This window comes from Bradyrhizobium sp. GW821-FHT12B03, assembly GCF_058807535.1.
This window is the reverse complement of the sequence record NZ_JBXAQU010000002.1, coordinates 567,436-624,430: the sequence shown is the minus strand read 5'-3', so window position 1 is coordinate 624,430 and position 56,995 is coordinate 567,436. Positions and strand designations below refer to the sequence as shown.

The following is a 56,995-nucleotide window of genomic DNA, read 5'->3' as shown; positions in this document are numbered from 1 at the left end:
TGCAGCACCGTGACGCGCTGCGCCACCTGACGGACGAACGCCATGTCGTGCTCGATCGCCAGTACGGTCATGCCGTCGGCGTTGAGCCGCTGCACCATTTCGCCGGTCATGTGGGTTTCCTCCGGCGACATGCCGGCGGTCGGCTCGTCCAGCAGCAGGAGGCGCGGCTTCAGGCTGATCGCCATGCCGATCTCGAGCCATTGCTTCTGACCGTGGCTGAGATTGCCCGCCATCTGCGCCTGCTCGGCCCCGAGGCCGAGAAAGGCCAGCAGCCGGTCGATCTCCTCCAGCAATGCCCGCCCGCGGTGACGGCTCTGCAGCGCGATCTCCAGGTTCTGACGGACCGACAAGCCCTTGAACACGCCAGGCACCTGAAACTTGACCGACAGCCCGCGGTGGATGCGCGCAAAGGACTTCAGGGCGGTGATGTTCTCGTCCGCGAAAAATATCTCACCGCTTCCGGGATGATGCTCGCCCAGGATCAGACGGAACAGCGTGCTCTTGCCGGCGCCGTTCGGGCCGATCAGGCAATGAATCTCGCCGGCCTCGAGCGTCAGGTCCACGGCGTTGGTGACGTGCAGGCCGCCAAAATGCTTGTTCAGCTTGCGCAGCTCCAGCAGCGACATCAGCTCGCCCTCTGCGTGAAGCGAGCCGCGAGGCGGCCGAGCCAGTTCATCGCGCCCAGCACGAGCCCGTTCGGCGCGATCAGCACGGTGAGCACCAGCAGCACGCCCATGAAGACCAGCGCGTACTGGCTGCCATAGATGGTCAGGGCCTGAAAACCGGCGAGGACCACCAGCGTTCCGATCAGCGTCGAAGTCAGATCGCTGCGGCCGCCGACCGCGACCCAGATCAGCGGCAAGGCTGCGGCCGTCATGCCCATGCTGGACGGGGTGATATACTGCCCCCACACCGTGTAGAGCACGCCGGACAGGCCCGCGAGCGCGGCGCCGATCACGAAGGTGATGAGCTGGTATTTGCGGATGTCGTATCCGAGCATCTCTGCGCGTTCGGGATTCTCGCGGATCGCGACAATCACGTTGCCGAAGGCGGAATTCATCAGGATGCGCAGGCCGAGATAGACCAGCACGAGCAGTCCGAGCACGACATAGTAGAGGCCGATGTCGGCGAACAGCACGAGCGGCTCTCCCGGCCACGGGATCGTCAAAGGCGGCATCGCGCTCATGCCGTTGAAACCGTTCAAGCGCGCCGAGCCGATGTGCCATTCCGGCCCCGCGGTCTGGGCCATGAAGCGCTCCAGCATCAACGTCACCGCCAGCGTGACGATGCCCAGGAATACGCCGGCGATCCGCCCGAAGAACATGAAATAGCCGAGCAGAAGCGCGAACAGCGCCGCGATCGCGATGGCAAGCACCAGTGCGACCAGGGTGAAACCATAGGCCGAGCCGAAATTGAGGGTGAGGACGCCATAGCCGTAGCCCGCGATGCCGAAGAAAGCGGTCTGACCGAAGGAGAGCGATCCGCCATACCCCCAGATCAGGCAGAGGCTGAGCGCGATGAAGACCCAGACGAAGAAGTAGACGGTGTTGCCGACGGTGTAGCCGTCGCTGAACAGCGGATAGGCGCACGCCGCAGCGAGCACGAGGCCGAACAGGCTCCAGAACGCCGGCCCCCGGCCGGCAGTCTGAGGACCTTCGAGATGACGAAACAGGGACAACAAACCGCTCACGACAACTCCACTCCGTCAGGTGCGCTCGCGGAGCACGAAGCCCGAAATGCCCTTCGGCAGCACCCGGACCACGATGATGACAGCGACCAGCAGGCCGATCTGGCCGAACAACTGCCCCTGCCACGAGGTCATCACCGACTTCACCACCGCAAGCACGCCGCCAGCCGGCGCCGTGCCCAGAAACACGTCGGCCCCACCGATCACGACGGTGACGAAAGCCTCCATGATGAAAGTCGCGCCCATGGTCGGCACCAGCGTCATGGTCGGCGCGTAGAGGCCGCCGGCAAGGCCGGCGAGCCCCGCCCCGCAGGCGAAGGTGAGGCTGTAGATCAGGCGCGTGTCGACGCCGAGCGCAGCGGCCATGTGCGGCACCTGGATCGTGGCGCGCGCCAGCACGCCGAAGCGCGTCCAGTTGAACAGCGCATAGAGCGCCGCGAGCACGCCGAGCGCGGAGCAGAACAGCACGATGCGATAGATCGAATAGGAGTAGTCGCCGACCTGGAAACTGCCGAACGGCGTGCCGACGCCGGCCATGGTCGAGCCGACCATGATCAGCGTGCCTTGCGTGGCGATCAGGCTGAGCCCCCAGGTGGCGACGATGGTGTCGAGCGGCCGGTCGTAGAGATGGCGGATGACCGCGAGCTCCACCACCACGCCGACCAGCGCCGACACGACGGTGCCGGCGAGGATCCCGAGCGGCAATGGCAGGCCCGCATGCACGCTCGCCGCCGTGACATAGGCGCCGCACATGATGAACTCGCCATGGGCGAGATTGATCACGCCCATCATGCCGAAGATCACCGCGAGGCCGCAGGCCGAGAGCACGAGAAATGCGAAGGCGTCGCCGAATTGATAGAGCGCCGAGAATGCAAGGGTCGCGATGTCCATGAATCAACCAGGATGTGGGAGGACGCGACGTTGCCGCCGCAGATGTCCGTGATCGCCCCGGCCCGCCGGCAACGCCGGAGGCGTGCCTGGAGGGCCGGGGCGACCAGCCGCCGGTCAGGGTTTCGGCGGCGGATTCGACGGCGTGTACTGGGCCATCGGATCCTTCTTGGTGAGGTCGCAGCCGGCTTCACCCAGCCAATACGGCTTGATGTCCTCCCAGACCTTCGGGAACGAGATCGAATGATCGGCGCCGACCTTCGCCAGGTAGATCGTGTGCGACATGTGCTGGCTCTTCGGGTCGATGCAGACCTTGCCTTCGGGCGCGTCCATGCAGACATCACCGAGTGCAATGACCTTGCGGATCTCCTCCCGCTTGGTCGACTTCGCCCGCTCCACCATCTGCTTGTAGAGATAGACGGCGAGATAGGAGTTCTCCGCCTCCTGGTTCACGTAGGGCTCGCTCGGAAACTTCGCCTTGAACTTGGCGTAGAATTCCTTGCTCTTGGGCGAGTCGATCTCCTCGATGTAGTTCGTGGTGACGAACATGTCCTTCAGGCTCGGCGGCTTGAAGCGCTTGTGCTCGTAGCCCTGGCCGACATTGACCGAGGAGGCCATCGGCAGGTTGACGTTGGCCGAGGCCGCCTGCTCGTAATAGGAGGCCTGCGCGGTGCCGACCAGAAGCGTGACCACGAAGTCCGGCTTGGCCTTCTGGATGTTCTGGACGCTCTGCGAGAATTGCGAGACGCCGAGCGGGATGAACTCCTCGCCGGCCATCTTGCCGCCGTTCTCCTTGACGATCTTGCGGACCCATTCCGCCGAGATCTGGCCGAAATTGTAGTCGGCCGCGAGCGTGTAGACGTTCTTGCCGTACTTCTCCATCATGTAGGGGATGAGGGTCGAGAACTGCTGCTCGGGCACTGCGCCCGTGACAATCATGTGGCCGTCGCAGACGCCGCCCTCATACTGGTTGTTGTAGAAGGCGAAGCCGTTGAACTGGTCGACGATCGGGCGATAGGCCTCGCGCGAGGCCGAGGAGAAGCCCGCGAACACGACGTCGACCTTGTCGCGCTGGAGCACGCGGCGCATGAACTCCTGGTAGCGGGTGTTGTCGGACTGCGTGTCGTAAGCGACGAGTTCGAGCGGCCGGCCCATAATGCCGCCGGCCTTGTTGATTTCGTCGGCGGCCAGCTGAATCGCGTGGAACTTGCCGATCGTGGCCGCGGCGAAGTCGCCGGATTGATCCTCCAGCACGCCGAGCTTGATCGGGTTTTCCGCCGCGAGCGCCTGAAGTGATCCGAAGACAAGCGTCCCCGTGAGGGCTGCGGCGCGCAGCCCCCGCAATACAGACTTGGTCATTTTGCTTCTCCTAGATGGCCTGCTTGTTGCCGCCTTGCAGCGTGATGCCGGTTGTGCGGCCGGACGTATCGGGCGGCTTCGCCCGCTTGCTCAGAAACTCCTCGCAATAGAGTTCCATGTTCTGCCGCGCGCGCATGCTGTCGCGGCGGAGCCGGGAATAGGCACCCTCCTCGTCGAGACCGTCCTGCTGCATCAGCAGAATAACGGCCCGGATCACCGCGCGACGTCCGCGACGGCGGTCTTCGAGGTCCTGCAAGCGCTCGGACATCTCGCTACGCAGCAGGAACTGGTTGATGCCCATGAACAGTGACGTATAGACCGCGCCGCCATGCACCGGCTTGCGCAGGAAGGAGGTCGCACCGAGATTGACGAGCGCCTTGAGCCGGCTCGGCGCCTCGACACCGACGAGGCCGATCACCGGCACCGGCGGCAGGCGCGAGGCGGGATCGACCTCGATCGCCACCGCGCCTTCGAGATCGCCGTCGATGAACAGGATGTCACGGTCGGCCTGGAGGCTTGCGGCGTCGATCTGCGCACGGCCGTCGACGATTTCAGGATATTCCGTGGAGACGCCCAGCTTTGCGAGCGTCATTTCGAGCGTGCTCTCCCATCCCCCTCGCCGTGTCACGACGATGGCGCGGCCGCCCTTGAAGTTCTGTAGCAGTCGAGAGCTCATGATTGCACCACTTTCAACAGCGGAGAGCGCATTGCGCTGGCAAAGCGCGGCGACGACTGGACGAGATAGGGATCGGGCGCAATCGGCTCGCGCGATTCCAGCAACACTTCGAACTGCCCGCTCGTGGTCGAGCGGCCGATCCGCGGAGTCAGCCAGGCGTGAAAGGTCTGGCGGTCGATACGGACCTCGCCTTGCGGGGCGTGCAGGCGCTGGTCGGCCACGGCGGCGCGCACCGTGCGGGCATCGTCGGTGCCGGCCTGCGACAGCGCCGCCGCGAGCAGCTTGACGGCGATGTAGGACGCTTCGGCATCTGCGGACGACACCGGCCCATCCGGAAAGGATTGCGAATAGGCACCAATGAAAGCAGCATTCTCCGGCGAATTCAGCGACGAGAAATAGACGCTCGACGACAGATGCCCGTCGACCGCGTCCGGCCCGATCTCCGGCAGCTCCGGCTCCGACAGCGTGCAGCTCGCGACCGGAATTTCCGCCGCCTGGTCGATGCCGCGCGCCCGGCAAGCAGCGCGGAAGGCCCGGAAGAACGCATAGGCGCTGGTGCCGATCAGATTGTTGAAGACGAAGTCCGGGCGCTGATCGATGATCGCCGCGATCACCTGGTCGACCTCGGTATCGCCGACCGACAGATAGCGCTCGGCGAGCACGGTGCCGCCCCGCGCAATCAGCGCCTCGCGGAAGATGCGATTGTTCTCCCAGGCCCAGATGTAGTTGGAGCCGACGCAGAAGGCGCGCGAGCCGACGCGGGATGCCAGGTAGTCGACGAGCGGCAGCACGTGCTGGTTCGGCGCAGCGCCGGTATAGATGACGTTATCGGAACTCTCGAAACCCTCGTAGTGCGAGGGATACCACAGCAGGCCGTCGAACTTCTCGAAGCACGGGATCACCTCCTTGCGGCTCGACGAGGTGTAGCAGCCGACCACGTGGCGGATGCCGGAGCCGAGAAGATCGAGGCTGAGCGAACGATAGCTCGCGAGGTCGCCGGACGGATTGACCACGACCGGCTCCAGCACCACGTCGTCGCGGCTCGCATTGAACTCGCGAAAGGCGAGCAGCGCGCCGTTGAGCATCGAGCGCGCGACGACGCTGTAGGAGCCCGTCGTCGAGAACATTACGCCGATCCGATACTGCGTCCGCGCCATCATTCGTTCCAAAAAGAAAAAGCGCCCGCCGGCCGTTAAGCCGAGGGCGCCCTCGCCGCCAACCGAGCACGCAATATCCGCGTGATGTTGGAAATGGTTGAAACTCGCCGCGTTGACGGGCCGTACTGCCCAACGCTTACACGATACGGTCGTTGAGATCGCTTGCGAAGTCAAGCGCGTTATTGCAGCGAAATCTGCCGCGATTCATATCGTGGTGCAGCAAAACTGTGCAACGAAATCACGACCGCCGTTTCAATGCGGCGGCGGGATCAGCGCACGCAGGACGTCCGGCTTCCAGGCCTGACGAGCGCTGTCGAAGGCCGCAAAGTCATGATCGAATTGCCAGTAGGCCCATGACCAGCCAAGCCTGTCGGCGCTTCTCGCCATGAACGACAAATATCGCCGGCGACTGTCGGATGGCGCACGCTCGTACACCCCGAACTCGCCGAGATAGATCGGGCGTTTCTCCTTCTCCGCCCATAGGCTCATCTTCCTGAAGTCGGCGGCAGCCCTCGCTTCGTCGTCCGGGCTGCCCCAATCCAGCGGCCCGATCTGCGAAAACGTCCGGGACCACGGCGCGCCTTGATGCGTGAAGCGTATCGGCGCGTAATAGTGAAACGTGACGATCAAATTCCTGTCGTCGGCCGGCAAGGCCAGGTCGTCGACGGGAATGTCGTCCGTGTTGAGAACGGCGGCAATGACCGGCCGCGCCGGATTGGTGCGGCGGATGATTTCAAGACATTCGTTGAGGAGCGAGTTCCACTCGGCGGACGTCATTTGTCCGCCCGGCTCGTTCAGGACCTCGAAGACCAGCGCAGGAAATTTCCCGGTGTAGCGCTCGGCTATCTGGCGCCAGAACGCCCTGAGCTTCTCGCCGCATCCGGGCACGTCGCGTTGGCAAATGTGCGTGTCGTGCTCGTCAACGATCGGAATGAGATTCCTCGCAAGGACTTCCTCGATGACGGCATCGAGCCGCCGCAGGACGATCTCGTCCAGCACGTTCCCCGGTCCCATGAACTTGAAGCCGAAGAAATTGATCCTGACGTGCGAGAACCCGGCCTTCTTGATGGTCGTCAGATTATCCAAGCGGAACGGCGCGTTCTGACCGCCTTCCCAGATCCCGTCATAGCCGAGAATATTGATGCCGCGCCCCAATTTCGGCAGATCACGGGAGGCCGCCTGCCCGGCGCTATGAACGCCGGAGAAGAGCGACGCGAGGACAAACGCCGTTATCGCAAGATTGAGGCTTCTCGGCCAGCGGGCGCGGATGGCGGTCATCTTGCTTCCATTCGTAGAGACTAGAAATCGGTCTGCGGCACCGGCCTGCACGTCGCGAAGAAGAACGCCACCAGGAGCACCGACGTGAACATGGTCGAACGAAGGAGCGTCGTCTCCGTAAAATTGGTCTGAAAGCTGAGAACGACAAATCCGATGATCAGCGCGCAGTGCGACCGGTCGATCGCGCGGGCGGAAATCAGATGGAGAACCTTGTTCGAGAACAGAAGGACGCTCGCGGCGAACAGCATGTAGCCGAGAAATCCGGTTTCCATCAGGATCGCGATGTAGCCGCTGTGGTAATTGTCGAGCACCCAGCCGTGGTTCTGCTCGAAATAGTCGTAGATCGCCGGGATCGTCCAGAAGCCGTTGATCCCGAAGCCGAGCAGCGGCGCGTCATCAAAATGGCTGATGGCGTAATGCCAGATGAAGGTCCGCTCGGTCAGATCGATGGTCGCATCACCGACATGAATCGCGTCGTATCCCGTCGCGTAGAAATAGAGGAACAACGCGCCGGCCAGCAGGCTCATGACGAATGGCAGCACCGCATAGAGTCTCATGCAGGCGACCGACCACATCGAGGTCACGAGCAATGCGCAGGCGGCCAGGGCAACCGCACCGGCGCCGCGCGATTCCGACGCGAGGACACATGTGGATGCCAGAAGGAATGTCGGGAGGAAGACCGACCACCTCTGCCCCTTCATCTTCAGATAGCAGGCAAAGAACATCAGATAGGCGCCGACGAAACCGAGCGTCTGCTTCGATTCATAAATGCCCTGCCATTGACCGCCATGCATCCAGCTATGGTCGATCCCGATATCGGGTACGGCGAGCGCACAGAAGGCCGATGCGGCGACCAATATGAAGAGCCCCAGGGCTGTGGCCCTGACAACCTCGTCCATGTCGATGCGCGTGATGAGGCAGAATGCACCGAAGGTCGTCATCGCGAGCGCCAGGCTCTTCATGATCGCAGCAGTATTCAGGCTGGTCCAGGACACGGAGATGACGGCAAAGCCGTAGAAGGCGATCAGCGCGATCAGATCGGGATTGAGCTGCAACCGCAGATGTGGACGCACGAAGGCGCTGGCGTAGATGAGGACGCCCCACATCAGGATCGCGACGGCCTGTTGCAGATAGGTCAGCTCCGCCGGGAGCAGCGCGGCGTTGAAGGTCCCCATCGACGCCACCACGTTGATGGTGATCGAACAGCCGATGGCGGCCCTGGCGATCCTCTCGACGCCGACGCTGCGCGTCTTCCAGATCGCGCTCTCGGGGGACCCGGAGTCCGCCTCGGTCTGTAGGCTGGCCATGAATTGACCTTCCTTAAACGCGGTTAATTATTTGCTAGCGCGGGTTGGCCTCCACGTCCCGGCCCAGGCGGCCGCGAAATCTTAAGAGTTCGGTAACGATACGAGGCCGGCTCGGTCAATTAATGCAAATCGTACCCCATCGGTATCTCGGCCGTCACTCCCCTGCTATAAAGCCTCAGCTCGATCGAGCATTCCCGAATTATCCGGTTTCCCTGGTTACGCATGAACACGCCTGGCAACACGTTCGATATCGCCGTCGAGCCGGCATTCGACTTCCTGTCGCCGGACTATGCCGAGCTGTTCGATCACTCGGCCGCCACCGCATTCCAGCACCCTCTCTGGCTGCACAGCCTCTACAGCAGGCTCGCGTCCCATGCGCAAGCAGTCCCGCTGGTTGTCGTAGTTCGCTACCGTGCGACGGGCGCGCTTGCGATGGTGCTGCCGTTGCTGCGGATTCGGCGAGGCCCGATACGGACCGTCGAATTTGCCGACCTGCGCGTCTCCGACTATCTGGCGCCCGTTTGCAGTCCGACGGTGTTTTCCGAACTGCTCAAGGACGCGGAGGCATGCGCCGGGATTCGGCACCTCGTTCGTCCTTTCGACCTGCTCCGAATGACCAAGCTGCCGGACGGGCGGCTTCCGATCGAGAACCTCCTGGGCGCGCCCCGCCGCGTGGCGATGGACACCAATGCCTACGCGACCATTCTGGTCGCTCCGTTCGAGCAATGGCGGGCCAGTGCACTGGACCGCTCCTATCAGAAGGAGCTCGCAAAGAAGTATCGACAGCTCCAGAAGAAGGGCGCCCTGAGCTTCTCATGCTGCGATGACGGCGCTGCCGTCCTCGAGGCGCTGGACGTGATGAGGAAATTCCGCGGTCCGCGATTCCAGTCGCAGGGCGACGGAGACCTGCTCCAGCGCCCCGAATATTACGACTTCTATTCCGACGTCGCGGTCCGCGGTCTCGGCTCCCTTGCGCGGCTCTATACCATGAAGATGGATGGCGAGGTGATCGCCGCCGTGCTCGGATTGCACCACCGCGACAGCTTCCTCGTCATCATGAGCGCCTTCGACATTGACGGATACAAGAGCCAGTCCTTGGGAGCGCTGATGTTCGAACAGGTGGCGAGGGATTGCATCGCGCGCGGAGACCAGATGCTCGACTTCACCATCGGCGACGAGCCATACAAGAAATTGTTCGGCGCCCAGCCTTCGCCGATGTGGGCGGTCACGCAGGCTGGCAGCACCGCGGGCGCGATATCCCTGTTCGCACTGAAGCAGGCGCCCTGGCTCAAACTTGCCGCCAAGCGACTGTCCGAGTTCAGGCTCTCGCCAACCCGCACATCGACGCCAACGCGCTGACCGGCGCGAGGCGCCGGCGGATGCAGCCTCAGGCGCGCAGCGCGCTGCGGACCTGCGCGAGCCAGCCCGGCCGCATCTGATCGACCCGATGGGTGATGCTTCGCCGCAGGAAGTGCAATCGTCGCCGCACATCCCAGCTGATATCGTCGCGGGACGTCAGCGCCTGGCGGAATCGCGCCATCTTCAGCGACTGCTGATCCGCGGCGATCTTGTCGGGATCGGAATAGAACTGCGATATCTTCTCTTGGCTCATGCCTTCGGTCGCGAGCCACCGCGGCGCATATTCGGTGCAAAGACGCTCGACGTCCACCAGCAGGCGGGCCACGCCCGTTCCGGCGGCAGGACAATTGGTCTGAAACGCATCGCCGATGAGGACGACGCCCGGCTGGAGATGACCTTCGACGATGGACAGGTCCATCACCCAGTTCTGCACCCGGTCAGTCACGCGGAAATCGCCGAGGTAAGGCTGCAGTCCCGGCAGCAAGCGCAATAGCGTTGCTTCCGTGTCGCGACGCAGCTCACGCATGACGGGATCGGCCGGATCGCGGAACATGAAGAGATTGGCCCGCATGCCGGCTGGTACCGGAAACAGGCTGAGATAATCGACGCCGTCGCAGGTTCGCTCGCCGTAACAAGTCAGCGCCTTGAAATCGAACGGCGCGCCATCGCGGCGGGCGATCGTGAAGCCGAACGAGACCGAGTGGCCCGCGGCCAGCACGCGCCGCCTGATGCCGAGCTTGTAGCCGAGCGCACCCGCCATGCCGGTGGCCAGAACGACGAGACGCGCATTCAGGCCACGGCCGGAGGCAAGTTCCAGATGCTGAACGTCATCGCTGCAGGTGATCGCGGTGACCTCGTCGACGATCAGGCTGGACGGATCGGGCAGCTGGCTACGCGCCATGGCGACGAGACCGGCGTAGGGAAGCCCGTAAGCCTGGCCGACGCTGACATCGACCACCTTGCCTTCCCTGACATTGAGCACGCGATCATACGAGCAACCGGCGCCCGCAAGAGCATCGATGAAGCCGAGCCTGCGGAACATCTCCAGCTGCTGGCCGCCGATCTTTTCGACCCGAAACTCGTCCGGATAGACCGCACGCTTGTCGACCAGCGCGACGCGATGCCCTGCCCGCGCAAGCACAGCGGCTGCGAGCGAACCCGCAAGGCCGCCGCCGACGATGGCGATGTCCGCGAACGTCGTCGCGGTCGCAGCTGCGGCGATCGGCTCGGTCACGGTGCTATCCGCCGTCATGATCCAGGCTCCCACGGTTAACGGTGGTCCCATGTGCAATTATCCCGCCTGATGTCGTATCGCAGGACCGAACGCGATCATTTCCGTCGATCGAGGTTAATGAACCGGACCACTGATCGGCCGGACGGCGTCCCGGCACGCGTCTTGCTCGAGGATGTTCGACAAAGCGCGATCTTCGGCAATGCCGCGCTGGAACGCATGGCGGCGTCTCGTCAGGGCGACATCACGTCGTCTTTCGATGGAGACGGCCTCCGCTCGATCTGGGACGGCCGGGACGAAGGTGTCCCACCGTGACGCAGCGGGCGTTTTGCCGACATCGACCGCGACCGACAGGTTTCCGGAGGCCGCCCATTAACACTCGTGGTTTTTCGACATGCTAGGCTATCGCCGGTATCGGAACGTGTTTCTTCTGGGGAGAGTTGCCCCTCAACTTCCATGATCGAATCCATCATCCAGTTCATGCGTCGCGACGTGACGCGCGGCGTTGCCGGAACCATCCTTCTCAAGGTTGGCAGCGGCGCGCTTGCGTTTGCGTTGTTCTCGCTGGCAGCGCGAACGATGTCGCCCGATGGATTCGGCATCTTCGCAACCTGGCTCTCGGTCGCCCAGATCGCGGCGGTCGTGGGGCTGGTCGGACAGGAATCGCTCCTGGTGCGATTCCTGAACGAGTATCAGGTCGGAAACCGGCCCGACCTCACCAAAGGTGTCCTCCTCTCGAGCTTCAAGATCACCTCCGTCGCGATGCTGATCGCGATCGCAGCAGTCGCATCGGTCGCGAGCTTGAGGGGCGATTGGTGGCTGCTGATCCTCGCGGTGTCGGCCTACACCGCCGTGAATGCCGGGCTGATGCTCGGCAGCCAGGTCGCCCGCTCGCTGGTCAGCATCCTCATGGGCGAAGGTAACCGCGAGTTCTTCTGGCGGGTCATCGTCGTCCTGTTTCTGCTCGCCATGTTGTTCGGTCATCGGCGGCTCGATCCCGCCGAGCTGATCGCCGTGATGACGGTCGCGATGTCGGTGGGCCTCGGCGCCCAGATCGTCGCGATCGCGCGAGCGCTGCCGGATTTCCGCGGCACGGCAGCGCGTTCCGAAACGTCCCGCTGGAGATCGAGCGCACTCCATTTCTGGGTCGCGTCCATCCTGGAAGCGGCAAACCAGTATTTCGACGTCATTCTGGTCTACTGGATGCTCGATCCGGCGACCGCAGGAATCTATTTCGCCGCGTCGCGCCTGGCCAACATCTTCGCCATGCTGTCGGCGGCGCTGTATAGTTTCGGCGCGCGCCGGCTGCCTTCGCTGTACTTCAGCAAGAACCACCAGGAGTTCGGGCGAACGTTGCAGCTCATGGCGGAAGTGACCGCGCTTTGCGTGGCCAGTGGACTTCTCGTGATCTGGATCGGCGGCCCCCATCTTCTCAACCTGTTCGGGCCTCATTTCGCCGCACAGCACTGGGTGCTGATCGTGCTCGCAATCGGAACGGCGTTCCAGGCAGCGGGCGGTCCATCCGCGGCGATCTTGCAGTTGACGGGCCATGAGCGCATCTATGTCCCCGTCGTCGCGGCGAACGTGGCGCTGCGGCTGGTCGGATTTCTCGTCCTGATTCCCTGGCTCGGCGTGCTTGGCGCGGCGATCTCGGCCACCGTGTCGCTGGCGCTCGCGACCATCGCGCTCAACATCCTCTGTCGCCGGCGAACCGGAGTCGACCCTTCAATTCTCGTGCTGTTGCGCTTCAAGGCATCGAAACGCGGAGCCTATGCGGTCCGCGGTGCCGACTCCGGCGATTAGGCGCCGATCAGCCGGCCAGGCCCAGCACTTCGCCCCGACGACGCGCCGTGGACGGATCGGCCGGCACGCGATTGATGACGAGCCCGGTCGGCACGCCGCCAAAGCGGGAGAGCGCGGCCATGGCCCGGCGCATTGCAGCGGAATCGACGGCGTCTTCGCAAGCCACCAGGATGACCAGATCGGCATGAGCGGCGAGCGCCGCCGCCTCCGGCTGCAAGGCCAGGGAGGTTGCATGGACGACGATCAGATCGAACTCCGAACGGATATCGTCCGCGGGTGACAGTTCGGGCCTTCTGCCGGCACTCAGAAGCGCATCGACACCGGGAAAGCTTGCGGTGGTCGTGCCGTCCGCGTGCCCCCTGGCCTGTCCGGCCCCGCCGAGGTCCGGCTCGACCCGGATCAGGACGCTCAGCCTGCCGTTGTTCACCGCCCACCGATTCAGCGACCGCGCGACGGTGTTGCCGCCGGCACGCTTGCCGACCGACATCACGAGGACAATCTTGCCCCGCGGGGCCGGCAATTTCTCCAGCCTGTCGAACAGCGGGCGCAGATGAGGACCGAGATCGAGTTCAGCCGTCGCGGATACCGGACCTTGCCAGATGTTTCTGGGCACGTCGCTCGGCAACAGGTCGGGAATGCGAGCCCACACCGGCGGGCGTGGCCACGCCGCCGGCTGGCGCGGCGCCGGATCGGGGACACGAACGTCTTCAACGACCTTGTCCGATCCGCGTCCGGTGGCCGCAACGACCGCCGTCGATGTCAGGAGTGAGACGATCGCGAGCGCGGCGAGCAGCAGGGGCAGCGGCGGAAGGGTCGAACGAAGCGGCGGAATGGCGGACGACGCAATCTTGGTCTGGGAGCTCTGCAGGAGACGCTGTTCGTTCGTCGTCTTGGAGCGCGAGAGGAACTGCTCGTAGATGTTCCTGTTGGCCTCGGCGTCGCGCTGCAATTCCTGGAGGCGGACCAGAGCCTGACCGTCGACGAGGAGCTGAGATTCAGCCGCCTTCATCTGGCTTTCCAGCGCCTTCTGCTGATCGCGCTGGGCCTCGTATTCCGACTTTGCGGTGTCGATGCCCTTTGAGCGCTCAACCTCGATCTGCCTGTTGAGATCGTTCAGCTGGCTGTACGACATGACGAGATCGGGATGGCGATCGCCGAACACCGCCCGCTTCTGCGCGATCTGATCGTTGAGCGCCGACCGCTGCGCGCGCAGGGCGTTCAGGAGATCCTGCTTGGCGGGACCCTCGACATTCCCCTTCGCGTCGCGCTGCGCCTGCTCGTAGCGGGCTTTCGCCTCTTCGGTCCGGGCGCGCGCAGCGGCGACCTGCTGCGACAGCTCGGTCACGCGCAATTGCTGGGTCGTGGCATCCTTGCCGGCGTTGACGATCCTGTGCTCGAGCTTGAATGTGGCCACGGCGTCCTCCGACGCCCTCAGCCGGTCGTTCAACGTCTTGAGCCGGCCGCTGAGCCAGTCGGCCGCCTCGTCGGTCGCATCGGTGCGGTTGCGACTCTGGCTGGCGACGAACGCCTCCGCTATCGCGTTGGCATAATAAGCCGCCCGCTCCGGCCGGTTCGAGGTGAAGCGGATGGCGATGACATAGGTGAGCCCGCGACGGGAAATATCGAGACGGTTGCGGAATCTCTCGAGCAGGCGCGTCGGGTCGGTGTGCCCCCCGGAAATGTCCTCGTCGTCCCGAACCTTGAGCTGCTCGATCAGCGGGTTGAGAAAACCGTCGGACTTCGCCACTTCAACCAGGCTCTGCAGTGCGGCGCTGTCCTGCCCTATGCCCGGCAGAACGTCCTGGTCCGCGGTCACGCGCTGTTCCCGGGGATCGACAACGACCAGCGCGGTCGCCGCAAATCGGACCGGGATCACCAGCAGAACGACGACGCCGAGGGCGAAGATCGCCAGAGCAAGCGTCAGGATACGGCGGGCATTGTCCCGAATGAAAGAGAACGCACCGGCTACGGTGAGCACCCCGCCGGGGCGTGCTGCGGCTTCGCGAGCCTCACCGTTCGACGCATTGCGAGTCTGCCACGACGCGGCGACACCGGTCGATCCGGAACTTGTCGGGTCTGCGCGGCGACCGAACGTCATGGACTTTACTCGGATTCAACTGGCGAACACTGTTCAGTGGCCTACTCCACCGTAAATATCTATGGTTAATCCGCGGTTACCCGCCTCCACGCGAAGGTGACCAATTGGTTAACGCGCGCGCTTCTCGCCATCCGGAAATCACCGGCATTCTGTTGTGAACGGTGCTGTTCCAGCGGGCCGCGCATTAACTCCGTTTGTCGCTATTCGGTGTCCGCTCGATGCTCGCATGATAGGTACGGCATCAAGAAGGTGAACGTTTCATTAGCGGGTCGGGATCCGTGCTCCATTACCAGCCAGGCGCAGAACTGGGCGAGGCACCGAAGCTACCGTCGACCGCAGCAGCGCTCGCAAGACGGGGCAACGGCGAACCGAAGCCGCACGTCCTTCTCATCCAGACCCAGGCCGAGAACGCGGGCGCGCAGGAGATCTCCAGACTGCTTGGCGCCGGTCTGATCGCACGCGGCTATCGCGTCACCAATCTGTTCTTCTTCCGTAAATCGGATTCCTTCGACGAGCCGCCCGATACCCTCTATTGCGCATCGAGCCGGCCCGGACGACCGCTGGCGCTGCTGCAAATGCTGTGGACGCTCGGCCGTCACATCAGGACCATCGAGCCCGATGCCGTTCTGACCTTTCAGCATTTCGGCAACGTCATCGGCGCAGGCACATCTCGCCTCGTCTGCCGCGCCCCTGTCGTCGCCAATCAGGTCTCGTCCGCGCTGTCGATGAGCTGGCCGGTCCGCGCGGCCGACATCGTCATGGGCAGCCTCGGCTTCTTCGATCGCATCACGCTGAACTCGCTGGACATGGAGCGCGAATATTCGCGCTACCCCGCGGCTTATCGGTCGCGCATGGTGCATGTGCCACATGGCTTCGACGACAAGGCGCCGATCCTGACGAAGGAAGCTGCGCGAGAGAAGTTCAATCTGCCGACGGACCGCATCCTGCTCGGCTGTGCCGCGAGGCTGCACCCGCACAAGCGGCTCGATGCCGCGATACGCCTCCTGCCGGATCAACCATCCTGGCACCTCGCCCTGGCCGGCCAGGGCGCCGACGAAGCCCGGCTGAAACAGCTGGCGGATGATTTGCGAGTATCGGACAGATTGCATCTGCTCGGGGAAATCGCCCCGCGCCAGATGGCCGATTTCTTGACCTGCCTGGACGTGTTCGTATTTCCGACACAGGCCGAGACCTTCGGCCTCGCCGCAGTCGAGGCCGCAAGCGCGGGCGTTCCCTCGGTCGTCACCGATCTTCCCGTCCTGCGCGAGGTGCTGTCCTTCGAAGGAAAACCGACGGCACTCTTCGTCGACACCTCCGATCATGCGAAGCTGTCGACCACCGTCTCGAAACTCCTGACCGACCACCCCCTGCGCGACGAACTGCGACAAAACGCCAAAGGCCTGAAGTTGCGGTATTCGGTGGACGCCATGGTGGAGGAATACGTTCGAATTCTCGACCAGGTCATTTGACCTGATCCGCTGGAATAGATTGGCTCGACATGATCATCGAGTTTCGCTGTGAACGGGACCATGCGCGGCAGTGGATGCGCCGCGAGATGCTGTCGATCGACGGGCGGGACGTTCCGGTTCAAATGGCCTGGACTGAAGCGGCGGAGTCGCGTCCCGCAGGTCTCGACGCATTGTTCGCGCTCGAACGCATGGTGCTGCACAAGGGCAAACCGAGTGGCGCCGACAGGCTGAAGAGCATTCCGGAACGGACGCAGGCTCGCGCTGCTACGGCCGATGTGATCGTCGATTTCACGACCGCCGCACGAGACACCAACGGTTCGGCTCGGCTGTATCTCCGACCGCTGTTCAACGGAGCCGCCGGCGAAAACGCCGCGCTGGCCGCCATTCTCGCCGGCGACCTGCCGGTGATCGACATCGTCAACGAGATCGATGGCGCCGTCCTCGATCGCGCTCACCCGTCGGGAGAAATTGCGGCCGGCCTGAGCGGCGCGCTCGAAACGGTCATGGCGCGAACCCTGACCATGATCTCTGCCATCCTGTCAGGAAGGCCGCGACTTCTGCCGCAGCTGGCGCGCCCCGCCGGAGATGCGACCCGCCGTGGACCGCTTGGCTACGTCGCGCGCGGCCTCGCCGTCTCGATCGCCAAGGAGATCTATCGCCTCTGCTGCTACGCCCCGCATTGGCATATCGGATGGCGCTTCAATGACGGCGCAGGCATCTGGCAGACGGGAGATCTGTCCGGGCCTCGCTGGCACGTTCTGGAAGATCCCGGAAACCATTTCTACGCCGATCCCTTTCCCGTCACCTGGCGAGGGCGAACGTTCGTCTTTTTCGAGGATCTCGATCACCGGGTCGGCAAGGGAATCATTTCGGCGATCGAGTTCGGTGACACCGGGCCAGTCGGCGCCGTCGTGCCGGTGCTGGAAGAGCCCTGGCACCTGTCCTATCCGTTCCTGATCGAGAACGATGGCGAGTTGTGGATGATCCCGGAGAGTTCGGTCAACGGGGACGTCGCCCTCTACAAATGCGTTCGGTTTCCCGACAAATGGGAACGGCATGCGACGCTGCTGTCGGGCCTCGAGCTCGCCGATGTGACGATCACGCGGCACAACGGCTTGAACTATCTGTTTGGCGCCTGGCGCGACGGAGCCGGCGGCTATTCGGATTCGCTTGCGATCTATTACGCCGACCACCTGCTCGGCCCCTGGCTGCCCCATGCCAGCAACCCGGTCCTGATCGATCGCGCAAGTGTGCGACCGGCGGGGAATTTCGTCACGATCAACGAAAGACTGTGGCGGCCGGTGCAGAATTGTACCGACGGATACGGCGCAGCCCTCGCCCTGGCGGAAGTCGTCGAGCTGTCGCCGACGACGTTCAGGCAGATCGTTCGCCACTCGCTCAAGCCCGGACCGGCATGGCCCGGCCGGAAGCTGCACACCCTGAACCGCTGCGGCCGGCTCGAGGTGATCGACGGATCGCGTGTTCAGCCGAAGACCCGCGCCTTCATGAGCCAGTTCCCGGCGGCGGTCTTGCCTGCGCGAACCCGTCCGTTTACGGCCTGCTGAAAGAGGCCCCGCGAACGATGCATCCCTCGCCTGAGTGCGAGCGATGTTCAATTCGAACAGGATTCATGGCAGACAGGAGCGAAGCCGATCGCGGCTACGACGAGCCGCGACATGCCGCCCGGAGACTCCATGGTCAACGAGACACGCTCGACAGATCGCCCCTTCGATCCCCGCGCCAAATGGGCGGAATTGTCCCAGGAGGAACGCAACGCCGCCTATGACAACAACGGCGCCGTCAAGAACAGTGCGGCCCTGATCGCCGAGCGCAATGAAGCTTCAGCGCGGCTGCGCGGCACGCTCACATCCCATCTCGACCTGCCTTACGGCGAGCGCACGAACAACAAGATCGACCTCTATCCGGCCGCGAGACCGGAGGCGCCCTGCCTGGTCTTCCTGCATGGCGGCTACTGGCAGCGCAACTCCCGCGAGCTGTTCGCCATGCTGGTCGAAGGCGTCGCGGCGCATGGCTGGTCGGTCGCCATTCCCGGCTATTCGCTGGCACCCGAGGTGTCCCTGACCGACATCGTCGGCGAAATCCCGCGCGCGCTCGACTGGCTCGCCGCGCACGGCGCATCCTATGGCATCGCCGGGCCGGTCGTGCTGTCGGGCTGGTCCGCGGGCGCCCATCTCGTTGCGATGGCGCTCGACCATCCGCGCGTCCATGCGGGGCTGGCGCTATCCGGCGTCTACGATCTGGCGCCGATCCGCGATACCGGCCTCAACAACGCGCTGAAGCTGACGGACGAGGAAATCGCCCGGCTCTCGCCGCTTCGCCTGCCCGTCACGCCAAAGCGGCTCGATATCGCCTATGGCAGCAACGAGCTGCCGGCGCTGGTGCTGGATTCGATCAATCTCCACGACAAGCGCGCGGCCGCGAAGGCGCCCGGCAAGCTCATTCCAGTGCAAGGCGCCGATCACTTCACCATTCTCGAGGCGCTGCGCCGGCCTGACGGCATTCTGGTCGAGGCCGCTCGCCGGCTGCTGGATTAGAAAGTGCGAAAACAACCCCATGCAAAGTAGAATGCCCTTGTTTTCAAACGCGATTTTTTTCGCCGCGCCTCGCTTTGACACGTCGGGCAAAACAGGGGCATGATGGCATCATCGCCGCGGTTGTCGCTGCTGCGTTTCAACCCAGATTTGCTCGCCCATGACCTTGACGGGATAGACCCGCAACGGCGGGCTCGGCCATCCCGAAGTCATTGTCCCGTCGCGCAAATCGAATGATGCTGCATGGCGCGGGCAGAGCAGCCGTCCCGCCGTCACCTGCCCAAGAGCGAGATCGGCCTGCTCGTGCGGGCATGCACGGTCGCACGCGACGACATCGCCGTCGTTCCAGATCACGAGCAGGTCGTGGCCTGCGACACGGATGATCGTCTCTGCCCTCAGCCGGCTGAGGTCGCAGACCGCAATCCATCCCGGCGCTTCCGGACGGACAGCGGGATCATCCACCGAGATAGGCTTTTCGCACATGCTCGTTCTCGATCAGCTCGGCGCCGGCACCCGACAGCACGATGCGGCCGTTCTCGAGCAGATAGGCATGGTCGCACATCTCCAGTGCCGCAAACGCGTTCTGCTCGACCAGCAGCACCGTGGTGCCGGCATCGCGGATACCGCGGATGATCGCGAAGGTGCGCTCGACGATGTTGGGGGCAAGGCCAAGCGAGGGCTCGTCGAACATGATCAGCCGCGGCCGCGACATCAGCGCGCGCCCGATCGCAAGCATCTGCTGCTCGCCGCCGGACAGCGTGCCCGCAGCCTGCCGGCGCCGCTCGGCGAGCCGCGGAAATTCCGTGTAGATGCGATCGCGATCGGCCGCGATCTCGCCTGACCCACGACGGAGGTAAGCCCCCATGTCGAGATTTTCCTCGACGCTCATATGCGGAAACACGCGCCGGCCTTCCGGACAATGCGCGATGCCGCTGGCCAGCACGCGCGGCGGCCGCGCGCCGGTGATGTCGATGCCCTCGAACCGCATTTGGCCGGCGCGCGGCGGCACGAGGCCGGAAATCGCGCGCAGCGTCGTGCTCTTGCCGGCGCCGTTGGCACCAATGAGCGCGACGAGCTGCCCGGCCTTCACGTCCAGCGAGATGCCGCGCAGAGCGGTGACGCCGCCATAGCCGCACACCATGTCGCGGATCTCAAGCACGCGCCGCTCCATGTCCGAGATAGGCCTCGATCACGGCGGGATCGTTGCGGATCACGTCAGGCGTTCCTTCCGCGATGATGCGGCCGTAATTGAGCACCACGATGCGGTCGGAGACGGTCATCACCATCGGCATGTCGTGCTCGACCAGCAGGATCGTGATGCCACGGTCGCGAATGCTGCGGATCAGCTCGACAAACCGGTGCGTCTCCGAAGCATTCATGCCCGAGACCGGCTCGTCGAGCAGCAGCATCGATGGCTCGGCCGCCAGCGCCAGCGCGACACCGACCAGGCGCTGCTCGCCATAGGAGAGCGAGCCGGCCGCATCATGGGCACGGCGTTCGAGACCAACCCATTCGATCAGCTCGCTCGCGCGCTGCCGCAGCTTGCGCTCCGAGGCGCGCGCCCCCGGCAGGCCGAGGATGGCGTCGAGCAGCCGGACCCGGCCCTGACGATGCAGCCCAATCAGGAGATTGTCGTAGACGGTGTCGTTGGGAAACACGCTGGTGCGCTGGAAGGTGCGGATCAGGCCGAGATCGGCAATCTCGTGCGGTTTCAACCCGGTGAGCGTCGTGCCCTGATAGGTGACATGGCCCGCGCTCGGCGTCAGGAAGCCGGTCATGACGTTGAAGGCAGTGGTCTTGCCGGCACCGTTCGGCCCGATCAGGCTGACGATCTCGCCCTCGCCGACCGTAAAACTCATGTCGGAGATCGCGACCAGCCCGCCGAAGCGGACGGCGACCTGCTCGATCGTCATGGCCACGCTGCGCGCCGTCATCACGCCGGCTCCTTGGCGGCTGTCTCGGCAAGGGCCACGGGTGCCGTTGCCCTGTTCCGTCTCCTCGCCAATCGCTGCGACAGCGAGGGCACGATGCCGCGCGGCAGCACGAACAGGATGGCGATCAGCACGCCGCCATAGGCGATCCACTGCGCCTCCGGCGCCATGACCGGACGCAGCGCGACCGGCAGCAGCCCGAAGATCAGGCCGCCGACCACGGGCCCGGCCAGTGAGCCCTTGCCGCCGCTGATCACCATGATGACCATGGTGACGGTGTTGATGAAGGCGAAGACCTCAGGGTCGATGATCCGGATGTAGTGCGCATAGAGGCTGCCGGCTGCGCCCGCGATCGCAGCCGAGATCACCGCGGCAATCGTCAGCGTCTTGGTCACGTCGATGCCGACGGAGACCGCGAGCGTTTCGTTCTCCATCAGCCCGCGCATGGCGCGGCCGAAATGGGAATGAACCAGGCGCGCGATCAGGAGATAGGCAATGAGAGCGACGACCAGCACGAGATAGTAGTTCTGTAACTTGGTCCGCAGCGTCAGTTCGCCAAGGGGCAACGGGAGCGCGATGGAAGGAATGTTGGTCAATGCCAGCGGTCCCTGTGTCAGCTCGACCCAGTTCAGCGCGACCAGCCGGACGACCTCGGCAAAGGAGATCGTGACGATGACGAAGTAAGCCCCGCGGACGCGGAACGAGAGCAGCCCGACGAAATAACCGCACAGCCCGGCGATGATGATCGCGAGCACGAAGCCCACGATCGGCGGCCAGGGTGCGTGAACCAGACGGAGACCTCCGGGCAGGCCGGCGTCGAAGCCGAGCGACGTCAGCGCGCTGACATAGGCGCCGATGCCGAAGAAGGCGATGTGACCGAGGCTGAGCTGGCCGGTGAAGCCAAGCAGCAGGTTGAGGCTCATCGCGCCGATGACAAAGATCCCGGTGGTGATCAGCGCATTGAGCAGATAGGGATCGCGCAGCCAGAGCGGCACCGAGGCAAGGGCCGCGACGGTGAGAACGGTGACGAGGATCCTCATCCGACGCGCTCCGCGCGCGCGAACAAGCCGGTCGGCTTGAAGATCAGGACCGCGATGATGATCACGAAGCCCATCGCGTCGCGATAGCCTGAGGAGACGTAACCCGCGCCGAGCTCCTCGGCGAGCGCCAGGATGAAGCCGCCGATCACCGCGCCCGTGATGTTGCCGAGACCGCCGAGAATGACGATGGCGAAAGCCTTGACGGCGGCAAGATCGCCCATTTGCGGAAAGATCACATAGACAGGCCCGAGTAGAGCGCCCGCGGCAGCGGCGAGGCTGGAGCCGATCGCGAACGTCGCGGTGTAGATCATGTCGACATTGACGCCCATCAGCGAGGCCGTGTCGTGGTCCTGGAACGTCGCCCGCATCGCGCGTCCCAGGCTGGTCTTGTTGATCAGCAGATACGTCACCAGGATCAGGAGCGCCGCCGCGGCAAGCACGAACAGGCGCAGCCACGAGACCGACACCGGCCCGAGCACCAGCGGCGCCTCGGGAAACGGCGTCGTCACCGATTTGGCGACGCCGCCCCAGATCCACAGCGTGCCCGACTGCATCGCGATCCAGGCGCCGATCATGACCAGCATCGTGGTGTCGATGTCGGAGCCGCGCAGCGGCCGCAGCAAGGTCAGCTCGATGACCGCCCCGAGCAGCCATCCGGCCAGCACCGCGACGGGCAATGCCAGGAAGAAGTTCAGCCCGAACTGCTGCACCACGATGAACATGATGTAGGCGCCGAACGTGTACAGGATGCCGTGCGTAAAATTCACGACGTTCATGATGCCGAAGATCAACGTCAGCCCGATGCCCAGCAGCGCATAGGTGCCGCCGAGCACGAGCATGTTGACCAGATGCTGGAGAAACTCGCTCAAGGCTGTTCCCGGTTAAGACGCATTCGGCGAGAGCGGTGATGTACCGCCCTCGCCCACGGCGCAACGCATTAGAGCGTCTTCATCTCGACCTTGCCGTCGTTGATCTCGATGAGATACACGTTCGGCTGGCTCTGCCCGCTCTCCTTGCCCTCGGGGCCGGACTTGCGGAATACGATGTCGCCATTCAGCCCCTTGATGTTGATGTCCCAGAACGCGGCCTTGATCGCAGCAGGCTCGGCCTTGCCCGCCTTCTCGATCGCGGCTGCCGCGGTACGGATGCCGTCATAACCGCGAAAACTCTCGGTGCAGCCGGCGAATTCGAAGCCGCGCTTCTTCCATTCCGAGATGAAATAGTTGGTCGCTTCCGGGTTCGGCGTCTTGTCCGGGAACCAGGGCAGGAAGGTCGTCAGATGCATGGTGCCGTTGGCGGCGGCCCCCGCCTGGGCGATGATCTGGTCCGGATTCTGCGAGCCGCCGGTGGTGATGATGCGCTTCTTCAGGCCGAGTGCAGCAGCCTGCTTGAAGATCAGCGTCAACTGATCCACCGCGGTCGTGACGATGACAGTCTCGGAATCCGAGCTCTTGATCTTGGAGAGCTGGGCGCTCATGTCCTGCGCGCCCTGGTCCATGGTCTCGACGAGGCCAATGGTGATGCCCTTGTCCTTCATCATCTTGCTGAAGTCCTCGGCGGTGCCGCGGCCCCAGTCGTTGTTGATGACGAGGAAGTCGACCTTCTTCAGCGCAAGCTTGTCGACGATGCCCTTGAACGCCGCGGCCTCGACCGCCGAGGGCGGCGAGATCCGGAAGATGAAGGGATTGCCCGTCGTCGTGATCTTGCCCGAGGATGAGGTCTCCACCACCATCGGCGTTTCGTATTCCATCAGCTTCGGCATCACCGCAAGCGTCAGGCTGGAGCCCCAGGCGCCCATCAGCACCGGCACCTTGTCGCTGGTGATGAGTTTTTCGGCAACGGCGGCGGCTTCCGTCGGATTGCTCTTGTTGTCCTCGATGACGAGCTCGATCTTCTTGCCGAGCACGCCGCCCTTGGCATTGATCTCGTCGGCCGCAATCTTGGCACCATTGACGACGTAGGTGCCGGACGCCGCGAATGCGCCGGTGAGCGGCTCATTGACGCCGATCTTGATGGTCTGCGCCCCTGCCGTGCCGCCGACCAGGGCCGTCGCCAGCGCGATCGTCCCAACCAGTCCGAGTGCTCGTGTCATGTTGTCTCTCCAAATCCCACGCTGTTGATGTCTCGCAGTCCAGGCTTCGTCACTCCGCGGCGCGAACGCGCCGATCATTCCGCGCCACCTTTTCCGACGCGGCCAAACATGCGCGCCAGCCGGGCGCGCAGAACGTCCGATGCAATCGACCAGAAGCTGAGCTCTGCGGGCGCCGTCTGCCCCGGCGACGCGCCCGACATGTGGCGATCGAGATTGCCCGCGAATTCCGCAACCAGGCGCTTGGCGAGATCGCGCACCAGGCCGGGACGGCCGACCTGCGCCAGCATGCCCGTGAGCGTGTAGCCGATCGACAGCTCGACGGCGGTCGCCGCGCCACCTTCGAGCGGCAACAGGCGATAACGGATCTCACCTTGCGTCGCCGAATGGCTGCGCTGGTCGGTGCCGATGCCGACGATGCGCCCCGAGAGCGTTGCGGGATCGCGCTCGACCCGCGCTGCGCCCTCGAAGCTTGCTGCGATCGGCCCGAGCCTGACACGGATCATGCCTTCGACGCGCTCGGGCCTTGGCGGCGCCGTCAGCGATACGCCGGGAAGGCAGGCTGCGATGCCGGCGATATCGTCGAACATCGCAAACACCTTGGCCGGCGCATGCGGCAGCGTGAAACGCTGGTCGAGGACGGTCGCCGGGGTGAAGTCGGGAATGGTACCTAGTACGACACCGCCTGATGCCGCGGCCAACGCCTGCCGCGCAGGCCGCGGCTCGTTGGGGCTGGATGTGGCTCGTCCAGATCCGGCGGGGCCGAGGATAGCCCGGCCCGCATCGACCTGCGGCGCGATGTTGCGCGCACGCCTTGCCTCGATCACGGACTGGACGGCCCTGACGATTCCGACATAGCCGGTGCAGCGGCAGAGATTGCCGCTCAGCCCGACGCGGATGCGCCGCTCGTCGGCGTCGGGCAGGCGCAGCACCAGGTCGCGCGCCGAAACCAGCATTCCGGGCGTGCAGTAGCCGCATTGCAGGGCGTGTTCGCGGGTGAAGGCGGCGCGCAGCTCGGTCGTCACCTCGTCCTCGTCGAGACCTTCGATCGTGGTGATGTCGGCGCCTTCGCAGGCCACCGCATAGGTGATGCAGGAGCGCGCCGGCACGCCGTCGAGCAGCACGGTGCAGGCGCCGCAGACGCCGTGCTCGCAGCCGAGATGCGTGCCGGTCAGATCGAGCTTGTCGCGGACGAAGTCAGCAAGGCTGGTGCGCGGCTCGGCCGACAGCTCCACCGCACGGCGATTGACCTGAAGCGCGATCGTATTCATGCCGCGGCCTCCAGGACGGCGCGCTTCAACACGCCGACATGGATATGGCGCTGCGTGGCGTCATCGATGCCGGCCTTTGTGAGCAGCACGTCGGCGACGCGGGCATCGAAGCGCTGCTTGTAGTCGGCGGCGATCCTGCCGCCGAACAGCTCGGCCGCATCGGTGACAACGATCGGCGTCGTGTCGATCGCACCGATCACGATTCGGGCCGAGGCGGCGGCGGGATCGACCAGGACCGCACCGATGGCGTGGGCGAACTCGCCGGTCTTGCGGCAGCTCTTGGCATAGCCCCAATGCGCCGAGGCCGTTCGTGCGGGCACATGAACCGCCTCGACGATCTCGCCAGCGTGCAGTGCCGATTCAAGGGCACCGACGACGAAGGCTTCGATCGCCATCGTGCGCGCGCCGGCAAGGCTACGCAGCGTCACCCGCGCGCCCAGGGCTGCGAGCGCCGAAATCCAGTCCGCAGCGGGATCGGCATGGCTGAGCGAGCCGCCGATGGTGCCGCGGTTGCGCACCGCGCGATAGGCGATGTTGGCCGCGACAGCGCGCATGGCGCCCCGGGTCACGTCCGCCGTACGCCCATCCTCGATATCGGCATGGGTGACGAGGGCGCCGAGCACGAGCTCCCCACCGGATATTTCGGCACGCTTGAGCTCGGCCAAGCCAGAGATGTCGACGATCAGCTCGGGCTGTACCAGCCGCAGATTGAGCATCGGCCCGAGCGACTGACCGCCGGCGATGATCTTTGCAGACCCGCTGCTTGCTGCCAGCATCGACAGTGCCGCGTCGAGATCGCGCGGGCGCTCATAGCTGAAAGGCGCCGGCTTCATGCCGCGCTCCTTTCCGCCGCGCGTGCGGCCAGTACGGCTGCGACAACGCGATGCGGCGTGATCGGCGACTGCATCAGCTCGACACCGAGCGGGCGCAGCGCGTCGTTGACGGCGTTGGCGATCGCGGCGGGCGGCGCGATCGCACCGCCCTCGCCGATGCCTTTCACGCCGAACTGGGTATAGGGCGACGGCGTCTCCATGTGGTCGAGACGCGCCGCCGGCACCTCGGTCGGGCCCGGCAGCAGATAATCGGCCAGCGTCGTCGCCAACGGCTGGCCGGAGGCATCGAACGGCATCTCCTCGTAGAGTGCGGTGCCGATGCCCTGCGCGAGACCGCCATAGATCTGGCCGTCGACGACGAGCGGATTGACCAGCACGCCGCCGTCCTCGACGATCACGTAGTCGAGGATCTCGACCTCACCGAGATCAGGGTCGACCGCGACGACGGCCGCATGCGCGGCGTAGCTGAAGGTGCCGCTGTCGCGCACCGGCTTGTAGCCTTGCGTCACTTCCAGCCCGCCGGGATCGACGTCAACAGGCAGGTCCTGCGGGCGGCGATACCAGGTGTGGGCGATCGCCTTCAGGCTGACGCTGCCATTGACGCCGCGCACCTCGCCGTTCTGCAACACCACCGCAGCCGGATCGTGCTGCAGCAGCTTTGCGCCGATGCGCCGCGCGCGTTCGCCGAGCTCGCGGCAGGCGGTCGCGACCGCGCCTCCCGCCATCACCATCGAGCGCGAGCCCCAGGTGCCGGTCGAATAGGGCGTCATCGCGGTGTCGCCGAGGACGATGCGGATCTTGGCGACGTCGATGCCGAGCATCTCGTGCGCGACCTGGGCGAGCGTCGTCTCCATGCCCTGCCCGTGCGAATGCACGCCGACACGCAGTTCGAGGCCGCCGTCCGGCGTCAGCCGCGCCGATGCCTGCTCGTGTCCCGGCACCATCGGGATACCCCAGCCGGAATAGACCGAGGTGCCGTGCGCCGCCTGCTCGCAATAGATGGAGATGCCGACGCCGATGCGGCGGCCGTCGGCCTCGCCCTGGCCTTGCCTCACGCGAATGGCATCGATGTCGATCGCGGTCAACGCGCGCCGCATCGCCTCCGGATAATCACCGCTGTCGAAATGTTTCTTCGTGATGTTGTCGAACGGCATCTCTTCCGGCAGCACCAGATTGCGCAGCCGCACCTCGCCCGGCTCGAGCCCGGCTTCCGCCGCGACGAGATCGAGCATCAATTCCAGCGCAAAGCAGACGCCGGTACGGGCGACGCCGCGATACGGCAGGATCGGACATTTGTTGGTGGCGACCGAGAAGGTGCGGCAACGATAGGCCGGCATCTTGTAGGGACCGGGCAAAATGCTCGCGACCTGCGCAGCTTCGAGGCAGGCCGAGAACGGATAAGACGAGTAGGCGCCGGAATCCACCGTCGCCTCGCAATCGATGCCGCGCAGCGTTCCGTCGCTGTTAGCATAGAGCGTGATCCTGTAATGATGCTCGCGGCAATTGGAGCTGGCGACGAGATGCTCCCGGCGATCCTCGGTCCAGCGCACGGGATGGCCACAGCGCATCGTCAGCCAGGACAGGCAGACCTCTTCAGGCAGCAGGATGCCCTTGTGACCGAAGCCGCCGCCGACATCGGGCGAGACGACCCGGATCTGGCCCTCCTCCATGCTCAAGCATTCGGCAAGACCGCTGCGCGTGATGTGCGGCATCTGCGCCGCCGAATGCAGCGTGAGCTGATCGAGCCGCCGGTCGAAGGTTGCGACCACGCCGCGACCTTCCAGCGGCGACATGCATTGCCGCGCGGTCGAGATCTCGCGCGTCACCTTGATCGGCGCATCGAGCGCTGTGGAGATGTCGACCTCGTAATTGGTCTCGAGGAAGACATTGTCGCCCCAATGCTCATGCACCCGCGCCGAGCCGGGCTCGCGCGCCTTCAGCATGTCGGTGATCGCGGGCAGCTCCTCCAGATCGAGTGTCACGGAGGCCGCGATGTCCTCGGCCTCGGCGCGCGTCGGCGCAAGACACATCGCGACGAGCTCGCCGGCCTGGCGCACCTTGCCGGTGGCCAGCACCGGCTGCTCGGAAATCTTGAAGCCCGGCAACCCTGATACCGCGCGGATCGGCTTGATGCCGACGAGATCGGCGGCCGTGAACACGCTGCCGCGATGGCGCTCGGGCACATGGATGCCGCGGATCCGCGCATGCGCCAGCGGGCTGCGCACGAAGGCGACGTCCTGGAGGCCCGCGAGCCTGATGTCGGCGACGTACTGGCCGCGGCCGCGCATCAGGCGATCATCCTCCTTCCGTGGCAGCCGTGCGCCCACGCCCTGCCCGGATCTGCCTGGAGGAAACTCTCGCTCGTTGCGCAACTCCGCGTTCTCCTTCACCGCCTGGCCTTACGCCGCGACGGCCTGCGGCAGGATCGGCGCAATCGCGTCGAAGCGCGCGCCGGCGCGCAGGCAGAAGGCCGGCTGCAGCAGACGCTCGGCAATCACCTCGTTCTTTTCATTATCCGTCAGAACAAACCGGCCGTTCTTCTCGGAGAGCACGGAGACGTCGGCGCCCATGCCGACCTTGAGCGCACCGATCTCCTCGCTGCGGCCGAGCATCTTTGCAGGGTTCGAGGTGACCATCGGCACCACCTGCTCCAGCGACAGGCCAAGCGCCATCATCGAGCTCATCGCCTGGACCAGGCTGAACTTGGCTTGCCCCGCGAACGGATGGTTTTCCTCGTCCTCGTGCTGGTCCGGCGTTCCGGCCGGCGCGGGCACATGGGTGTTGTAGCCGTGAATGTCGGCGCCGAGCGTGGTCGGAATGATGCCGGCGGCGATCGCCTTCTTCGCAAGCCGGTAGGAGAAGTGGCTGCCGTGACCGACATCGACCTTCAGGCCGCGGTCGAGCGCAGCCTGGATCACCGGATGCACCTCGCCCTCGCGGTTGACGAAGCCGCCGGGATGGCGCGTGAACGGATGAGCGAGCACGTCACCTTCGCGCAGGAGCGGGATCACGCGCGTGAGGATGGTGTCGGCATCCTCGCCATTGGCGCCGCTCTCGGGCAGGCCCCAGAGCTGGCCGAAATGCACATAGACCGGCAGATCGGCGCGCTTGCCGATCTCCGCCGCCATCTCGATGACGCGAATGCCCCAGCGCGCAAAGCCGCCGATCTCGGCATGCGCCTTGATGCCGCGCACGATGTCAGGATTGGCCGTCGCCGCCTTGACGGTCGCATCGATGTCGACGCCATCGGGGCTGTAGAGCTGCGGATAATAATGCCCTTCGAGTCCACCGACGAGATAGGCCGACAGGAAGGCGTAGACACGTGTATGGGACGGCTCGGCGATGAAATGACGAAAGCCCGGCAGGGTCATGCAGGACGGGCCGCCCTGGTCGATCACCGTGGTCACGCCCGACTGTACGCCGACCATGTCGGGGTTCATGCCGAAGCGTCCCGAGACATATTGGTAGACATGCGCGTGGGTGTCGATCAATCCGGGCAGCACCAGCTTGCCGCCGACATCGACGACCTCCTTCGCGCTGGTCGGCAGAATGTCCGGTGCGATTGCCGCGATCTTGCCATTGCGGATGGCGACGTCCCTGATGCCGTCCACGCCCGAGGCCGGGCAGATCACGCGACCGCCACGCAGCAGAAGGTCGAAGCTGGCAGTGACGGAGCTGGCAGTGGAAGGCATGGCGCTCTCCTCGATCTCGTCTCTCTCGCGCGGGCGGTTGCTCCGCCCGCGAATTACGAAGCATGCTTCGTATTTTACAAAAGCAAGCTTCGTGCCATGATCTGACGGTGGCGAGCGGGTTCGAATCGAGCTAAGCGCGACGGAGTTTTGGGTGGGAGAGCGTGCATTGCGGCAAGCAAGGAAAGGTCGCAGCGGGGGCAAGCATCGCCCCTGGCCATTGTCGCAACGTCCCGGGTATCTGATCCGGCGGCTGCACCAGATTCACGTCGCGCTGTTTCAGGAAGCCTGCGGCGAATTCGAGGTCACGCCGCTGCAATACAGCCTGCTCTCGGCGCTCGCGGCGCGCGGAACCGCCGATCAGACGACTTTGGCGGCCGATATCGCCCTCGATCGAACCACGACGACAGGCGCACTGAAGCGCCTCGCGGCACGACATCTGGTCGAGCGCGCCATCAACAAGGACGATCGCCGCGCGCGGTTGTGCCGCCTGACGCCGGATGGCGCCGCCCTGCTGGTCAAGATCGAGGGCGCCGCGCGGCGCGCGCATCGTGCGACGCTCGGCGATCTCAGCGAGCGGGAACAGGCGCTCTTCATCGAGATGATGCAGCGCATCGTCGCCGGCAATCCCAGCCGCGACAGCGCCACTGCCCTATTCGACTAGACGCGGCTGCTGCAGTTTTGAGTTGGGCTGCCCAATTTATCATCGTACCGCTGCTCGCGCGCGCAAGATCCTGTGACACCGGGCCGGTCGCCGGAGCCGCAGGCGGGCGGCGCGGCACAGGCCGATGCAAGCCGGCGCGTGACCTCGGCCGCACTTGAAATTTCAACAGCAATCCGCCGCGAGCCACATCGCAAACCGGCATCGGCGCACGCCCTGCGCCGACTGCCCCGCAACCGATGGCACGATTTATGCTGCGATGATGCGAAGCGTGCTTCGTATTGGGGGATGTCATGACGGATTCCGAACTTCGCGCTGATATTCACAGCATCGAGCCAATTCCCGATGCGGACCGGGACTCGACCGGACCGCAGCAGATGTGGATCTGGGCCGGCGCCAACATCGCGCCGGTCAACTGGGCGCTCGGCGCGCTCGGCATCATTCTGAAACTCGGCCTGATGGAGACGATCGCGGTGATCGTGGTCGGGAACATCGTAGGCTGCGCGATCTTCGCGACCTTCACGGTGATGGGACACAAGACCGGCGTCAATCAGATGGTGCTGAGCCGGTCCGCCTTCGGCGTCCGCGGCGCCTACCTGCCCAGCATCCTGATGTTCGTGATGACGCTGGGCTGGATCGGCGTGAACACCTACTTCCCGGTCAAGGTCTCGATGGGCATCCTCGGCCAGTTCGGCGTGCCCGACACCTGGTTCATCGAGATCGTCGTCATCACGCTGGTGATGGCCGCGCAGGTCCTGATCGGCATCTACGGCTTCTACGCGATCCGCACCTTCGAGAAATACACGGTGCCGCCGACCATCGCCATCATGGTGCTGATGAGCATTCTGGCCTGGACGCGCCCCGGTGTCGTCAACTGGAGCCTCACGACGTCGTTGCCGCCCGGCGCGCATCTGGCGATGCTGACCCTGCTGATGACCGCGATCGGCGTCGGCTGGGGCATCTCCTGGGTCACCTGGGCCTCCGACTATTCGCGCTTCGTGCCCAGAAGCGTGCCGTCGAAATCCGTGTTCTGGTACAGCTATATCGGCATGTTCGTGCCGACGGTCTGGCTCGGCATTCTCGGCGCGACCATCGCCTCGACGACGCTGGACACCGATCCCGCCAAGATGGTCAGCGCGGTGTTCGGCGGACCGGTCAGCATCCTCGTCCTCTTGATGGTGCTGCACGGCCCGATCGCCACCAACATCCTCAACGTCTACTCGGCGACGCTGGCGGCGCTGAGCGCGGGGCTGAAATTCTCGCGCTTCTGGCTCACGGTCATCGTCGGCGTCGCCGGCTATCTGGTCACGCTGTACTTCATCTTCGCGCCGTCCTTTGCGAAGGCGTTCGACAACTGGATGATCAGCCTGTTGCTGTGGATGAGCCCGTGGGCCGGCGTGGTGCTGGCCGACTTCTTCATCAAGCGGAAGGGCAAGATCGAGGTTGCCGAACTCTACCGCTCGCCGGAGACCAGTGCGTATGGCGATATCAACTGGGCCGGCATGATCGCGTTCTTTGCGGGCCTCGTCGCCGGATGGCTGGTCGAGGACGGCCTGGTCGGCGCGCTTCAGGGGCCGATCTCGCTCAACCTGCTCGGCGGCGCCGATCTGAGCTGGCTGTTCGGCATCGGAGTTGCCGGCCTCGTCTATCTCGGGCTCGGCAAGCTCGTGACGTCGCCCTCCTCGATCGTTGCGAGCAGCGCAGGCAGGTAGCGGCGAGCACATCGATGGACCACGTTCTGCGCTCTGTGCCCGGAAACGTCCAGTGGGGACTCTGGGATGGACGGCTGAAGCCGGTGCTCCGGATCGCATCCGGAGACCGCGTGACCATCGAGACCCTCTCGGGCGAGCCGGACGACCTGCCCGATCCGTCGCTCGGCTTTGATACCGTCCCCGGACATGCGGAGGTGCTGGCCAGCGCCTTCCGCGGTCCGGGACCGCATCTCCTCACCGGCCCTGTCTACATCGAGGGCACCCAGCCGGGCGATATTCTCGAAGTGCGTGTGCTGAACATCGAGCTGCGCTGCAATTGGGGCTGGAATCTCCAGGTGCCGACGCTCGGCACGCTGCCGGAAGATTTTCCGGAATTCCGCCGCATCCACATTCCGCTGGACCGCGCGCGCAATGTCGCAAGGCTCCCCTGGGGACAGGAGCTGCCGCTCTCCCCCTTCTTCGGCAATTTCGGCGTCGCGCCGCCGCCAGGCTGGGGCCGGCTGTCCTCGAAGGAGCCGCGGGCGTTCGGCGGCAACATGGACAACAAGGAGCTGGGCGCCGGCAGCACGCTGTATTTTCCGGTGTTCGTGCCGGGTGCGCTGTTCTCCGCCGGCGACGGCCACGCGCTCCAGGGCGACGGCGAAGTCTGCCTGACCGCAATCGAGGCCGCGCTCACCGGCACCTTCGAATTCCACGTCCGCCGCGATCTCCGCCTCACCTCGCCGCGCGCGGAGACCGCGTCGGACTGGATCACGATGGGCTTCGACGAGGATCTCGACGATGCCGCCAAGGCCGCGCTGCGCGACATGATCGCGCTGATCCGGGAGACATGCGGCCTCAGCGCGCAGGATGCCTATACGCTCTGCTCGATCGCCGCCGACCTGCGTGTGACGCAGCTGGTCGACGGCAACAAGGGCATTCACTGCGTGCTGGCGAAGTCCCGCATGCCGCGACCGGCATGACGGGTTTGCGCCGGCAACCTCAGCGCGGATCGCTCCAGACCGCGTCGATCTCCACGATGCCGGCGGCCTCGAACAGGCTCTTCATCCCCGCCACATCGTACAGCGTCTGCCCCTCGTCGAGCCGCCGCTTGACCTCCGCCTCCTTCGCCATCCGCGCCTCGGCATTGCGCACGGCAGCCTCGACCTGAGCAGGCGGGATCGCCATGACGCCGTCGGCATCGCCGACGATCAGATCGCCGGGATTGACTGTTACGCCTGACACGACCACGGGCACATTGACCGCGCCGGGGCCGCGCTTGCCGGGATAGGACACGGAGATGCAGGAGGCGAACACCGGAAAGGCCATCTCGGTGATCTGGAGCGAGTCCCGCATCGCGCCGTCGATCACGGCGCCGCCCAGTTTCCTGATCCGGCTGTAGTAGGTCGCGATCTCGCCCCACAGCGCGCCCTGCGGCGAGCCGCCATTGGTCAGCACGAGAATGTCGCCGGGCGCGGCAACCCGGAAGGCCGCATGCAGCATGAGATTGTCGCCGGGAAAATTGAACGAGGTGATCGCCTGGCCGCAGATCCGGGCCGTCGGAAACAGCGCACGCATCTGCGGCTGCATCAGGCATTGCCGCCCGACGACCGCGCCCAATCCCTCATGCAGATCGGCGACATTGATGCGGCTGGCGCGCGCGACGAGCGCGGGATCGAGCCGGGGAATTCGTGTGTAGACGACTGATTGCACCGTGATGTCCTTTCGAAGCTGGGAATAGCGCGCGTTATCGGCGACCGCGCGTCACTCGGGAGCGCGTCATTGGGCGACTGCCGGCTCGCCAAGCCGTGTTGAAACCATCGTATTGAGAACGCGTCTGACGGTTGCGAGATCGCTGTCCGGGATACCCTGGAACAGGATCGCTTCGTTGGCGCGCGCATGGGCCACGATCGCGCGAAGACGCCCCTCGCCCTCCGCGGTCAGACGGATGCGGCCGTGATCACCGACCACGACAAGCCCCAGCGAGACGACCGATTCAAGAAGGCTGCGGCTGGCACCGAAATCGAGGAACAGCTCCGGCATCAACGCATCGAGCGTGCGATCGGGCGAGGTCGCCGCAGCGCGCAGCAGCCGCGCCTGCATCAGCGTGAGGCCGAGCCCTTCGCTCTGCCGCCCCTGCTCCAGCCGCGATGCAATGCTGCTGTAGGCGCGGATCATGAGGTTGGACAGCACGCGCTCCTCGCCGCCGTCGGGCCGGTCCGCGCTTCCGCCTCCCGCGAAGGCGCGCATGTCGGGATGTTCGGCCGAGACCGCATAGCCGCCCTTGACGAACAACAACGGCCGCCGGTCGTGGCGATGGTAGCGCACGACCTCGCCGATCAGGATGACATGATCGCCGCCGTCGAGGGTCTGGCGGCAGACGCATTCGAACGAGGCCGCGACGCCGGCGAGCAACGGCGCAGCGCCCTCGCCTGCGTCACAGTCGAGATCCCTGAACTTGTCCGGCCCCGACCGCGCAAAGCGCTGCGACAGCTCGATCTGGTCTTCGGCGAGGACGTTGACGGCAAAATGAGAGCACGCCGCGAAGGCGGCAAAGCTCTTGCTCTCCCGGCGGATCGACCACAGCACCAGCGGAGGATCGAGCGAGACCGAGGTGAACGAGTTCGATGTCAGGCCGAAGCGCTCGCCGCCCGCCGCCGTCGAGATGACGGTGACGCCGGTTGCGAATTCGGCAAGACTGCGCCGAAAGCCCTCCAGCTCGACACGGGGGTCTCCACTCTCGATCGGCAATTTCATCGACGACTCCGTTCAGCCTGGTCAGCCATCACACCGTGGTCACACGGATCTGGATTCCTCGCCGCAGCGACTGGCGATCGACGGTTGCGGCGATCCAGTCGGAAAAGCGACGCCGCAGCTCGCCCAGCAGCCATTGCGCGGCCGGCCCGGGCGGCTGCTCGATCTTGTGCACGGCATAGAGCGGAAACCGCAGCGGCTCTCCGTTGTGCGCGGCGAGCTTCAATTCCACGAGCTCGCCGGAATCGAGATAGGATTGCGCGAGATGGGTCGGCATCGCGCACCAGCCAAAGCCGTTACGGACGAAATCGAGCCGGCTGAACTGGTCGATGAAGCTCCAGGTATGCGTTCCCATCACGACGCCGCGGTAACGCTTGGTGCGATCGACCATGGTCAGCTGGATGTGCTCTTCCAGCGCGGATTGCGGAATCAGTCCCTCGATCGCCGCCAGCGGGTGCCGGGACGAGGCCACCAGCGAAATCGGCACGTCGCCGAGAAATTCCATCTGAAAGCCCGGCATGCCGTCCAGCGCGGTCGAGTAGATTGCGAGCCGCGCATTGCCTTCGAACAGCGACTGCTCGGGCGCCCCAAGGCCCTCGGCGAGCAGGTTCACCGACACGAGCGGGAATCGTTCCCGAAACGCCCGCAGGCTCTCGATCAGCACCGGGCTCGGAAACACCTGCTCGATCGAGAGGCTGATCTCCGGCTCGGCCACGGTCGCCATGTTCTTGGCGCGGGCGCGCAGCGCATCGGTGCTGCTGACGATCCGGCGCGCGTCCTGGACGATCGCCTCGCCCGCGTCCGTCAATCGGGGCAGCTTGCTCGAACGATCGAATAGCTTCAGCTCGAGCGCGTCCTCGAGCGATTGAATGGATTGGCTGACCGCCGACTGGACTCGATTGACCTTGCGCGCAGCCGCAGAGAAATTGCCGCAGTCCGCGACGGCGATCAGCATCTGGAGTTGGTCCAGCGTCACCCTGGAGAGCATGTTCCACCTAGCCCAATGAGTTGAATCGGGCCGCGCAGGCCCTCTCATCAGGTCAATGAAACGGTCCGCCCGGCGTACCATCATTATATCTGATGATAGCGCAATGCATCCGCTCTGATCGCGTCGATCAGGCGTCGGCAGGACGGATTGCAGGGCGGCGTGCAACATGTCGGCTACCCGAATCCGTAGAGACGGGCGGGATTGTCGGAGAGGATGGCCTGACGGGCGGCCGGATCGGGCGCCCAGCTCAGGAGCAGATCCAGCAGGTCGGCATCGTCAGGCATGGTCTCGGCCGTCTCGGTCGGATGCGGCCAGTCCGATCCCCATAACAGGCGGTCCGTCCCCTGCCGCACCAGGGCCTGCGCGATCGGCGCGACCTCCGTGTATTCGGGACCGCCCGCATGCGCGATGTGATAGGCACCCGACAGCTTGACGTAGACGTTCTCGCGCGCGGCCACTCTAAGCAGCGACTGAACGGCAGGATGCTCCACCGCAAGCGGACGCGCGTAGCGGCCCATATGGTCGATCACCACTGTGCAGGGCAAACGCGCGATCAGCGCCTCATGCTCCGGGAATTCCAGCCCGTCGAATTGAATCTGAAGATGCCAGCCGGTGCCGCGGATGCGCTCCGCCATCACGGGCACGTCGGACCATTCGGTGACGCTGCCCCGCATCTGGTGGTAGCGCAGGCCCCGCGCGCCGCCCTGCCAGAGCCGGTCGAGCTCGCCGTCGGTGACATCAGTCGGCACGGTCACGACCGCCCGCGCACCGGGGCCGAACGCGGTCACCGAATCCAGCGTGCAGCGATTGTCAAAACCGTAAGTGACGGGCTGAACGATGATCGTGCGCTCCAGGCCGATCCGCGCCTGCACCTTGCGATAATCCTCGACGCTGAAGTCGGGCGGAAACAGCCAGGCCTTGGACGAGGCCGGATACGCCCTGCTGTAGATGTGCATATGGGTGTCGCAGGCGCCTCTGGGAGCGCGAAGCTTGGGAGTTCGTGGTGTTGACTTGTCTGGCATCTCGAAAGCACCGATCGCGGCGGAGCGCACGATCGCTCCTCAGTTCATGAAATTGTCGCGCAGGGTGTCGCCGTCATAGTCGGTTCGGAACACGCCTCTGGCCTGCAACAGCGGAACGACCTCGTCGACGAAGTCCTCGATACTCCTGATGTTGGTCGTCGGCGTGATGTTGAAGCCGTGACAGCCGCTCGTGCGCCAGAGATGCTCGAGCTGGCCCGCGACCTGTTCCGGCGTACCGACCAGTTGCGGCATGCCGGCGGTCGCCCCGAACACGCGCGCCGCGTCGCGCGCGGTCGCATTGCCGTCGCCGGTCATGTTCGCCAGCGCCATCAGCATGCCGCGCGAGGCGTCGGTGGTATTGGCGGCAAGCGGCGTGTCGAGATCGATCCTGCTGAAGTCGATGCCGAGCGTGCCGGACATCCGGCTGAGCGCGGCATCGAGTGGAATGCGCTCGAAGATCTCGGCCTGGCGGCGCTTCGCCTCGAGCTCGGTGCCGCCAAGCACGCATTGAATGCCGAACACCACTTTTGGCGGCTCGGTCCGCCCCTGCGACGTCGAGGAGTCCTTGAGCTTGTCGACGAACGTCTTCATCGACTCCACCCGCGCCTGGATCGAGAACACGACATCGCTGTGCTTGAGCGCGAATTCCTGACCACGGCCCGACGAGCCCGCCTGAAACAGCACGGGACGGCCCTGGGCCGACGGCAAGGTTGGCGGCACGGTGTGGCAACGATAGTGCGCGCCCTTGAAATCAACCACCGCGACCTTGGCCGGATCGGCGAAGTTGCCGGTTTGCCTGTCGGCGAGAACGGCCCCGGGCTGGATCCCGTTCCACAGCGCGTGGCAGATCTCCATGTACTCGTCGGCCTGGTCGTAGCGCTTGTCGTGCTCGATCTGGTCGAGGCCGAGTGCGCGATGCTCGCCGCGCAGATGACCTGACACGATGTTCCAGCCGACGCGCCCGCCGCTGAGATAGTCCAGCGTCGAGAGCCGGCGCACCGTGTGATACGGATGCGTCCCCGCCGTCGACAGCGTGACGGCGAGCCCGAGATGCCTGGTCTCCGCCAGCATCACGCCCAGCAGGGCCATCGGATCGTGGCACGGCCAGGTGACGCCGTAACGGACATAGTCCTCGAAACTGTCCTTGTAGCGCTCCATTCCGCCCGGCGTGTCGGCGAAGAACGCCGCATCGAACCGGCCGCGCTCGAGCGTCCGCGCAAGGCGCTTCCAGTGCTCGAACGTCTGCATGCCTTCCACGCGATCGTCCTCGGGGTCGGCCCAGCTCAGTGCCGTATGGTTGATCGGGCTGTGCATGTAGAAGCCGATCAGGTGCATGCGTTTGGTCACGTCGTTCCTCTCGTTCTCGAACCGGGGTTGGCCGCGTTCGCTAAGTCGGAATGAGGTTGGAGTTGAATCAAGCGGCCGCAGGCTTGGTGCACCTCTCCCGCCTGCGGGAGAGGTCGGCGCAACGCGCCGGGTGAGGGCTCTCTCCTCCTGGGGGTTCTCGATTGCGGAGATACCCTCTCCCCAACCCTCCCCCGCAAGCGGGGGAGGGAGCGCACCTCCTTCGTTGCAGCATTTGAACCCAATCTCATCATGCTTTAGTTTCGTCCCATGCGGGGATCCAGCAGGTCGAGCAGGCTGTCCGGCCCGGCCCTGTCGAGGTTGATCCAGCCGAGCTGTCCCATCAGCAGGCTCATTTCCTGCCGCATGATGTCGATGACCTTGCAGGCGCCGGTCTCGCCGGCCGCGGCGACACCGAACATCGCGGGACGACCGAAGAACGCGGCCTTGGCGCCCAGGCACAATGCCTTTGCAACGTCGCTGCCCCGGCGGAAGCCGCTGTCGATCAGAACTTCCATGCGGCCCCCGACCGCATCGGCGATCGCCGGCAGCATGTCGATCGAGCCCGGCGCGCTGTCGAGCTGCCGTCCGCCATGGTTCGACACCATCACGCCATTCGCTCCACACTCGAGGCATTTCAGCGCGTCGGCCGGATGCATCACACCCTTGACCACCAGCGGGCCGTCCCAGGCCTTCCGCACCTGTTCGAGGATCGACCATGTCTGCGCCGGCGCCGGCGTCTGCTCGCCGTAGAGGTCGGCGATCGCATTGGCGTTCGCGCCCTCCGGCGCGTAGGGCCGCCAGTTCTCCATCATCGGGATTCCGCCCTTGGTGAGATAGCGCCAGGTCCAGCCCGGCCGGCTCAATCCCTGCAGGATCACCGACGGCGTCATCTTCATCGGACGGCGAAAACCGTTGCGGACGTTGCGTTCGCGCTTGCCCATGACAGGCGTATCGATCGTCATCAGCAGCACGCGCACGCCGAGCGCCTTGGCGCGGCGCACCAGGTCGAGCGTGATATGGGGATCACGCGTGCCGTAGATCTGGAACCACGTCGTCTTGGGCGCGAGCGCCATCGCCGCCTCGATGGAATCGCAGCTCGCGCTCGACATGATGTAGGGAATCTCGAAGCGCGCCGCCGCGCGCGCGAGCATCAGGTCCGCACCGGGGCGGAAGAACCCGGCAATGCCCATCGGCGAGATGCCGAACGGGCTGGCATAGTCGTGGCCGAACAGATTTACCGTCTGGCGACGGCTCTCGACGTCGACCAGATAGCGCGGCAGCAGCTTGTAGCGGTCGAACGCAACGCGGTTGCGCGCGAGCCCCGCCTCTCCGTCCACGCCGCCGTCGATGAAGTCGAAAGCGATCCGCGGCAGGCGTTTGCGCGCGAGTGTTCTGATGTCGTCGAAGTTTATCGCCTGTTCGAGTTGCATGAGTTCTTGTCAGCTCACCTTGATGCGCGGAATCGACCGATCGATCCCCAGTCATTATTCGTCGATCGCCGCGTGACAGAGAATTGGCCAAATTTTGATGCTGACCATCAGTCGGCGTGATGATGTCGCACGCAATCTTGCGGGCGCAGAAGAGCGGCGCACGGCGAACGTCGTGCGCGTCAAATCTCCTGACGATGACTCGTCTCAGCCCATGCGCGTCGGCAGGAACAAAGCGATTTCCGGCCAGATCGCGAGCATGAACAAGAGGACCAGCATGATCAGATGGAACGGGATCGTTCCCATCACCACTTCGCTGAGCTTGCCGTCCCAGATGCTCTGGATGACGAAGAGATTGATGCCGATCGGCGGCGATATCTGCCCGAGCTCGATGAACATCACGAGCATGACGCCGAACCAGATCGGATCGACGCCGTACTGGACGAGTACCGGATACAGCAGCGGCACCGTGATCACGATCATGCCGAGGCTCTCAACCAGACAGCCGAGAACCGTGTAGAGAACGAAGACCGCGATGAAGAACTCGACCTTGCTCAGGTGCAGGCCGACGACGAAGGCGGTGACGTCATCGCCGACGCCGGCATAGCTGATCGCATAGGAGAACAGGAAGGCCGCATAGACGATGAACAGGATGTTGCCGACGACCTCGACCGTCCGGTGCATGGCGGCAACGAATTTCGGCCAGGTCAGCTCGCCCCAGATGGCGGATATCGCGATGCCGAACAGGCATCCGATCGCCGCCGCCTCGGTCGGCGTCGCCAGTCCCGAATAGATGCTGCCGAGGATGAACGCGATCAGGATCGCGAAGGGCAGGACGTCGACCAGCGCGCCCATGATTCCCGCGACGCTCCGCGTCAGCACCTCCGCGGGCGCCGCGCTCGGCCTCATCGTGGTGTAGACCGCGATGTAGGCCATGAACATGGCGGTCAGGATCAATCCCGGGATCACGCCGGCCATGAACAGTTTTGCGACCGAGGTCTCGCTGAAGGTGCCGTAGACGATCATCGCAATGCTCGGCGGGAACAGGATTCCGAGCGTGCCGCCGGCCGCGAGCGACCCCGCGGAGAGCCGGCGATCATATTTGCGCTGGCCGAGCTGAGGCAGCGCGACGCTGCCGATCGAGGCTGCGGTCGCGATGCTGGAGCCGCTGATCGCGGCGAACACCGCGCAGCCCGCGATATTGGTCTGGAGCAGGCCGCCGGGGATCCGCGCGACCAGCACGGACAGACCGCGGTAGATCCGGAAGCTCAGTCCGCTCTTTTGCAGGATTTCGGCGAGCAGGATGAAGAGCGGTATGGCGGTCAGCGTAAAACTGTCCATGCTGCCCCAGCTGACCAGGCCGAGCCCGTTGAAGGCATCGAAGTCGTTCTGCATGAACAGATAGACCGCGGCGGGAATCGCGATGGCGAACGGCACCTGCATGCCGAGGCCGAGCAGCGACAGGAACACCGCGAAGGCGACGATGAGTTGGAGACCCGCGCTCATTGACCACGGCTCCGGCGGTTTGCGGCACCGAACCCGCGGATGTCCGCTCCGACCGCCCTAAGCAGCGAATAGCAGAGGGCTGCGATGCCGAGCGGCATGGTGAGCTGGGGAATCCAGAGCGGCGTGCCGAGAATGGTCGCGGCGAAATCGCCGCCGTCGAAGCTGCGCAGCACCAGGCGAACCAGCTGCCAGAGCAGCAGCAGGCTGAAGGCGAGCGCGATCGTGTCGAAGATCAATTTGCGCAGGGCATGACCGCGTTCGCCGAGCCTGTTGTCGATGAATTCCACCTTGTGGAAGGCGCCGCTGACGAAGCAGGTCGACAGGCTCAGAAACGAAACGGCGACGAGCAGATAGCCGCCGAGTTCATCTGCCGATTGAAGCGAGACGCCGAACAGGTTTCTCAGGACCACCTCGGCTGCGACCATGACCATCATGGAGATGATGGCGAGCTCGCAGAGCCAGCGGCACAGGCGCTCGATCCATCCTTCGGTGACTTGCGAAGATGCTGCCTCGACGGCGTGTCCGGCGTCGAGCCGCTGTGGTTGGGGAGATGTCAGCATGCCCTCAGCGTCCCAGAGCCTTGCGGACCTGGTCCAGCAGTTCGGCCGCCTCGGGCCCCTGCCCCTTCGCCCATTCGGCGTAGTAAGGCTTGATCTTCTGGCCGGCTTCCTCGATTTCCGCGGTGGACGGCGTGGTCGAGGTCATCTGCGCGGCAAGCTTCTGGGTGAGGTCCTGATCCTCTGATGCCATCGCCTTGGTCGTCTTGTCCGCGATCTCGCGGATCGTGTCCTGCACCACGGTCTGGACGGACGGCGACAACCGGTCCCAGGCTTTCTTGTTCACCAGCAAGAGCGAGGAGACATAGCCGAGGTTCAGCCGATAATTGTACTTGAACAGGTCACGCCAGACATAGCCGTAGCCGGAGCTTGCGGTGATCGCGCCGTCAACGACGCCGCGATCGATGGCCGCGGGGACTTCCGCCGTTCCCAGCGTCACCGGCGAACCGCCCATCTTCTTGATGAACTCGCCCTGGTCGGGCGAGATCACGCGGATCTTCTGGCCCTGGATATCCCTGAGCGACTTGAGCTCCTTCCGCGACCAGATCACCTGCTCCGGAAACACGTATTGGCCGACCACGACGATGCCACGCTTGGCATAGGCTTCGCTCAGCGCGGGCGCGAGGATGGCCGACACCTTTTCGTATTCGGCGGGATTGTGGACCAGCATCGGCAGGCGTACCACCGCTCCGACCGGCACGCTGCCGAGGAAGAATGCGTCATCTCCCATCTGGACGATGTTGTCGGCGACGGCCTGGGTGATGTCGGTCGCCTTGATCTGCAGCGTACCGCCGAGGTGCAGCTTGATCTTCAGCTCGCCATTGGTGCGCTTGCCGATCTCGTCGAACAGCTCGGCCAGGCCTTTGGCTGCGGTGACGGTGGCGACCGAATTGTAGGTGTAGGCATTCCAGGTCTGGCCAGCCGTAACAGGGGTCGCCTGCGCCGCCAGGAAAGAGAGCGCCAGCAGACCAGCTGTTGCGACCCCTGCAAGCCGCCGCAGCGGCTGCCCTCCTCTGCGCGCGGTGCGACCAATGCCATCCCCCGACAACAGGACATCTCGTTCCATTTCCACCCCTGGGCTCAATGTTCTTCTTTTGTATTGCCGGGACGTGCCGCCCCTGGCCGCGCGCCACGGCAGAACTATCCTGCCGAAACGCCACTGAGTTTTGTTAGCACAAGGCTTTCAGGCCCGATTGGGCATTTTCCTGATGGCATCCATCGGCCGGAATGATGCATCGCGCGGCGATTTGCCGCTTATTCCGATGAATGACGCAGGCGCGACCGGCGGGCTGGGGCGGCCCCTATCGGCGCAGAGCTTCTCGCGCAGTTGCGCTGGCGGTCAGGAGAGCGACTGGCCGGCGACCTCTTCGCAGGTCAGGAACGCAACACCGTCGAGGCCCTGCAGCCATGTCAGCAGGCCGTCGAGGGCAGCCACACGGCTTGCCCGCGCGCTGCCGTAGTCGCTGCGCGGATGCAAGGTCAGCGTGATCAGGCAGCGTTCGCGATGCATCGCCTCGATCTCCTCGCGCCACATCTTCATGACGCGATCATGGGTCTGGCGCTGGCCGTAGAGCGTCGCGTCGATCAGGATCTCCGCATGCGGCACCTCGACCATGCCGCGGCCGCCATCGGCGTCGAGCCGGTACGGATGATCGTCGTCCTGGAAGCTGGAATCATAGCGATAGCCGAGGTCGGCGAGGTGTCCGAGCGTGCGCTCCGTGAGGCGGCCATGCGGCGCCCGAAAGCCGCGCGGGGCGCGGCCTGCGATCCGCGACAGCGTCGCATGCGTGCGCTCCAGCAACCCCCGCTCGTCGATCCCTGCCGCGTCCATCTCCTCCATCGCCCAGCCATGCGCGGCGATCTCGTGCCCGCGGTCGGCGAGTGCGGCGACATAGGCGGGATTGGCCTCTGCTTCGGCGCCGGGAACGAACACGGTGGATCTGATGCCGTGGCGATCGAGCAGGCCGAACAGCCGCTCGCAACCGACGGCATAGGCGTATTTGCCGTAGGACGCGCGGCCGAACAGCGCGTCTTCCCCGAGCTGGGTCAGCTCCACCGTCTTGCCCTGAAGGTTGACGGTCACGACAACTGGAATGATCGGCTTGCTCATTGTCCGCTCCAGTCCCGCCGCCAGTCGGACGGACGCTTCAGGCACCATTCGGCCAGCTCCAGCATGCCGACGAAGCGCACGCCTTCGTGCCGCTTGGCGTAGTTGATCAACCCTTCGACCGCCGCAACGCGCGCGGGCGATCCGGAGCCGTAGCCGACGCGTGGGTGGAAGGTCAGGTTGTAATAGCCGCCCTCCGCGTAGATGGCGTCGAACTCCTGCTCCCAGTGTGTCAGCACTTCCGACGGCGGCGTGTAGCTGACGCGGTAGAACGGGAAATCATCTAAGCTCGAGGTGTTGTTGGGCAGGCAGACATAGTCGCTGCGCTCTTCGCCGTCGTAGCGCGCGAGATAAGGCAGGTCGAAATCCTTGTCGCTGGAATCGTAGACATAGCCGAGCTCGCGGAGCTTGCGCAGCGTCCGCGCGGTCTTGTGCCCGGACGGCGAGCGCCATCCGCGCGGCGCGATGCCGGTGATCTCCGTGAGCAGCCGGTGCGTCCGCTCCAGCAGCTCCGGCTCGGCCTCGCCGGGATCGACGCCCTCGTGAAAATAGCCGTGCGAGCCGATCTCGACGCCGGAACGCGCGATGTCGCGGACGAGATCGGGGCTTTCCTCGGCATCATAACCCGAGACATAGAACGTCCAGGGTACGTTGTGCCGCGTGAACATGTCGACGAAACGCGGGATGCCGCATTTGGCGGAATAGCGGCCGTGCGAGCGCGCGCCGAGCGGCAATTGCCCGCGGCCGCGCTCCAGCGACGTGCCGTCGAAATCGAGCGTGAGGCCGACCACACAACGCGCGCCGTCCGGCCAGGCATGCTGTCTGCGCTGGGCAAGGGAGATCATGGGACAACCTCGACATTCCAGAAGCGGGGTTTGCGGCCGGCCCATGGCGCATAACCGCGCACCTTGGGCGAGACCGCCGAGACATTGACGCCGGAGCTCCACACGATCATCGGCGCATCATCGACAAACAGCTTGTGGAGCGCGTCGAACAGCGGCTGGCGCGCCTCGGGCGCAGACGTCTCCATCAGCTTGCCGAGCAGCTCGATCGCATCAGCGTTGCCCCAGACGCGGTCCGGCTGCACGCTCTTGTCACCGATGAAGCGGTCGAGGCCGAAGGCCGGATCGAGATAGGGCGTGTAGTTCCACACCATGAGCTGATAGTCGCCCTTGTTGTAGCGGCTGAGCTGGGTGGCGAATTCGACGACCTCGACGGTGAGGTTGAGGCCGGCCTGCTGCGCCATCGCCTGCGCCAGCACGGCCACGTCATTCATGACGGGAAAGCGCGAATTGGTGGTGATCCTGATCGGCTCGCCCTTGTAGCCCGCTTCGGTCAGCAGCTTCTTTGCGCGCACGATGTCGAGACTGTAACCCGCCTGCTCCACCGCGCCATAGTAACGGCTCGAGAGCGGGACCAGCGAGGTGCTCGGCTTGGCATAGCCGTCGGTCAGGCTGTCGCTCATGCTGGGATAGTCGAGCGAGGCGGCGATCGCCGCGCGGATGCGCTTGTCCTTCAGCAGCGGGTCGTTGGTCTGCATCACGATCGCATTCAGCGAGGCGACCGGCGATGAGGCGATGACCAGGCCTGCCGACTTCAGCTCGCCTGCGAATTTCGGATCGCTTGACGGCCAGAGATCGAGATTACCGGATTGAATCGCAGCCTTCGCCGCCGCCGGATCGGGAACGATCGACAGCCTGACACGATCGACCTTGGCAGCCTTGGCCCCGGCTAGGCCGTCGGCCGGCTCGCTGCGCGCAGCATAAGCCTCGTTGCGGGCGAGCTCGATGAACTGGCCGCGCCGCCATTCGGCGAGCTTGAACGGGCCGGTGCCGATCGCTTTCTGCCAGGTCCCGTCGGCAGCCACCGACTCCGGATGGGCAATGCCGGTGCCGTCGCAATCGGCCCGCGCCATCGTGCTGAGGAAGGCGCCGCTTGGTTCGGCCAGCCGGAACACGACCTGCGCCGGCGACGGCGCCGTGATCTCGACGATCTTGACCTTGCGGGTGCCGTCAAAAATGGTCCGGCACGGCCAGCCGGATTTCGGATCGAGGAAGCGCTCCCAGGTCCAGACCACTTCCCGCGAGGTCAGCGGCGCGCCGTTGTGAAAGGTCACGCCCTCGCGCAGCGTGAAGGTGTAGGTTCGCCCGTCCGCGGAGATATCGATCGCCTTGGCCAGCATCGGGGCGACGGTGCCGTCGCCGCGCCAGGCGACGAGGCCTTCATAGATCTGCTGAAGCACGAGGCCGGTGTTGTCGTCGGGGCTGTTGCCCGGCATCAGGCCGCGAATGTCGGTCGTGATCATGCTGCGCAGAACGCTCTCGGCACGGGCCGCCGACAGCGACACGAGCATCAGACACAACGCAACGACAAACCGCTTCATACGCAAGATCCCGTTCAGCCCGAGGCACGCTCCGCCGCCGCACCGGCGAAGTCCAAGACCGGCGCGGCCGCGAGCAGCGCCTTGGTGTAATCATGCTGGGGGTGATCGAACACGTCGTCACGCAAGCCCTGCTCGACGATCCGGCCGCCCTGCATCACCACGACGCGGTCGGCGACCTGCTCGACGGCGGCCAGATCATGGCTGATGAACAGGCACGCAAAGCCGTATTGCGCCTGGAGCCGCTCGAACAGTTTCAGCACCTGCGCCTGGATGGTCATGTCGAGCGCCGAGACCGGCTCGTCCGCGACGACGAAGGCCGGCTGGCGCACGATGGCGCGCGCAATCGCGATGCGCTGGCGCTGACCGCCGGACAATTCATGCGGCCAGCGCTTGCCGAGACCGGCAAGCCCGACCTCCTCCAGCATTGCCTCCGTACGCCCATCGCGCTCGCCCGCCGTCAATTGCGGCACGTGACGCAGTGGCTCGGCGACGATCTCGCCGACACGCATGCGCGGATCGAGCGAGGAATAGGGATCCTGGAACACGAGTTGCGAGGCGAGCCGGAAGTCACGATCGATTGTCGCCGTCACGTCCCTGCCCCGGAACCTGATCTCGCCGCCCGAGGTCGGGATCAGCCGCAGCATGGCGCGGCCGAGCGTGGTCTTGCCCGAGCCTGAGCCGCCGACGACGGCAACCGTCTCGCCTGCGGCGATATCGAGATCGACGCCGTTGACGGCCGGGACGCCGGCATCGCGCCGGAACAAGCGCTGCCGCCCGGCGAAGCCGACCTTGAGGCCTCGGACACTGACGAGGGGTTCGCCGCCCTGCCGCGCCCTGGTCGTGGCCCCGCGGCGCGGCAGGGCCTCGACCAGCCGTTTGGTATAGGCCTCGCGCGGCGCGAACAGGATCTGCCGGCTCGTGCCGGTCTCGACCATCCTGCCCTGGCGCAACACCAGCGCACGCTGCGCATAGCGCGACACCAGGCCAAGATTGTGGGTGATCAGCATGACCGAGGTGCCGTGGTCGCGGGCCAGCCCAACCATGAGATCGAGCACCTCGCGCTGGGTCAGGGTATCCAGGGCCGTGGTCGGCTCGTCCGCGATCAGCAGCTTCGGCTTCAAGAGCATCACCGAGGCCAGCATGATGCGCTGGCGCATGCCGCCGGAGAATTCGTGCGGATAGGCATCAAACGTCCGCTCGGGATCGCGGATCTGCACGCGCGCGAGCATGTCGAGACAGCGGCGCCGGATCTCGCGCTTGCCGAGCCGCTCGTGCAGGCCGAGCCCCTCCGCCATCTGAGCGCCGACACTGATGGCCGGATTGAGCGAGACCATCGGCTCCTGGAACACCATGCCGACAACAGGCCCGCGCATCGCCCGCATCCGGCGCGCGGAGACATTGGCGAGATCGACGCCGTCGAGCGCGATCCTGCCGCCGGCCGTGCGCAGCCCCGGCGGCAACAGGCCGAGCACCGCGCGCGCGGCCGCGGTCTTGCCGCTGCCGGATTCGCCGACGACGGCCAGAAACTCGCCGCGCTCGACCGCGAAGGAGATGTCGTCGACGATCACGGCCTTGCTGGCCGACACCTCGATACGGAGATTTTCGACCGACAGCAGCGTCATCCGTGCGCCATCCTGGGGTCGAGGCGATCGCGCAAGGAATCGCCGAGCAGGTTGATGCCGAGCAGTGTCAGCGCGATACACAGGCCCGGCGCGATCGAGAGCCATGCCGCGGTCTCCATGAACGGACGGCTCGCCGCCAGCATGTTGCCCCAGGTCGGCGCCGGCGGCGGCACGCCGAGGCCGAGGAAGCTCAAGGCGCTCTCGGCCAGCAGCACCCAGCCGAACATGCTGGTCGCGAGCACTGCAACCGGCGCAATCGCATTCGGCATCACGTGCCGGATCATCGAATAGAGTTCCGAATTGCCGATGACCCGCGAGGCCTCCACATACTCCTTCTCACGGATCGACAGCACGGTGCCGCGCACCACGCGGACGACCGACGGAATGTAGGCGAGACCGAGCGCCAGGATGAGCCCGACCTTGTTGGCGCCGACGACGATCATCACGGCCAACGCCAGCAGAATACCGGGGAACGCGAGCAGCGCGTCGTTGACCGCCATGATGATGCGGTCGGCCCAGCCGCGGATGTAGCCCGCCGTGCAGCCGATCATCGTGCCCGCCAACACCGCCAGCAGCACGGTGACCAGGGCAATCATGACGCTGGCGCCGGCGCCGACCATGATGCGGCTCAGCACGTCGCGGCCGAACTCATCGGTGCCGAGCCAGTGAACCGGCGACGGAGCCTGAAGCCGCGCCCGCAGATTGATGCGCAGCGGATCGAACGGCGTCCAGAAGGCTCCGGTGGCGGCCGCGCCAAGCAGCAGCGCTATCAGCGTGCCGCCGATCGCGGTGTTGGCGCGCATCCTCATGCCACCGTCACCCGGGGATCGAACAGCGGATAGCAGAGGTCGACGATCAGGTTGACCACGACGTAGATCACCGCCGTGAACAGCAGGCAGCCCTGCACCACGGGATAGTCGCGCGCGAAGATCGAATCGACGAGGAGCCGGCCAAGGCCGGGCAGCGTGAACACGGTCTCGATCACCGCGATGCCGCCGAGCAGATGGCCGAGCACGAGGCCGATCAGCGTCCAGGTCGGCGCGAACGCGTTGGGCAGCACGTGCCGGGCCAGCACGCGCCATTCCGGCACGCCCTTGGCGCGCGCATGCGTGACGTATTCGAGCCTGAGCACCTCGATCGAGGCGGCACGCGCCATGCGCGTGAGCACGCCGATCTCCACCATGGTGAGCGTCGCGATCGGCAGCACGATGAAGGTCGCGGCCTGCCAGAAATTCTCCGCGAACGGCACATAGCCGATCACCGGCAGCCATTTCAGCTTGAGCCCGAACAGGAGCAGCAGCAGCAGGCCGAGCCAGAAGCTCGGGATCGACAGCAGCAGCGTCGCCCCGCCGACCACGGAGAGATCGACCAGACTGTTCTGCTTCCAGGCCGCGACGAGGCCGGCCGGAACAGCGATGCAGGCAGCAAGCCCGACCGCCACCAGCACGATGACCGCGCTGACCTGGAAGCGGTCGAGGATCAGCGGCAGCACCGCGAGATTGTTGGTGATGGAGTGCCCGAAATCGCCGGCGGCAAGCTTTGCGATCCAGTGCACGAACTGGACCGGAATCGGCTGGTCGAGGCCAAGCTGGGCGCGGAGCTGCGCCGCCTGGGCGGGATCGGCGGCATCGCCGAGCATCACCTGCACGGGGTCGCCGGGAATGAGCCGGACCAGCGCAAACACGGCGATCGCGACCAGCAGCAGCGTCGGGATCGTCATGGCCAGCCGTCTTGCGAGGTAACCCAACATGGCGTCGCCCTACTCGACCGTGACGCCCCAGAACCGCGGCTCCGGATAGAGCCAGCCGGCATAGCCCTTGATGCTCTTGCGCAGCGCCGTCAGCTCGGCACCGTTGAACAGCACGATCATCGGCACGTCGGCGATGAAGCGCTTGTGCATCTCGTCGAACAGCGCCTGCCGCTTCGCGGCATCGTCGATCGTCATCGACTGGCGCAGCATCTCCTGCGCCTCCGGATTGTCCCAGACCTTGCGCGGCTGCGACGCCTTCGGCCCGGTCAGCATCTCGAAGCTCAAGGAGGGATCGAGGCGAGCCGAATAGACGAAGGCCATCGACTGGTAGTCGCCGCGGTTGTAGCGGTCGAGCTGCGCCGCCCAGTCCATCACCTCGAGCTCGATATTGATACCGACGGTCTGCGCCATCGCCTGCACCAGCACGGAGGAATCGAATACGAAGCTGTAGCGCTTGTTGGTGATCATCTTGATCGGCTGGCCGCGATAGCCGGCCTCCGCCAGCAGCTTCTTCGCTTCCGCGATGTTCTGCGCATAGCCGTGCGACTGCGCCTCGCTGTAGAAGGGGCTGCCGATCGGCAGCGCGGAATTGTTCGGACGCGCCGTGCCCAGCATCACCGCGTCGACGATCTGCGCGGTGTCGATGGAGAGCGCAATCGCGCGGCGGATCCGCACATCCTTCAGCAGCGGGTCCCTGGTCTGGAACAGGATGCCGGTGAGGCCGAGCGCAGGCGTGATGCTGAGCTGGACCTCGGGACGCGTCTTGAGCTCTTCGAGATCGGGGATCGACAGGCTCATGATGACGTCGAGCGAGCCGCTGAGCAGACCCGCCTTCGCCGCGGAGCTGTCCGGGATCACGTTGAAGCGCACGCGATCGACCTTGACGTCCTTGGCGCCGGTGTAGCCGGTGCGCGGCTCGCTGCGCGGGACATAGCCGTCGAAGCGGACGATATCGACATACTGCCCCCGCTTCCACTCGGCGAGCTTGAACGGGCCGGTGCCAACAGGGGCGATCCACTTGCCGTCCGCGCCGACGGAGTCGCGGTGGATGATCGCGGTCTGGCCGCAATCGGGCCGCGCCAGAGTCGGGAGAAACAAGGCGGTCGGCTGATCGAGCGTGACAACGACGGTTTGCGGGTCCGGCGCCTCGATTTTTTCGATCCGCGCAATACCGGTGGCGCTGAACTCGGACAGGCAGCGCCATTGCGTCGCCGGATCAAGCCAGCGCTTCAGCGACCAGACCACGTCATCCGCGGTCATGGTGGCGCCATTGTGGAATTTGACGCCTTGCCGCAGGCGGAACGTGTAGGCCTTGCCGTCGTTCGAAACGGTCCAGCTCTCGGCAAGCATCGGGCCCACCGAGGTATCATCGCGGAAGGCGACCAGCCCTTCGACGACGTGGGCGACCACCGCATCCGTGTTGGCGTCGCGATTGGTGCCGGGATCGGTCGAGCGGATGTCGGCGTTAAGCCGCGTCCGCAACAATGTCTCGGCGCCGGCTTTCCCCAGCATGGCCAGCAGGGCCAATGCGGCCAGACCGACCGCCCATGCCGGCGATGGCCGACGCCGCCGCATCACGCCGCCCCCGCCGCAGCCGACCGCTCGAACGCGGCCCGCCCGATCTCGTCGATCTCGAGCCGGTAGGAGGTGAACTCGCGATTGAGCGCCGGCAGCGGCGCCACCTGCATCAGCCCGCTCGCCGGCTCCATCAGGATCATCGCCACGGTGGCGCTGAGATTGTTGCTGAGATTGCGGCGCGGCGGACGGCAGACCGACCAGGGATAGGCGAACTCGTCGAACAGCGCGGTCTTGACCGTGTCGAAGGTGATGCTGCCGATGTGCGGCTGAAGCAGATCGCGGACGCGGATGTCGCGGTAGAGACTGTCAGGTGTATCCTGGATACCAGCGTCCTTGAGCTTGCCAAGCGCAACCGGGCTCACGAAGTGATTGGCGTGCACCAGCAGGCCGTTCTGCGGATGCACCTGGAAGGTCTCATCCGGCGCGCATTCGAAATCGATCGCCACGCCCTCGCGATGGCTGACGATCATGTTGTTGGCCGCGGATTTCTTCGTGCAATAGACCACGCGCATGGCAAGTGCGACATGCTCCTGCTCCAGCACCTTGCGGCGGATCAGTGCCAGCGGCACGCCGACCTGGCGATAGTCACGGTCACTTTGAAGATAGTTCGCAGTGATCGCGATGCCGACCGCGTTGAAGCCGCAGCGCCCCAGCGCGCCGGCCTCGGTGAAGGTCATGAGATCGGGACCGTCATCGCGGCGCACCTTCAGCACCACAGCGGTCTCCGCGCACTCGCGCTTCCAGTCCCAGTTCTGGGCATGGATCAGACGACCGTTACCGGTCGCCGTCGGCAGCGCAACGACGCCGGTGCAGCCATCGGGCTCATCGGGCGCCTTCAGGCGCGCGCGGATCTTCGGATTGGCAAGCTTGAGGATCTCGGTGCGGGCGTTGAGCAGGACGATATCCTCGAACGGAACGTCGGCGCCTTCGGCGATGCCGCGCATCTCCTCGATATAATCAGGCTCGAACGCCTCGATGACGGGAAGATAATCCCGCACCAAGGCGGCCACGCCCTTCGCATCGAGCGAGAGCTCCTGCAACTGCGCGAAGTAATGCGTCGTCCCCTTCTTGATGCGGCCCGCCGCCTTCTGCCCGTACTGACGTCCACGCTCGCGCGGAGGACCGGAGATTTCGATGAGGGGAAAGGGTTCGACCATGGGACGGCAAGTTCCTTTTGCTTTCCGATGGAGGCTAATGTATTTTGTGATGACATGAAACAAAAATCTTCAACCCGGGAAAAGGCCTCGCCAAGCCGTCTTCAGCGCGAATTGTCCGCTGGGATCATGGATCTGATCCGGAGCGAACGGCTGGCGCCCGGAACACGTCTTGCCGAAGTCGCCCTGGCCGAGCGCCTCCAGGTGTCGCGTACGCCGGTGCGCGCGGCGCTGAAGCTGCTGGCACGGCGCAAGCTCGTGCATGCCGGCGTCAGCCGCGGCTATTTCGTCGCCGAAACCGCCCCTGCCCTGCACAAGACGCCACCGAAGCCGAACCCCGACGATACCGACCGGCTGTTCCTCGCCATCGCGCGCGATCGCCGCGCCGGCCGGCTGCCCGACGAAGTATCCGAGCGCGACCTGATGCAGCGCTACGATGCAACACGGCCGATCGTGCAGCGCGTGCTCACCAGGCTTGCCGAAGTTGCCGCGGTCCAGCGCAAGCCGGGACATGGCTGGCGCTTCCAGCCGACGCTCGCAGATACACAGGCACGCGACGAAAGCTATCGCTATCGTCTGCTGATCGAGCCGGCCGGCCTGCTCGAGCCGGGATTTCGGCTCGATCCGGCCTGGGCTGCCGAGATGCGCCGCCGTCATCAGGAGATGCTGGCGATGCCGTGGAGCGACACGGTCAGCATCGCACTCTACGAGATGAACGCCGCCTTTCACGAAGGCCTCGCCGCCGCGTCAGGCAACCGCTATCTGCTGGTCGCGGTTCAGCAGCAGAACCGGCTGCGGCGCTTCGGCAATTACGACTGGACCTTCGGCCATGAGCGCGTGATCGTGAACTGTCGCGAGCATCTCGCCATCCTCGATCAGCTCGAAGCCGGCCAGAACGAGGCTGCCGCCGCGCTGCTGCGCCGGCATCTCGAAGGCGCCGCCAGGCTCAAGCGCCGCCCCGCCAGTTCCGCTCCGTCAAGATCCGCCTGAACACGTACAAGAGTTGTCATGCCCATGAATGCCTTCGCCTCCTCCAACAGCCCCCTCACCCGCGAGGCCATGGAGCCGTTCTGGCTGCCGATGACGCCGAACCGGCAGTTCAAGTCGAAGCCGCGCATCTTCGTCGGCGCCGAAGGCATGCACTACGTCACCGATGACAACAGGCGCATCCTCGACGGCATGGCGGGGCTGTGGTGCGTGAATGCGGGACATGGGCAGCGACGCATCGTCGAGGCGATCCAGGCGCAGGCGGCGAAGCTCGACTTCGTCTCCTCGTTCCAGATGAGCCATCCGGCCGCCTTCGAGCTCGCCCGGCGCATCACCGAGATCGCGCCAGATGGCCTCGACCACGTCTTCTTCACCAATTCGGGTTCGGAATCGGTCGACACCGCGCTGAAGATCGCACGCGGCTATCATCGCGCCCGCGGCGAGGCCAGCCGCATCCGCTTCATCTCGCGCGCCAAGGCCTATCACGGCATGGGCTGGGGCGGCCTGTCGGTCAGCGGCATCGTCCGCCACCGCAGGGATTTCGGCCCGCTGCTGCCCGAGGTCGACCATCTCCCGCACACGCACAATCCGGAGCACGCGGCGTTCTCGCGGGGACAGCCGCAGTGGGGCGCGCATCTCGCCGACGAGCTTTCAAAGCTGCTGCAGGTGCACGATCCCTCGACGATTGCCGCCGTCATCGTCGAGCCCGTGACCGGCTCCGGCGGCGTGCTGCCGCCGCCGGTCGGCTATCTCGAGCGGCTGCGCCAGATCTGCGACCAGCACGGCATTCTCCTGATCTTCGACGAGGTGATCACGGGGTTCGGCCGCCTGGGCGCGGCGTTCGGCGCCAACGCCTTCGGCGTGACGCCTGATATCATCACCTGCGCCAAGGGCATGACCAACGCGGCCGTGCCGATGGGCGGCGTCATCGTCAGCGGCAAGGTCTACGACGCGCTGATGCAGGGGCCGGACAACGCGATCGAGCTGTTCCACGGCTACACCTATTCGGCGCATCCGCTGGCCTGCGCGGCGGGTCTTGCCGCGCTCGACGTCTATCAGGATCTCGGCCTGTTCGAGCGGGCACGCCGCCTCGCGCCGGTTCTGGAAAACCACGCGCACGGCTTGCGCGACCTTCCCCATGTCGTCGACATCCGCAACATCGGGCTCTTGGCCGCGATCGACCTGAAGCCGCGCGACGGCGCGCCGGGTGCGCGCGGCACCGAGTGCGCCGGCCGCTGCTATGAGGACGGCATCCTGATCCGCGGCAGCGGCGACACGCTGCTGGTCTCGCCGCCCCTGATCATCACCGAGGAGCAGATCGGCGACATCTTCGCGGCCATCCGCCGCGCCCTGAGCGCCATCGGCTAGCGGCCGACAAGACCGCTGATCGTCACTTCGCGTCCTTCTTGAGCTCGATGGCGACCTGCGAAACCCAGGCGCCGGGCGCATCCATGACGAACGATTGGTGGCCGCCCTTCGTGCGGATCGTCACCAGTGCCGCCACTGTGTTGCCCTCGATTCTGGCTTCGATCAGCCCATCCTCCGCGCTCGTCCCATAGATCTTGCCGCCCTGGCGGTATTCACTCTCGAACCAATTCCCCGAGAATTCCGTTCCGTTCTGTTCGATGTTGGCGGACAGAATCATCCTGTAGGCCTCGCTCGCACAGCGCAGATCCAGGGTGAGCGATCGGCCCGGCTTCGTGACGTTGTAGGCCACCTTGCAACGCACCTTTTCGTTCGGACCATCCTTCGGCTTCATCGAGCCCATGCCGGACCACGAGCCGGCCAGAGTGTCCAGCGTTGCTTCCGCTGCGGACGAACTGAGGACCGCGAGCGCGAGGCAAGCCGCCGCAAGCCTCGTTTGCGTCACGGACAATCTCGAGAGCATCGCAGTGGCCTCCGATTCACGGTGTTCGAACCGATCCTACCCGCCGCGAGCCGATCAAATTTGGGCGAAGATGTTGCGATATGTTGCGGCATGTGACCGAGCCGCACCGCATCGGTCGACGCGGGCCCTCACGCGCGCAGCGCCGTAACGCGGCGGCGCGGCCGCCTAGCCTTGTGGCAATGCGTCGAGATGGCAGGCCACCCATTGCTCGCCTTCGGCGGCGCGGAGCTGCGGCTCCTCCGTCCGGCAACGATCGAACACGTACGGACAACGGGTGTGGAAGCGGCATCCGCTCGGCGGGTTGATCGGGCTCGGCACGTCGCCGCCGAGGATGATCGGATTGCGCTGGGCGCCCGGCTCGGGCAGCGGTACCGCCGAGAGCAGCGCCTTGGTGTAGGGATGCCTCGGCGCGGCAAAGATCTCCCGGCGCGGCGCGACTTCCACGATCTTGCCGAGATACATCACCGCGACGCGATGGGTCATGTGCTCGACGATGGCGAGGTCATGGCTGATGAACAGCAGCGCGAGGCCGAACTCCTGCTGGAGGTCCTGGAGCAGATTGACGATCTGCGCCTTGACCGAGACGTCGAGCGCGGAGACCGCCTCGTCGCAGACGATCAGCTCGGGCTCGGCCGCGAGCGCCCGCGCGATGCCGATGCGCTGGCGCTGACCGCCGGAGAATTCGTGCGGCCGCCGGTTCAGCGCCTCGCGCGGCAGCCTCACCGTATCCATCAGCGACGTGACGCGGACCTCGAGATCCTCCGCGGATTTGGCGAGGCCGAAATTGCGGATCGGCTCGGCGAGGATGTCGCGCACGCGCATGCGTGGATTGAGGCTGGAGAACGGATCCTGGAACACGACCTGCACGCGCCGGCGCATCTGCCGCATCGTGGCCGGCGCGGCATCGTCGATACGCTGGCCGTCGAGGATCACCTGCCCCGAGGTGATGTCGAACAGCCGCAGGATGGCGCGTCCGACCGTCGACTTGCCGCAGCCGGATTCGCCGACCAGCGACAAGGTCTCGCCGCGCGCGATCTCGAAGGACACGCCGTCGACCGCATAGACCCATTCGGACTTGCGGCCAAACAGACCCTTGTTGACCGGAAAATGCTTCTTGAGGTCGTTGACCTGGAGCAGCGGAGGACTCATGCCGCAACGGCTCCCTTGGCCGCATAGTGACAGGCCGCGACGTGGCGCGGGCCCTTCTCCTCGAGCCCCGGTGCATATTGGCGGCAGAGGTCGGTCGCAAGCGCACAGCGCCCGGCGAAGACACAGCCAATGATAGGCTTGCGCAGATCCGGCACCTGCCCGGGAATCTCGGCGAGCCGCCTTGCGGTGCCGGTCAGCGACGAGCCGAGCCGCGGCACCGCGCCGAGCAGACCCTGCGTATAGGGATGACGCGGCGAACGGAACAGCTCGGCAACCGGCGCCTCCTCGACCTTGCGGCCGGCATACATCACCATGACGCGCTCGGCGATCTCGGCGACGACGCCGAGATCGTGGGTGATCAGGATGATCGCGGCACCGACCCGGCTCTTGAGGTCGAGCATCAGCTTGAGAATTTGCGCCTGGATGGTCACGTCGAGCGCCGTGGTCGGCTCGTCCGCGATCAGAAGCTTGGGATTGCAGGCCAGCGCAACCGCGATCATGACGCGCTGGCGCATGCCGCCGGAGAGCTGGTGCGGGTATTCGCGCACGCGCCGCTTCGGCTCGGGAATGCCGACCAGGGTCAGCATCTCGACCGCGTGCGCCTCGGCGGCCTGCTTGTCCAGGCCCTGATGGATCATCAGCGTCTCGCGGATCTGGCGCCCGACCGTGAGCACCGGATTGAGGCTGGTCATCGGCTCCTGGAAGAT

General features: G+C 65.2%; 50 protein-coding genes (2 of these 50 running past the window's edge). 10 read left to right on the top strand and 40 right to left on the bottom strand.

The genetic code is table 11. The features are described 5' to 3' along the window. From AC1RUR_RS06845 to AC1RUR_RS06810, 8 genes are all read right to left on the bottom strand, one after another. On the bottom strand, positions 1-626 hold the 5' portion of the coding sequence (locus AC1RUR_RS06845; RefSeq protein ID WP_492842330.1) for an ABC transporter ATP-binding protein. The gene continues 91 nt to the left of window position 1, outside the view; 626 of the gene's 717 nt are visible here — the first part of the coding sequence; it begins with the start codon at positions 624-626; its stop codon lies off the left edge, out of view. After that, positions 626-1,690, bottom strand: a complete 1,065-nt coding sequence (locus AC1RUR_RS06840; RefSeq protein ID WP_492842329.1) for a branched-chain amino acid ABC transporter permease — start codon at positions 1,688-1,690, stop codon at positions 626-628. The genes AC1RUR_RS06845 and AC1RUR_RS06840 overlap by 1 nt, the downstream gene beginning before the upstream one ends. Positions 1,691-1,705: 15 nt before the next feature. Then, complete coding sequence (locus AC1RUR_RS06835; RefSeq protein WP_492842328.1) at positions 1,706-2,578, bottom strand: ABC transporter permease subunit; 873 nt, start codon at positions 2,576-2,578, stop codon at positions 1,706-1,708. 114 nt (positions 2,579-2,692) lie between these two features. Beyond that, complete coding sequence (locus AC1RUR_RS06830; protein WP_492842327.1) at positions 2,693-3,934, bottom strand: urea ABC transporter substrate-binding protein; 1,242 nt, start codon at positions 3,932-3,934, stop codon at positions 2,693-2,695. A 10-nt stretch (positions 3,935-3,944) separates the two neighbouring features. Further along, positions 3,945-4,610, bottom strand: a complete 666-nt coding sequence (locus tag AC1RUR_RS06825; protein WP_492842326.1) for an ANTAR domain-containing response regulator — start codon at positions 4,608-4,610, stop codon at positions 3,945-3,947. Next, positions 4,607-5,767 carry a transporter substrate-binding domain-containing protein gene (locus tag AC1RUR_RS06820; RefSeq protein ID WP_492842325.1) on the bottom strand — a complete coding sequence of 387 codons (1,161 nt, stop codon included), beginning with the start codon at positions 5,765-5,767 and terminating at the stop codon, positions 4,607-4,609. The genes AC1RUR_RS06825 and AC1RUR_RS06820 overlap by 4 nt, the downstream gene beginning before the upstream one ends. Positions 5,768-6,019: 252 nt before the next feature. Continuing rightward, complete coding sequence (locus tag AC1RUR_RS06815; protein WP_492842403.1) at positions 6,020-7,045, bottom strand: glycoside hydrolase family 5 protein; 1,026 nt, start codon at positions 7,043-7,045, stop codon at positions 6,020-6,022. Between the two features lie 20 nt (positions 7,046-7,065). Beyond that, positions 7,066-8,352: an O-antigen ligase family protein gene (locus AC1RUR_RS06810; RefSeq protein ID WP_492842324.1), complete on the bottom strand. Its 1,287-nt coding sequence runs from the start codon at positions 8,350-8,352 to the stop codon at positions 7,066-7,068. A gap of 222 nt (positions 8,353-8,574) precedes the next feature. On the opposite strand from AC1RUR_RS06810, the gene AC1RUR_RS06805 reads away from it, so the two are divergent. Continuing rightward, a complete protein-coding gene (locus AC1RUR_RS06805) occupies positions 8,575-9,711 on the top strand; it encodes a GNAT family N-acetyltransferase (protein ID WP_492842323.1) in 1,137 nt (378 codons plus the stop codon). 28 nt (positions 9,712-9,739) lie between these two features. On the opposite strand, the gene AC1RUR_RS06800 is transcribed toward AC1RUR_RS06805, so the two are convergent. After that, complete coding sequence (locus AC1RUR_RS06800) at positions 9,740-10,963, bottom strand: FAD-dependent oxidoreductase (RefSeq protein ID WP_492842322.1); 1,224 nt, start codon at positions 10,961-10,963, stop codon at positions 9,740-9,742. Between the two features lie 435 nt (positions 10,964-11,398). On the opposite strand from AC1RUR_RS06800, the gene AC1RUR_RS06795 reads away from it, so the two are divergent. After that, on the top strand, positions 11,399-12,745 hold the full coding sequence (locus AC1RUR_RS06795; RefSeq protein ID WP_492842321.1) for a lipopolysaccharide biosynthesis protein: 1,347 nt from the start codon (positions 11,399-11,401) through the stop codon (positions 12,743-12,745). Positions 12,746-12,752: 7 nt separating this feature from the next. Here the strand turns inward: AC1RUR_RS06795 and AC1RUR_RS06790 are convergent, their stop codons facing one another. Continuing rightward, positions 12,753-14,843 carry a GumC family protein gene (locus AC1RUR_RS06790; protein ID WP_492842320.1) on the bottom strand — a complete coding sequence of 697 codons (2,091 nt, stop codon included), beginning with the start codon at positions 14,841-14,843 and terminating at the stop codon, positions 12,753-12,755. A 278-nt stretch (positions 14,844-15,121) separates the two neighbouring features. On the opposite strand from AC1RUR_RS06790, the gene AC1RUR_RS06785 reads away from it, so the two are divergent. The 3 genes from AC1RUR_RS06785 to AC1RUR_RS06775 all read left to right on the top strand — a co-directional run bounded on the left by AC1RUR_RS06785 (position 15,122) and on the right by AC1RUR_RS06775 (position 18,867). Beyond that, a complete protein-coding gene (locus tag AC1RUR_RS06785) occupies positions 15,122-16,312 on the top strand; it encodes a glycosyltransferase family 4 protein (RefSeq protein WP_492842319.1) in 1,191 nt (396 codons plus the stop codon). A gap of 29 nt (positions 16,313-16,341) precedes the next feature. Further along, positions 16,342-17,877: a glucosamine inositolphosphorylceramide transferase family protein gene (locus AC1RUR_RS06780; RefSeq protein ID WP_492842318.1), complete on the top strand. Its 1,536-nt coding sequence runs from the start codon at positions 16,342-16,344 to the stop codon at positions 17,875-17,877. A gap of 129 nt (positions 17,878-18,006) precedes the next feature. Continuing rightward, positions 18,007-18,867 (top strand): alpha/beta hydrolase, encoded by an 861-nt coding sequence (locus tag AC1RUR_RS06775; protein ID WP_492842317.1) that lies wholly within the window; start codon positions 18,007-18,009, stop codon positions 18,865-18,867. A gap of 108 nt (positions 18,868-18,975) precedes the next feature. On the opposite strand, the gene AC1RUR_RS06770 is transcribed toward AC1RUR_RS06775, so the two are convergent. The 10 genes from AC1RUR_RS06770 to AC1RUR_RS06725 all read right to left on the bottom strand — a co-directional run bounded on the left by AC1RUR_RS06770 (position 18,976) and on the right by AC1RUR_RS06725 (position 29,720). Then, entirely contained in the window at positions 18,976-19,347 is a 372-nt protein-coding gene (locus tag AC1RUR_RS06770; RefSeq protein WP_492842316.1) for a Rieske (2Fe-2S) protein, read from the bottom strand. Beyond that, positions 19,319-20,023: an ABC transporter ATP-binding protein gene (locus AC1RUR_RS06765; RefSeq protein ID WP_492842315.1), complete on the bottom strand. Its 705-nt coding sequence runs from the start codon at positions 20,021-20,023 to the stop codon at positions 19,319-19,321. Before AC1RUR_RS06765 ends, AC1RUR_RS06770 begins: the two co-directional genes overlap by 29 nt. Then, positions 20,016-20,798 carry an ABC transporter ATP-binding protein gene (locus AC1RUR_RS06760; protein ID WP_492842314.1) on the bottom strand — a complete coding sequence of 261 codons (783 nt, stop codon included), beginning with the start codon at positions 20,796-20,798 and terminating at the stop codon, positions 20,016-20,018. Before AC1RUR_RS06760 ends, AC1RUR_RS06765 begins: the two co-directional genes overlap by 8 nt. Further along, a complete protein-coding gene (locus AC1RUR_RS06755; protein WP_492842313.1) occupies positions 20,798-21,835 on the bottom strand; it encodes a branched-chain amino acid ABC transporter permease in 1,038 nt (345 codons plus the stop codon). The genes AC1RUR_RS06760 and AC1RUR_RS06755 overlap by 1 nt, the downstream gene beginning before the upstream one ends. After that, on the bottom strand, positions 21,832-22,704 hold the full coding sequence (locus AC1RUR_RS06750; protein ID WP_492842312.1) for a branched-chain amino acid ABC transporter permease: 873 nt from the start codon (positions 22,702-22,704) through the stop codon (positions 21,832-21,834). Before AC1RUR_RS06750 ends, AC1RUR_RS06755 begins: the two co-directional genes overlap by 4 nt. A 68-nt stretch (positions 22,705-22,772) precedes the next feature. Continuing rightward, a complete protein-coding gene (locus tag AC1RUR_RS06745; RefSeq protein ID WP_492842311.1) occupies positions 22,773-23,927 on the bottom strand; it encodes an ABC transporter substrate-binding protein in 1,155 nt (384 codons plus the stop codon). A gap of 74 nt (positions 23,928-24,001) precedes the next feature. Next, positions 24,002-25,195, bottom strand: coding sequence for a xanthine dehydrogenase family Fe-S subunit (locus AC1RUR_RS06740; RefSeq protein ID WP_492842310.1), 1,194 nt, complete (start codon positions 25,193-25,195; stop codon positions 24,002-24,004). After that, complete coding sequence (locus AC1RUR_RS06735; protein WP_492842309.1) at positions 25,192-26,028, bottom strand: FAD binding domain-containing protein; 837 nt, start codon at positions 26,026-26,028, stop codon at positions 25,192-25,194. The genes AC1RUR_RS06740 and AC1RUR_RS06735 overlap by 4 nt, the downstream gene beginning before the upstream one ends. After that, positions 26,025-28,316 (bottom strand): xanthine dehydrogenase family protein molybdopterin-binding subunit, encoded by a 2,292-nt coding sequence (locus AC1RUR_RS06730; protein ID WP_492842308.1) that lies wholly within the window; start codon positions 28,314-28,316, stop codon positions 26,025-26,027. Before AC1RUR_RS06730 ends, AC1RUR_RS06735 begins: the two co-directional genes overlap by 4 nt. A gap of 111 nt (positions 28,317-28,427) precedes the next feature. After that, positions 28,428-29,720: an amidohydrolase/deacetylase family metallohydrolase gene (locus AC1RUR_RS06725; RefSeq protein WP_492842307.1), complete on the bottom strand. Its 1,293-nt coding sequence runs from the start codon at positions 29,718-29,720 to the stop codon at positions 28,428-28,430. Positions 29,721-29,937: 217 nt separating this feature from the next. Here AC1RUR_RS06725 and AC1RUR_RS06720 point away from each other — a divergent pair, with 217 nt between their 5' ends. From AC1RUR_RS06720 to AC1RUR_RS06710, 3 genes are all read left to right on the top strand, one after another. Next, positions 29,938-30,381, top strand: a complete 444-nt coding sequence (locus tag AC1RUR_RS06720; RefSeq protein WP_492842306.1) for a MarR family winged helix-turn-helix transcriptional regulator — start codon at positions 29,938-29,940, stop codon at positions 30,379-30,381. 290 nt (positions 30,382-30,671) lie between these two features. Further along, positions 30,672-32,090 (top strand): cytosine permease, encoded by a 1,419-nt coding sequence (locus tag AC1RUR_RS06715; RefSeq protein WP_492842305.1) that lies wholly within the window; start codon positions 30,672-30,674, stop codon positions 32,088-32,090. 14 nt (positions 32,091-32,104) lie between these two features. Then, complete coding sequence (locus AC1RUR_RS06710; protein WP_492842304.1) at positions 32,105-33,052, top strand: acetamidase/formamidase family protein; 948 nt, start codon at positions 32,105-32,107, stop codon at positions 33,050-33,052. Between the two features lie 19 nt (positions 33,053-33,071). On the opposite strand, the gene AC1RUR_RS06705 is transcribed toward AC1RUR_RS06710, so the two are convergent. The 17 genes from AC1RUR_RS06705 to AC1RUR_RS06625 all read right to left on the bottom strand — a co-directional run bounded on the left by AC1RUR_RS06705 (position 33,072) and on the right by AC1RUR_RS06625 (position 52,267). After that, positions 33,072-33,782, bottom strand: coding sequence for an RraA family protein (locus tag AC1RUR_RS06705; RefSeq protein WP_492842303.1), 711 nt, complete (start codon positions 33,780-33,782; stop codon positions 33,072-33,074). Between the two features lie 66 nt (positions 33,783-33,848). Then, positions 33,849-34,826 (bottom strand): flavin reductase, encoded by a 978-nt coding sequence (locus AC1RUR_RS06700; RefSeq protein WP_492842302.1) that lies wholly within the window; start codon positions 34,824-34,826, stop codon positions 33,849-33,851. 28 nt (positions 34,827-34,854) lie between these two features. Continuing rightward, positions 34,855-35,811, bottom strand: a complete 957-nt coding sequence (locus AC1RUR_RS06695) for a LysR family transcriptional regulator (protein ID WP_492842301.1) — start codon at positions 35,809-35,811, stop codon at positions 34,855-34,857. Positions 35,812-35,984: 173 nt separating this feature from the next. Beyond that, complete coding sequence (locus AC1RUR_RS06690) at positions 35,985-36,767, bottom strand: amidohydrolase family protein (protein ID WP_492842300.1); 783 nt, start codon at positions 36,765-36,767, stop codon at positions 35,985-35,987. Positions 36,768-36,872: 105 nt separating this feature from the next. Beyond that, positions 36,873-38,180: an NtaA/DmoA family FMN-dependent monooxygenase gene (locus tag AC1RUR_RS06685; RefSeq protein ID WP_492842299.1), complete on the bottom strand. Its 1,308-nt coding sequence runs from the start codon at positions 38,178-38,180 to the stop codon at positions 36,873-36,875. Positions 38,181-38,434: 254 nt separating this feature from the next. After that, entirely contained in the window at positions 38,435-39,610 is a 1,176-nt protein-coding gene (locus AC1RUR_RS06680; RefSeq protein WP_492842298.1) for an alpha-hydroxy acid oxidase, read from the bottom strand. 204 nt (positions 39,611-39,814) lie between these two features. Continuing rightward, on the bottom strand, positions 39,815-41,113 hold the full coding sequence (locus tag AC1RUR_RS06675) for a TRAP transporter large permease (protein WP_492842297.1): 1,299 nt from the start codon (positions 41,111-41,113) through the stop codon (positions 39,815-39,817). Then, entirely contained in the window at positions 41,110-41,673 is a 564-nt protein-coding gene (locus AC1RUR_RS06670) for a TRAP transporter small permease (RefSeq protein WP_492842296.1), read from the bottom strand. Before AC1RUR_RS06670 ends, AC1RUR_RS06675 begins: the two co-directional genes overlap by 4 nt. A 4-nt stretch (positions 41,674-41,677) precedes the next feature. Continuing rightward, a complete protein-coding gene (dctP, locus tag AC1RUR_RS06665; RefSeq protein ID WP_492842295.1) occupies positions 41,678-42,736 on the bottom strand; it encodes a TRAP transporter substrate-binding protein DctP in 1,059 nt (352 codons plus the stop codon). Between the two features lie 273 nt (positions 42,737-43,009). Continuing rightward, on the bottom strand, positions 43,010-43,780 hold the full coding sequence (locus AC1RUR_RS06660) for a polysaccharide deacetylase family protein (RefSeq protein ID WP_492842294.1): 771 nt from the start codon (positions 43,778-43,780) through the stop codon (positions 43,010-43,012). Then, positions 43,777-44,622 (bottom strand): polysaccharide deacetylase family protein, encoded by an 846-nt coding sequence (locus tag AC1RUR_RS06655; protein WP_492842293.1) that lies wholly within the window; start codon positions 44,620-44,622, stop codon positions 43,777-43,779. The genes AC1RUR_RS06660 and AC1RUR_RS06655 overlap by 4 nt, the downstream gene beginning before the upstream one ends. Next, the gene (locus AC1RUR_RS06650; protein ID WP_492842292.1) at positions 44,619-46,160 is read right to left on the bottom strand and encodes an ABC transporter substrate-binding protein; all 1,542 of its coding nucleotides are present in this window, start codon (positions 46,158-46,160) and stop codon (positions 44,619-44,621) included. Before AC1RUR_RS06650 ends, AC1RUR_RS06655 begins: the two co-directional genes overlap by 4 nt. Before the next feature lie 14 nt (positions 46,161-46,174). Further along, positions 46,175-47,782: a dipeptide ABC transporter ATP-binding protein gene (locus AC1RUR_RS06645; RefSeq protein ID WP_492842291.1), complete on the bottom strand. Its 1,608-nt coding sequence runs from the start codon at positions 47,780-47,782 to the stop codon at positions 46,175-46,177. Beyond that, a complete protein-coding gene (locus tag AC1RUR_RS06640) occupies positions 47,779-48,591 on the bottom strand; it encodes an ABC transporter permease (protein ID WP_492842290.1) in 813 nt (270 codons plus the stop codon). The genes AC1RUR_RS06645 and AC1RUR_RS06640 overlap by 4 nt, the downstream gene beginning before the upstream one ends. Then, positions 48,588-49,532 (bottom strand): ABC transporter permease, encoded by a 945-nt coding sequence (locus AC1RUR_RS06635; protein ID WP_492842289.1) that lies wholly within the window; start codon positions 49,530-49,532, stop codon positions 48,588-48,590. The genes AC1RUR_RS06640 and AC1RUR_RS06635 overlap by 4 nt, the downstream gene beginning before the upstream one ends. Positions 49,533-49,541: 9 nt before the next feature. Further along, positions 49,542-51,107: an ABC transporter substrate-binding protein gene (locus AC1RUR_RS06630; RefSeq protein WP_492842288.1), complete on the bottom strand. Its 1,566-nt coding sequence runs from the start codon at positions 51,105-51,107 to the stop codon at positions 49,542-49,544. Then, positions 51,107-52,267, bottom strand: coding sequence for a C45 family autoproteolytic acyltransferase/hydrolase (locus AC1RUR_RS06625; RefSeq protein WP_492842287.1), 1,161 nt, complete (start codon positions 52,265-52,267; stop codon positions 51,107-51,109). The genes AC1RUR_RS06630 and AC1RUR_RS06625 overlap by 1 nt, the downstream gene beginning before the upstream one ends. A 27-nt stretch (positions 52,268-52,294) precedes the next feature. On the opposite strand from AC1RUR_RS06625, the gene AC1RUR_RS06620 reads away from it, so the two are divergent. Further along, entirely contained in the window at positions 52,295-53,254 is a 960-nt protein-coding gene (locus AC1RUR_RS06620) for a GntR family transcriptional regulator (RefSeq protein ID WP_492842286.1), read from the top strand. Between the two features lie 18 nt (positions 53,255-53,272). Further along, positions 53,273-54,619, top strand: coding sequence for an omega-aminotransferase AptA (gene aptA / locus AC1RUR_RS06615; RefSeq protein WP_492842285.1), 1,347 nt, complete (start codon positions 53,273-53,275; stop codon positions 54,617-54,619). A gap of 22 nt (positions 54,620-54,641) precedes the next feature. Here aptA and AC1RUR_RS06610 read toward each other — a convergent pair whose 3' ends face one another. The 3 genes from AC1RUR_RS06610 to AC1RUR_RS06600 form a co-directional block, all read right to left on the bottom strand. Continuing rightward, on the bottom strand, positions 54,642-55,121 hold the full coding sequence (locus tag AC1RUR_RS06610) for a hypothetical protein (protein WP_492842284.1): 480 nt from the start codon (positions 55,119-55,121) through the stop codon (positions 54,642-54,644). A gap of 183 nt (positions 55,122-55,304) precedes the next feature. Beyond that, positions 55,305-56,288, bottom strand: a complete 984-nt coding sequence (locus tag AC1RUR_RS06605; RefSeq protein WP_492842283.1) for an ABC transporter ATP-binding protein — start codon at positions 56,286-56,288, stop codon at positions 55,305-55,307. Beyond that, positions 56,285-56,995, bottom strand: partial view of an ABC transporter ATP-binding protein gene (locus tag AC1RUR_RS06600; protein ID WP_492842282.1) — the 3' portion only. 279 nt of this gene lie beyond the right edge of the window; 711 of the gene's 990 nt are visible here — the last part of the coding sequence; its start codon lies off the right edge, out of view; it ends in the stop codon at positions 56,285-56,287. Before AC1RUR_RS06600 ends, AC1RUR_RS06605 begins: the two co-directional genes overlap by 4 nt.

What these genes read in the sequence shown, in the direction of transcription:
- AC1RUR_RS06835 (WP_492842328.1), bottom strand. Translation starts at nt 2,578, where the DNA reads ATGGACATCGCGACCCTTGCATTCTCGGCGCTCTATCAATTCGGCGAC.
- AC1RUR_RS06830 (WP_492842327.1), bottom strand. Translation starts at nt 3,934, where the DNA reads ATGACCAAGTCTGTATTGCGGGGGCTGCGCGCCGCAGCCCTCACGGGG.
- AC1RUR_RS06825 (WP_492842326.1), bottom strand. Translation starts at nt 4,610, where the DNA reads ATGAGCTCTCGACTGCTACAGAACTTCAAGGGCGGCCGCGCCATCGTC.
- AC1RUR_RS06820 (WP_492842325.1), bottom strand. Translation starts at nt 5,767, where the DNA reads ATGGCGCGGACGCAGTATCGGATCGGCGTAATGTTCTCGACGACGGGC.
- AC1RUR_RS06815 (WP_492842403.1), bottom strand. Translation starts at nt 7,045, where the DNA reads ATGACCGCCATCCGCGCCCGCTGGCCGAGAAGCCTCAATCTTGCGATA.
- AC1RUR_RS06810 (WP_492842324.1), bottom strand. Translation starts at nt 8,352, where the DNA reads ATGGCCAGCCTACAGACCGAGGCGGACTCCGGGTCCCCCGAGAGCGCG.
- AC1RUR_RS06805 (WP_492842323.1), top strand. Translation starts at nt 8,575, where the DNA reads ATGAACACGCCTGGCAACACGTTCGATATCGCCGTCGAGCCGGCATTC.
- AC1RUR_RS06800 (WP_492842322.1), bottom strand. Translation starts at nt 10,963, where the DNA reads ATGACGGCGGATAGCACCGTGACCGAGCCGATCGCCGCAGCTGCGACC.
- AC1RUR_RS06795 (WP_492842321.1), top strand. Translation starts at nt 11,399, where the DNA reads ATGATCGAATCCATCATCCAGTTCATGCGTCGCGACGTGACGCGCGGC.
- AC1RUR_RS06790 (WP_492842320.1), bottom strand. Translation starts at nt 14,843, where the DNA reads ATGACGTTCGGTCGCCGCGCAGACCCGACAAGTTCCGGATCGACCGGT.
- AC1RUR_RS06780 (WP_492842318.1), top strand. Translation starts at nt 16,342, where the DNA reads ATGATCATCGAGTTTCGCTGTGAACGGGACCATGCGCGGCAGTGGATG.
- AC1RUR_RS06775 (WP_492842317.1), top strand. Translation starts at nt 18,007, where the DNA reads ATGGTCAACGAGACACGCTCGACAGATCGCCCCTTCGATCCCCGCGCC.
- AC1RUR_RS06770 (WP_492842316.1), bottom strand. Translation starts at nt 19,347, where the DNA reads ATGTGCGAAAAGCCTATCTCGGTGGATGATCCCGCTGTCCGTCCGGAA.
- AC1RUR_RS06760 (WP_492842314.1), bottom strand. Translation starts at nt 20,798, where the DNA reads ATGACGGCGCGCAGCGTGGCCATGACGATCGAGCAGGTCGCCGTCCGC.
- AC1RUR_RS06755 (WP_492842313.1), bottom strand. Translation starts at nt 21,835, where the DNA reads ATGAGGATCCTCGTCACCGTTCTCACCGTCGCGGCCCTTGCCTCGGTG.
- AC1RUR_RS06745 (WP_492842311.1), bottom strand. Translation starts at nt 23,927, where the DNA reads ATGACACGAGCACTCGGACTGGTTGGGACGATCGCGCTGGCGACGGCC.
- AC1RUR_RS06740 (WP_492842310.1), bottom strand. Translation starts at nt 25,195, where the DNA reads ATGAATACGATCGCGCTTCAGGTCAATCGCCGTGCGGTGGAGCTGTCG.
- AC1RUR_RS06735 (WP_492842309.1), bottom strand. Translation starts at nt 26,028, where the DNA reads ATGAAGCCGGCGCCTTTCAGCTATGAGCGCCCGCGCGATCTCGACGCG.
- AC1RUR_RS06730 (WP_492842308.1), bottom strand. Translation starts at nt 28,316, where the DNA reads ATGCGCGGCCGCGGCCAGTACGTCGCCGACATCAGGCTCGCGGGCCTC.
- AC1RUR_RS06725 (WP_492842307.1), bottom strand. Translation starts at nt 29,720, where the DNA reads ATGCCTTCCACTGCCAGCTCCGTCACTGCCAGCTTCGACCTTCTGCTG.
- AC1RUR_RS06715 (WP_492842305.1), top strand. Translation starts at nt 30,672, where the DNA reads ATGACGGATTCCGAACTTCGCGCTGATATTCACAGCATCGAGCCAATT.
- AC1RUR_RS06710 (WP_492842304.1), top strand. Translation starts at nt 32,105, where the DNA reads ATGGACCACGTTCTGCGCTCTGTGCCCGGAAACGTCCAGTGGGGACTC.
- AC1RUR_RS06700 (WP_492842302.1), bottom strand. Translation starts at nt 34,826, where the DNA reads ATGAAATTGCCGATCGAGAGTGGAGACCCCCGTGTCGAGCTGGAGGGC.
- AC1RUR_RS06695 (WP_492842301.1), bottom strand. Translation starts at nt 35,811, where the DNA reads ATGCTCTCCAGGGTGACGCTGGACCAACTCCAGATGCTGATCGCCGTC.
- AC1RUR_RS06690 (WP_492842300.1), bottom strand. Translation starts at nt 36,767, where the DNA reads ATGCACATCTACAGCAGGGCGTATCCGGCCTCGTCCAAGGCCTGGCTG.
- AC1RUR_RS06680 (WP_492842298.1), bottom strand. Translation starts at nt 39,610, where the DNA reads ATGCAACTCGAACAGGCGATAAACTTCGACGACATCAGAACACTCGCG.
- AC1RUR_RS06675 (WP_492842297.1), bottom strand. Translation starts at nt 41,113, where the DNA reads ATGAGCGCGGGTCTCCAACTCATCGTCGCCTTCGCGGTGTTCCTGTCG.
- AC1RUR_RS06670 (WP_492842296.1), bottom strand. Translation starts at nt 41,673, where the DNA reads ATGCTGACATCTCCCCAACCACAGCGGCTCGACGCCGGACACGCCGTC.
- dctP (WP_492842295.1), bottom strand. Translation starts at nt 42,736, where the DNA reads ATGGAACGAGATGTCCTGTTGTCGGGGGATGGCATTGGTCGCACCGCG.
- AC1RUR_RS06660 (WP_492842294.1), bottom strand. Translation starts at nt 43,780, where the DNA reads ATGAGCAAGCCGATCATTCCAGTTGTCGTGACCGTCAACCTTCAGGGC.
- AC1RUR_RS06655 (WP_492842293.1), bottom strand. Translation starts at nt 44,622, where the DNA reads ATGATCTCCCTTGCCCAGCGCAGACAGCATGCCTGGCCGGACGGCGCG.
- AC1RUR_RS06650 (WP_492842292.1), bottom strand. Translation starts at nt 46,160, where the DNA reads ATGAAGCGGTTTGTCGTTGCGTTGTGTCTGATGCTCGTGTCGCTGTCG.
- AC1RUR_RS06645 (WP_492842291.1), bottom strand. Translation starts at nt 47,782, where the DNA reads ATGACGCTGCTGTCGGTCGAAAATCTCCGTATCGAGGTGTCGGCCAGC.
- AC1RUR_RS06640 (WP_492842290.1), bottom strand. Translation starts at nt 48,591, where the DNA reads ATGAGGATGCGCGCCAACACCGCGATCGGCGGCACGCTGATAGCGCTG.
- AC1RUR_RS06635 (WP_492842289.1), bottom strand. Translation starts at nt 49,532, where the DNA reads ATGTTGGGTTACCTCGCAAGACGGCTGGCCATGACGATCCCGACGCTG.
- AC1RUR_RS06630 (WP_492842288.1), bottom strand. Translation starts at nt 51,107, where the DNA reads ATGCGGCGGCGTCGGCCATCGCCGGCATGGGCGGTCGGTCTGGCCGCA.
- AC1RUR_RS06625 (WP_492842287.1), bottom strand. Translation starts at nt 52,267, where the DNA reads ATGGTCGAACCCTTTCCCCTCATCGAAATCTCCGGTCCTCCGCGCGAG.
- AC1RUR_RS06620 (WP_492842286.1), top strand. Translation starts at nt 52,295, where the DNA reads ATGGAGGCTAATGTATTTTGTGATGACATGAAACAAAAATCTTCAACC.
- aptA (WP_492842285.1), top strand. Translation starts at nt 53,273, where the DNA reads ATGCCCATGAATGCCTTCGCCTCCTCCAACAGCCCCCTCACCCGCGAG.
- AC1RUR_RS06605 (WP_492842283.1), bottom strand. Translation starts at nt 56,288, where the DNA reads ATGAGTCCTCCGCTGCTCCAGGTCAACGACCTCAAGAAGCATTTTCCG.